This is a genomic window from Photobacterium chitinilyticum (assembly GCF_004104355.1).
In the GTDB taxonomy this organism is placed as follows: domain Bacteria; phylum Pseudomonadota; class Gammaproteobacteria; order Enterobacterales; family Vibrionaceae; genus Photobacterium; species Photobacterium chitinilyticum.
This window is the reverse complement of sequence record NZ_RJLM01000005.1, coordinates 1-57,671: the sequence shown is the minus strand read 5'-3', so window position 1 is coordinate 57,671 and position 57,671 is coordinate 1. Positions and strand designations below refer to the sequence as shown.

Annotated in this window: 56 protein-coding genes, 1 pseudogene and 1 riboswitch (1 of these 58 running past the window's edge); of the genes and pseudogenes, 30 read left to right on the top strand and 27 right to left on the bottom strand. The window is 43.6% G+C overall.

The window, feature by feature from the left end; all coding sequences use genetic code 11:
• The 4 genes from EDI28_RS13400 to EDI28_RS13385 form a co-directional block, all read left to right on the top strand.
• Nucleotides 1-688 carry the 3' portion of a nitroreductase family protein gene (locus tag EDI28_RS13400; RefSeq protein WP_128784393.1) on the top strand. The gene continues 41 nt to the left of window position 1, outside the view, so 688 of the gene's 729 nt are visible here — the last part of the coding sequence; its start codon lies beyond the left edge, outside the window; the stop codon is at nt 686-688.
• Nucleotides 689-770: 82 nt separating this feature from the next.
• Nucleotides 771-1,289, top strand: coding sequence for a hypothetical protein (locus tag EDI28_RS13395; RefSeq protein WP_128784392.1), 519 nt, complete (start codon nt 771-773; stop codon nt 1,287-1,289).
• Nucleotides 1,290-1,468: 179 nt separating this feature from the next.
• A complete protein-coding gene (locus EDI28_RS13390) occupies nt 1,469-2,008 on the top strand; it encodes a heme NO-binding domain-containing protein (RefSeq protein ID WP_128784391.1) in 540 nt (179 codons plus the stop codon).
• A 2-nt stretch (nt 2,009-2,010) separates the two neighbouring features.
• Nucleotides 2,011-3,732 carry an ATP-binding protein gene (locus EDI28_RS13385; protein WP_128784390.1) on the top strand — a complete coding sequence of 574 codons (1,722 nt, stop codon included), beginning with the start codon at nt 2,011-2,013 and terminating at the stop codon, nt 3,730-3,732.
• A 30-nt stretch (nt 3,733-3,762) separates the two neighbouring features.
• On the opposite strand, the gene EDI28_RS13380 is transcribed toward EDI28_RS13385, so the two are convergent.
• The gene (locus tag EDI28_RS13380; RefSeq protein ID WP_128784389.1) at nt 3,763-4,944 is read right to left on the bottom strand and encodes an amino acid aminotransferase; all 1,182 of its coding nucleotides are present in this window, start codon (nt 4,942-4,944) and stop codon (nt 3,763-3,765) included.
• A 245-nt stretch (nt 4,945-5,189) separates the two neighbouring features.
• Between EDI28_RS13380 and EDI28_RS13375 the strand changes: the two genes are divergently transcribed.
• Both EDI28_RS13375 and EDI28_RS26970 read left to right on the top strand, forming a co-directional pair.
• The gene (locus tag EDI28_RS13375; RefSeq protein WP_128784388.1) at nt 5,190-5,501 is read left to right on the top strand and encodes a DUF3081 family protein; all 312 of its coding nucleotides are present in this window, start codon (nt 5,190-5,192) and stop codon (nt 5,499-5,501) included.
• 302 nt (nt 5,502-5,803) lie between these two features.
• A complete protein-coding gene (locus EDI28_RS26970) occupies nt 5,804-5,971 on the top strand; it encodes a hypothetical protein (RefSeq protein WP_164918551.1) in 168 nt (55 codons plus the stop codon).
• Between the two features lie 66 nt (nt 5,972-6,037).
• Here the strand turns inward: EDI28_RS26970 and EDI28_RS13370 are convergent, their stop codons facing one another.
• On the bottom strand, nt 6,038-6,436 hold the full coding sequence (locus EDI28_RS13370; RefSeq protein WP_128784387.1) for a VOC family protein: 399 nt from the start codon (nt 6,434-6,436) through the stop codon (nt 6,038-6,040).
• A gap of 439 nt (nt 6,437-6,875) precedes the next feature.
• On the opposite strand from EDI28_RS13370, the gene EDI28_RS13365 reads away from it, so the two are divergent.
• The 6 genes from EDI28_RS13365 (at nt 6,876) to EDI28_RS13340 (ending at nt 11,562) form a co-directional block, all read left to right on the top strand.
• Nucleotides 6,876-7,556 carry a response regulator transcription factor gene (locus EDI28_RS13365; protein WP_128784386.1) on the top strand — a complete coding sequence of 227 codons (681 nt, stop codon included), beginning with the start codon at nt 6,876-6,878 and terminating at the stop codon, nt 7,554-7,556.
• Nucleotides 7,553-8,848, top strand: coding sequence for a sensor histidine kinase (locus EDI28_RS13360; RefSeq protein ID WP_233353370.1), 1,296 nt, complete (start codon nt 7,553-7,555; stop codon nt 8,846-8,848). The genes EDI28_RS13365 and EDI28_RS13360 overlap by 4 nt, the downstream gene beginning before the upstream one ends.
• Nucleotides 8,849-8,997: 149 nt before the next feature.
• Nucleotides 8,998-9,909 carry a polyprenyl-phosphate transporter gene (locus EDI28_RS13355; protein WP_128784385.1) on the top strand — a complete coding sequence of 304 codons (912 nt, stop codon included), beginning with the start codon at nt 8,998-9,000 and terminating at the stop codon, nt 9,907-9,909.
• A gap of 165 nt (nt 9,910-10,074) precedes the next feature.
• Nucleotides 10,075-10,536, top strand: a complete 462-nt coding sequence (locus EDI28_RS13350) for a hypothetical protein (protein ID WP_128784384.1) — start codon at nt 10,075-10,077, stop codon at nt 10,534-10,536.
• Nucleotides 10,533-11,120 carry an SCO family protein gene (locus EDI28_RS13345; protein ID WP_128784383.1) on the top strand — a complete coding sequence of 196 codons (588 nt, stop codon included), beginning with the start codon at nt 10,533-10,535 and terminating at the stop codon, nt 11,118-11,120. Before EDI28_RS13350 ends, EDI28_RS13345 begins: the two co-directional genes overlap by 4 nt.
• Before the next feature lie 178 nt (nt 11,121-11,298).
• The gene (locus EDI28_RS13340; protein ID WP_036821101.1) at nt 11,299-11,562 is read left to right on the top strand and encodes an Lpp/OprI family alanine-zipper lipoprotein; all 264 of its coding nucleotides are present in this window, start codon (nt 11,299-11,301) and stop codon (nt 11,560-11,562) included.
• A gap of 56 nt (nt 11,563-11,618) precedes the next feature.
• On the opposite strand, the gene EDI28_RS13335 is transcribed toward EDI28_RS13340, so the two are convergent.
• Nucleotides 11,619-12,287, bottom strand: a complete 669-nt coding sequence (locus tag EDI28_RS13335; protein ID WP_128784382.1) for a response regulator transcription factor — start codon at nt 12,285-12,287, stop codon at nt 11,619-11,621.
• A gap of 685 nt (nt 12,288-12,972) precedes the next feature.
• On the opposite strand from EDI28_RS13335, the gene EDI28_RS13330 reads away from it, so the two are divergent.
• Complete coding sequence (locus EDI28_RS13330) at nt 12,973-14,262, top strand: cytosine deaminase (protein WP_128784381.1); 1,290 nt, start codon at nt 12,973-12,975, stop codon at nt 14,260-14,262.
• 75 nt (nt 14,263-14,337) lie between these two features.
• Here the strand turns inward: EDI28_RS13330 and EDI28_RS13325 are convergent, their stop codons facing one another.
• Both EDI28_RS13325 and EDI28_RS13320 read right to left on the bottom strand, forming a co-directional pair.
• Nucleotides 14,338-15,519 (bottom strand): trypsin-like serine protease, encoded by a 1,182-nt coding sequence (locus EDI28_RS13325; RefSeq protein ID WP_128784380.1) that lies wholly within the window; start codon nt 15,517-15,519, stop codon nt 14,338-14,340.
• Nucleotides 15,520-15,771: 252 nt separating this feature from the next.
• Nucleotides 15,772-16,266, bottom strand: a complete 495-nt coding sequence (locus EDI28_RS13320; RefSeq protein ID WP_128784379.1) for a hypothetical protein — start codon at nt 16,264-16,266, stop codon at nt 15,772-15,774.
• A 292-nt stretch (nt 16,267-16,558) separates the two neighbouring features.
• Between EDI28_RS13320 and EDI28_RS13315 the strand changes: the two genes are divergently transcribed.
• Complete coding sequence (locus EDI28_RS13315; protein WP_128784378.1) at nt 16,559-17,131, top strand: PhnA domain-containing protein; 573 nt, start codon at nt 16,559-16,561, stop codon at nt 17,129-17,131.
• A 99-nt stretch (nt 17,132-17,230) separates the two neighbouring features.
• Here EDI28_RS13315 and EDI28_RS13310 read toward each other — a convergent pair whose 3' ends face one another.
• Entirely contained in the window at nt 17,231-17,599 is a 369-nt protein-coding gene (locus tag EDI28_RS13310) for a VOC family protein (RefSeq protein ID WP_128784377.1), read from the bottom strand.
• Nucleotides 17,600-17,811: 212 nt separating this feature from the next.
• A riboswitch (TPP riboswitch) is annotated at nt 17,812-17,909 on the top strand.
• Between the two features lie 66 nt (nt 17,910-17,975).
• On the opposite strand from EDI28_RS13310, the gene thiD reads away from it, so the two are divergent.
• From thiD to tenA, 5 genes are read left to right on the top strand one after another with little or no spacing between them, the layout of a single operon-like run.
• Nucleotides 17,976-18,803, top strand: a complete 828-nt coding sequence (gene thiD, locus EDI28_RS13305; protein ID WP_128784376.1) for a bifunctional hydroxymethylpyrimidine kinase/phosphomethylpyrimidine kinase — start codon at nt 17,976-17,978, stop codon at nt 18,801-18,803.
• Between the two features lie 11 nt (nt 18,804-18,814).
• Complete coding sequence (locus EDI28_RS13300) at nt 18,815-19,588, top strand: ABC transporter ATP-binding protein (RefSeq protein WP_128784375.1); 774 nt, start codon at nt 18,815-18,817, stop codon at nt 19,586-19,588.
• A 19-nt stretch (nt 19,589-19,607) separates the two neighbouring features.
• Nucleotides 19,608-20,402, top strand: coding sequence for an ABC transporter permease (locus tag EDI28_RS13295; RefSeq protein WP_128784723.1), 795 nt, complete (start codon nt 19,608-19,610; stop codon nt 20,400-20,402).
• Nucleotides 20,403-20,455: 53 nt separating this feature from the next.
• Complete coding sequence (locus EDI28_RS13290; RefSeq protein ID WP_128784374.1) at nt 20,456-21,397, top strand: ABC transporter substrate-binding protein; 942 nt, start codon at nt 20,456-20,458, stop codon at nt 21,395-21,397.
• A 34-nt stretch (nt 21,398-21,431) separates the two neighbouring features.
• Nucleotides 21,432-22,100 carry a thiaminase II gene (tenA, locus tag EDI28_RS13285; protein ID WP_128784373.1) on the top strand — a complete coding sequence of 223 codons (669 nt, stop codon included), beginning with the start codon at nt 21,432-21,434 and terminating at the stop codon, nt 22,098-22,100.
• Nucleotides 22,101-22,105: 5 nt separating this feature from the next.
• Here tenA and EDI28_RS13280 read toward each other — a convergent pair whose 3' ends face one another.
• Nucleotides 22,106-22,720 (bottom strand): TetR/AcrR family transcriptional regulator, encoded by a 615-nt coding sequence (locus tag EDI28_RS13280; protein ID WP_128784372.1) that lies wholly within the window; start codon nt 22,718-22,720, stop codon nt 22,106-22,108.
• Between the two features lie 99 nt (nt 22,721-22,819).
• Between EDI28_RS13280 and EDI28_RS13275 the strand changes: the two genes are divergently transcribed.
• Together EDI28_RS13275 and EDI28_RS13270 are read left to right on the top strand one after the other, a co-directional pair.
• The gene (locus EDI28_RS13275) at nt 22,820-23,431 is read left to right on the top strand and encodes a glutathione S-transferase (RefSeq protein WP_128784371.1); all 612 of its coding nucleotides are present in this window, start codon (nt 22,820-22,822) and stop codon (nt 23,429-23,431) included.
• A gap of 11 nt (nt 23,432-23,442) precedes the next feature.
• Nucleotides 23,443-24,111: a glutathione binding-like protein gene (locus tag EDI28_RS13270; protein ID WP_128784370.1), complete on the top strand. Its 669-nt coding sequence runs from the start codon at nt 23,443-23,445 to the stop codon at nt 24,109-24,111.
• A gap of 32 nt (nt 24,112-24,143) precedes the next feature.
• On the opposite strand, the gene EDI28_RS13265 is transcribed toward EDI28_RS13270, so the two are convergent.
• The 6 genes from EDI28_RS13265 to EDI28_RS13240 all read right to left on the bottom strand — a co-directional run bounded on the left by EDI28_RS13265 (nt 24,144) and on the right by EDI28_RS13240 (nt 28,469).
• Nucleotides 24,144-24,806, bottom strand: a complete 663-nt coding sequence (locus tag EDI28_RS13265; RefSeq protein ID WP_128784369.1) for a YdcF family protein — start codon at nt 24,804-24,806, stop codon at nt 24,144-24,146.
• A 184-nt stretch (nt 24,807-24,990) separates the two neighbouring features.
• Entirely contained in the window at nt 24,991-25,533 is a 543-nt protein-coding gene (locus EDI28_RS13260) for a YaeQ family protein (protein WP_128784368.1), read from the bottom strand.
• Between the two features lie 61 nt (nt 25,534-25,594).
• The gene (locus tag EDI28_RS13255) at nt 25,595-25,939 is read right to left on the bottom strand and encodes a hypothetical protein (RefSeq protein WP_128784367.1); all 345 of its coding nucleotides are present in this window, start codon (nt 25,937-25,939) and stop codon (nt 25,595-25,597) included.
• Nucleotides 25,940-26,150: 211 nt separating this feature from the next.
• Nucleotides 26,151-26,495, bottom strand: a complete 345-nt coding sequence (locus EDI28_RS13250; RefSeq protein WP_128784722.1) for a GIY-YIG nuclease family protein — start codon at nt 26,493-26,495, stop codon at nt 26,151-26,153.
• A 62-nt stretch (nt 26,496-26,557) separates the two neighbouring features.
• Nucleotides 26,558-27,226, bottom strand: coding sequence for a YceH family protein (locus EDI28_RS13245; RefSeq protein WP_128784366.1), 669 nt, complete (start codon nt 27,224-27,226; stop codon nt 26,558-26,560).
• Between the two features lie 304 nt (nt 27,227-27,530).
• Nucleotides 27,531-28,469: a GGDEF domain-containing response regulator gene (locus tag EDI28_RS13240; RefSeq protein ID WP_199287436.1), complete on the bottom strand. Its 939-nt coding sequence runs from the start codon at nt 28,467-28,469 to the stop codon at nt 27,531-27,533.
• 282 nt (nt 28,470-28,751) lie between these two features.
• Between EDI28_RS13240 and EDI28_RS13235 the strand changes: the two genes are divergently transcribed.
• From EDI28_RS13235 to EDI28_RS13225, 3 genes are all read left to right on the top strand, one after another.
• Nucleotides 28,752-29,204 (top strand): DUF3069 domain-containing protein, encoded by a 453-nt coding sequence (locus tag EDI28_RS13235; RefSeq protein WP_128784364.1) that lies wholly within the window; start codon nt 28,752-28,754, stop codon nt 29,202-29,204.
• Nucleotides 29,205-29,409: 205 nt separating this feature from the next.
• On the top strand, nt 29,410-30,711 hold the full coding sequence (locus tag EDI28_RS13230) for a winged helix-turn-helix domain-containing protein (protein ID WP_128784363.1): 1,302 nt from the start codon (nt 29,410-29,412) through the stop codon (nt 30,709-30,711).
• Between the two features lie 99 nt (nt 30,712-30,810).
• On the top strand, nt 30,811-33,192 hold the full coding sequence (locus tag EDI28_RS13225) for a fatty acid cis/trans isomerase (protein ID WP_128784362.1): 2,382 nt from the start codon (nt 30,811-30,813) through the stop codon (nt 33,190-33,192).
• A gap of 80 nt (nt 33,193-33,272) precedes the next feature.
• On the opposite strand, the gene EDI28_RS13220 is transcribed toward EDI28_RS13225, so the two are convergent.
• Genes EDI28_RS13220 through bcsQ form a run of 5 tightly spaced genes read right to left on the bottom strand, consistent with a single transcriptional unit; the run spans nt 33,273 to nt 43,768 of the window.
• Nucleotides 33,273-36,992, bottom strand: a complete 3,720-nt coding sequence (locus tag EDI28_RS13220) for a cellulose synthase subunit BcsC-related outer membrane protein (RefSeq protein WP_128784361.1) — start codon at nt 36,990-36,992, stop codon at nt 33,273-33,275.
• Nucleotides 36,983-38,098 (bottom strand): cellulose synthase complex periplasmic endoglucanase BcsZ, encoded by a 1,116-nt coding sequence (bcsZ, locus tag EDI28_RS13215; protein WP_128784360.1) that lies wholly within the window; start codon nt 38,096-38,098, stop codon nt 36,983-36,985. Before bcsZ ends, EDI28_RS13220 begins: the two co-directional genes overlap by 10 nt.
• A complete protein-coding gene (gene bcsB, locus EDI28_RS13210; RefSeq protein WP_128784359.1) occupies nt 38,095-40,341 on the bottom strand; it encodes a cellulose biosynthesis cyclic di-GMP-binding regulatory protein BcsB in 2,247 nt (748 codons plus the stop codon). The genes bcsZ and bcsB overlap by 4 nt, the downstream gene beginning before the upstream one ends.
• Entirely contained in the window at nt 40,342-42,969 is a 2,628-nt protein-coding gene (gene bcsA, locus EDI28_RS13205) for a UDP-forming cellulose synthase catalytic subunit (RefSeq protein ID WP_128784358.1), read from the bottom strand.
• Entirely contained in the window at nt 42,962-43,768 is an 807-nt protein-coding gene (gene bcsQ / locus EDI28_RS13200; RefSeq protein ID WP_128784357.1) for a cellulose biosynthesis protein BcsQ, read from the bottom strand. The genes bcsA and bcsQ overlap by 8 nt, the downstream gene beginning before the upstream one ends.
• Before the next feature lie 793 nt (nt 43,769-44,561).
• Here bcsQ and EDI28_RS13195 point away from each other — a divergent pair.
• The 4 genes from EDI28_RS13195 to EDI28_RS13185 all read left to right on the top strand — a co-directional run bounded on the left by EDI28_RS13195 (nt 44,562) and on the right by EDI28_RS13185 (nt 48,944).
• Nucleotides 44,562-46,025, top strand: a complete 1,464-nt coding sequence (locus tag EDI28_RS13195; protein WP_164918550.1) for a BcsE family c-di-GMP-binding protein — start codon at nt 44,562-44,564, stop codon at nt 46,023-46,025.
• Nucleotides 46,022-46,183 (top strand): hypothetical protein, encoded by a 162-nt coding sequence (locus tag EDI28_RS26965; protein ID WP_164918549.1) that lies wholly within the window; start codon nt 46,022-46,024, stop codon nt 46,181-46,183. Before EDI28_RS13195 ends, EDI28_RS26965 begins: the two co-directional genes overlap by 4 nt.
• 24 nt (nt 46,184-46,207) lie before the next feature.
• Nucleotides 46,208-47,839, top strand: coding sequence for a cellulose biosynthesis protein BcsG (gene bcsG / locus EDI28_RS13190; RefSeq protein ID WP_128784355.1), 1,632 nt, complete (start codon nt 46,208-46,210; stop codon nt 47,837-47,839).
• Between the two features lie 277 nt (nt 47,840-48,116).
• Entirely contained in the window at nt 48,117-48,944 is an 828-nt protein-coding gene (locus EDI28_RS13185) for a DUF2797 domain-containing protein (RefSeq protein ID WP_128784354.1), read from the top strand.
• 48 nt (nt 48,945-48,992) lie between these two features.
• Here EDI28_RS13185 and EDI28_RS13180 read toward each other — a convergent pair whose 3' ends face one another.
• The 4 genes from EDI28_RS13180 to EDI28_RS13165 all read right to left on the bottom strand — a co-directional run bounded on the left by EDI28_RS13180 (nt 48,993) and on the right by EDI28_RS13165 (nt 51,657).
• Nucleotides 48,993-49,616, bottom strand: coding sequence for a putative ATP-dependent zinc protease (locus EDI28_RS13180; RefSeq protein ID WP_128784353.1), 624 nt, complete (start codon nt 49,614-49,616; stop codon nt 48,993-48,995).
• Nucleotides 49,617-49,680: 64 nt separating this feature from the next.
• Nucleotides 49,681-50,574 (bottom strand): phosphotransferase, encoded by an 894-nt coding sequence (locus EDI28_RS13175; RefSeq protein ID WP_128784352.1) that lies wholly within the window; start codon nt 50,572-50,574, stop codon nt 49,681-49,683.
• 413 nt (nt 50,575-50,987) lie between these two features.
• Entirely contained in the window at nt 50,988-51,218 is a 231-nt protein-coding gene (locus tag EDI28_RS13170; RefSeq protein ID WP_128784351.1) for a DUF3389 domain-containing protein, read from the bottom strand.
• A gap of 4 nt (nt 51,219-51,222) precedes the next feature.
• A complete protein-coding gene (locus EDI28_RS13165; RefSeq protein ID WP_128784350.1) occupies nt 51,223-51,657 on the bottom strand; it encodes a hotdog fold thioesterase in 435 nt (144 codons plus the stop codon).
• A 137-nt stretch (nt 51,658-51,794) separates the two neighbouring features.
• Between EDI28_RS13165 and EDI28_RS13160 the strand changes: the two genes are divergently transcribed.
• The gene (locus EDI28_RS13160; protein ID WP_128784349.1) at nt 51,795-52,604 is read left to right on the top strand and encodes a M48 family metallopeptidase; all 810 of its coding nucleotides are present in this window, start codon (nt 51,795-51,797) and stop codon (nt 52,602-52,604) included.
• Between the two features lie 56 nt (nt 52,605-52,660).
• Here the strand turns inward: EDI28_RS13160 and EDI28_RS13155 are convergent, their stop codons facing one another.
• The 3 genes from EDI28_RS13155 to EDI28_RS13145 all read right to left on the bottom strand — a co-directional run bounded on the left by EDI28_RS13155 (nt 52,661) and on the right by EDI28_RS13145 (nt 55,276).
• On the bottom strand, nt 52,661-53,653 hold the full coding sequence (locus EDI28_RS13155; RefSeq protein WP_128784348.1) for an OmpA family protein: 993 nt from the start codon (nt 53,651-53,653) through the stop codon (nt 52,661-52,663).
• A 168-nt stretch (nt 53,654-53,821) separates the two neighbouring features.
• A complete protein-coding gene (locus EDI28_RS13150) occupies nt 53,822-54,268 on the bottom strand; it encodes a PAS domain-containing protein (RefSeq protein ID WP_128784347.1) in 447 nt (148 codons plus the stop codon).
• A gap of 3 nt (nt 54,269-54,271) precedes the next feature.
• A complete protein-coding gene (locus EDI28_RS13145; RefSeq protein ID WP_128784346.1) occupies nt 54,272-55,276 on the bottom strand; it encodes a response regulator in 1,005 nt (334 codons plus the stop codon).
• A 377-nt stretch (nt 55,277-55,653) separates the two neighbouring features.
• Between EDI28_RS13145 and EDI28_RS13140 the strand changes: the two genes are divergently transcribed.
• On the top strand, nt 55,654-57,150 hold the full coding sequence (locus EDI28_RS13140; RefSeq protein WP_128784345.1) for an NAD(P)-binding protein: 1,497 nt from the start codon (nt 55,654-55,656) through the stop codon (nt 57,148-57,150).
• Between the two features lie 40 nt (nt 57,151-57,190).
• Here EDI28_RS13140 and EDI28_RS13135 read toward each other — a convergent pair whose 3' ends face one another.
• The gene (locus EDI28_RS13135) at nt 57,191-57,505 is read right to left on the bottom strand and encodes a cupin domain-containing protein (RefSeq protein ID WP_128784344.1); all 315 of its coding nucleotides are present in this window, start codon (nt 57,503-57,505) and stop codon (nt 57,191-57,193) included.
• Between the two features lie 85 nt (nt 57,506-57,590).
• Nucleotides 57,591-57,671, bottom strand: a pseudogene (locus tag EDI28_RS13130) (IS200/IS605 family transposase); the annotation flags it as partial.

Sequence of the window (57,671 nt, the reverse complement as noted above, 5' to 3'; positions counted from 1 at the left end):
TCGCCGCTCGGTCAGAAAATATGATCAGGCCTCTGAGTTTGACCATGCTGCGGTAGCTCGCTCACTCGAATTGGCGATACTGTCGCCAAACAGTTCTAATATGCAATTATGGGAGTTTCATCGGGTCATCAGCAGTGAACAACGCAACAAGCTTGCCGATATCTGTATGGGACAAAACGCGGCCAAAACAGCCAATGAACTTATCGCTTTTGTAGTCACACCCTATAAATGGAAGCCTCGTGCTCAAATGAATGCGACACAAATCCGCCAAGCATTTAATGGCCGTGAAGATGCCACTGCAAAACGGGCTTTAAAATATTATGAGAAGCTCATACCCTTTGTTTATAACAACGATCGGTTTGGCCTTTTCGGCCTCGGACGCAAAATTATTAGTCACTGCATAGGCTTTAGGAAACCAATGGTACGGGAAGTCAGCAAAAATGATTTAAGAGTATGCCTTCACAAAAGCAGCTCACTTGCTGCAATGACTTTCATGATGGGAATGCGTGCTGAAGGGTATGATACCTGCCCAATGGAAGGCTTTGATTCAAAACGGGCAAAGAAACTACTTGGCTTACCTAAAAAGGCTGAAATCACTATGATCGTCAGTTGTGGTAAACGCATTGAAGAGGGAATTTATAGCGATAGACATCGTGTTGATAGTCAAGATGTCATAATAAGTCACTAATTAACCATTTAGCTAGCTTCACCATACCTTATCAAATAAAATTACGGTAAGGTGTGGGGACCACAAATCAAGAACAGATGATATGCAGTCACAGATTGAAAAACACCTCAATTTAAAAAATGTCTGGATGGCCACTCACGTAACCGAGGCCGAATTCCCAACGCCGCTAAGTAAAAGAGGCCTCGAGCTCTATCAAGCTCAACAGCTCCAGCAGTCTAGTCAGACAATATCATCTATTCCAACCCCATCTACACACGCTCTTACAATCTACCCAGTTGACTGTCACCCATTGACGATTCGATACTCATTAGTATTCGCCAGCAAGTGGCAAGACGGGCCGGAAAAAGAAGCGGTTATTGAATTTCTAACCCAAATAATGCTTGATGATGATTCTCCAGCACAGTTATTCGTTGGCTTTCTAAATGGGAAACCTGCAGCCTGCGGTATTATTTTTCAGTCAGAAAACAATATTGCACTTGTGTCAGATGTACACGCTCTACCATTTGCCAACCAGCAGGCTTTGATCGAAGAGATGGAAAACACCCTACTCTCAAAAGTGCTCTCCGAGAAAAACGAACTCGCTATCATCAGCCGTTGCTAGTCTAATTATTTGTCCTAGGAACAACCAGAAAGGTACATTATCTTTCTGGTATTGCCCAACATAACTCATTTTTTAATTGGAACATCTAGCCAACAACGATTCAATTTCCTTCAACTAGCTTTGACGCACCATACTTCACTTACCATAATGGTTTAGAGGTATAGCAAAAGGGTAAGGATATGAAAGGAATCATTTTTACTGAGTTTTTAGACATTATCGAAGATGCTTTTGGCCTTGAAGTCTGCCAAAAAATGCTTGATCAAGCCTCTGATATAGGGGTCTATACAGCTGTCGGTAGCTATGATCACCGAGCACTAGTTACTCTTATTGTTACATTAAGTAAAATCACAGGTGTTTCAGCAGAAGACCTTCAGGAGGTTTATGGTGAAGCGGTTTTCACTCGCCTGCTGCAAACGTTGCCTGCAATGACAGGTATTCAGCAAGATACGTTCAATTTCATAAAAAAAGTCGAAGATCATATCCATACTGAAGTTAAAAAACTCTACCCTGACGCAACCCCCCCACAATTTGATTTCATCTCAGAAACAAAAACACACATGGTAATGGACTACAAATCTGCACGATGTATGTCGCACGTGTGTCTTGGCCTTATCAAAGGCTGTGCCAAGCATTTTGGGCAAACAGTCCACGTTACCATGGCTCCACTGAACAAGAGCAAAAGCCACGTACGATTTAATCTCGATTTAATTGTGGAATAAGTATGGATCAAAATCAGCATATTGCTTTACTGCATAAGAAACTTCAGCGCGAAAAGCTCGCTCGTAAAGAAGCCGAAAAACTACTAGAGATAAAAAGCCATGAGCTTTATTCGGCCAAAAAACTTATTGAGCAATCGGTTGAAAAGCTAAAGGCACAGGCTGAGGTTGACTCAGAACTTCTTGCATACCAAGCAAAAATGGAAAACATGCTGTCAGAATATGGCCGCCTATTCCTCATCCACCCTCCGTCAGAAAAAATCATCCAGCAGCTAACAGAAAGCTTGATCGATAGCCTTTCCGTGACAGCCTGCCGTATTGAAATCAGCACTCTACCGGATATTGGAATTAGCACTTGTTTTTCCTCAGGAAGACGACAGGAATGGTTTCCGCCATCATCATTAGGTGATACTGGAATATACTGGGATAGTTTAGAAGGTATTCTCTGGATATCACTTAGTACCCTTCCTGCTATCAGCGGCTTTTTTGCCATCCGTATTAGAGCGACAGGCACATGGCTGCTAACCATTAAGAAGCACATGGCGCTATTTAGTGAAATGCTCCGCTCATCAATCGGACGTCAGCTAAGCTTCGAAGAAGCCATCGCAGCCAGGAAGCAAGCTGAAGCCTCAGAGCAAACAACTCGGGACTTTTTGGCCATGATTAACCATGAGCTAAGAACACCGCTAAATGGTGTATTGGGTTCGGCTGAACTACTAGAAGATACCCAGCTTACACAGCACCAACATAAACTTCTCAATACACTAAACCATTCAGGAGAATTATTAAGGGCAATTATCAATGATCTTCTAGATTACAGTAAAATCAATGCAGGTATGCTTGAACTCTCCGAAAAGCCGTTTGATTGCTACAGCATGGCAAAAAAAATCGACGATATTTTCCAGCATCGTGCACTAGAAAAACGGCTAAAACTATCAGTTTGCTGCAGCAACTCCGTTCCAAAATTGCTTATTGGCGATGAGGATAGGATCAAGCAGATATATGTCAATCTCATTGGAAACGCAATTAAGTTCACATCTATGGGTCATGTTAATGTGTCTATTGACTGGCAAGATAGCAAGTTGATATTTACGGTGGCTGACTCCGGTTGCGGAATTTCACCCGAGCAACAACATAAGTTATTTAAACCCTTCAGCCAGGTTGATATTTCCAGCAAACGAGTTCATGAAGGGACAGGGCTAGGCCTTGCTATCTGCAAAAAACTGGCGAATCAAATGCAAGGAGAGATAAACGTTGACAGCAAAGCTGGAAGTGGAGCAACCTTCACAATATCCCTCCCATTAACCATCCATGAATTAACTGTAAGCGAAGACAGTCCTCACCACGATGAACACCGATACATCGATGAACTTAAGGTATTGGTCGTTGAAGATCTGAAAACCAATCAGATGATAATCAAGTTAATGTTGAACAAAATGGGATTGAATCCAACTATTGTTGATAATGGCCAGCAAGCTCTTGATATATTGAACAAGCACTCATTTGATGTGATTTTGATGGACTGTAGAATGCCTGTTATGGACGGGTACTGCGCAACCAAAAAACTAAGAGAACATGGCTACCAGAAACCGATATTAGCGCTAACTGCAGGGACTACAACAGCAGAGCGCCTGGAATGTATTGATGCAGGTATGGATGACATTCTCTGCAAACCGTACCAATCGAGGGAATTAAAAGAAATGCTGAAAAAGTGGGGAGCTCACTAGCTCCCCATAGAAAACTTATCTCTGCTTAGATTAGCGCGATACCGTTACGAGGGCATTAGCCAGATAATCCAGCTGCTGTTCTTGCAGACCTGCAATATTAATTCGGCCATCGGCTACAGCATAAATAGCAAACTCATCACGTAACCGGCCGATCTGAGCAGGAGTCAAACCTGTAACCGAAAACATCCCTTTGTGCTGCTCGATAAAATCAAAATCATTTGAGCCCTGTGCTCGAACCGCCTTCGTTAGTCCCGCCCTCAAGCTCAATAAACGTCCCAGCATTTCATCCAGTTCTTGCTTCCAAATTTGAGTAAGAGACGGGTCGCTCAGAATTGTCGCCACTAAGGCAGCCCCATGATCGGGCGGCATGGTATAAGTTGAGCGAGCGAGGTTCAGAATACGTCCTTTTGCCTTCTGAGCTTCCTTCAGGCTGTCACTGATCACAATCGCAGCTCCGGTACGCTCTCGGTATAAACCAAAATTCTTAGAACAGGATGTCGCGATGATCATTTCTTCAGTATTATCAGCCATATGCTTCAAGCCCGCTGCATCTTGTTCCAGACCATCGCCAAATCCCTGATAGGCAATATCAACAAAAGGCATAAAGCCATTCTTATTTGCCAAGGCTGTAATAGCCTTCCAATCCGAAAATGTAATGTCGGCTCCCGTCGGGTTATGACAACAGCCATGAAGCAGCACAACATCTTTCGGACCCGCTTTTGCTAATTCACTTAACATAGCATGGCTGTCAACCTGTTTCGTTACCGCATCAAAGTATGGGTAATACCTCACCTTCAGCCCAGCAGCTTCCATAATGGGCTTATGGTTAACGTAACTGGGGTTTGATATCCACACGGTAGTTTCAGGTTGAGCGATGCACATTAAATCAGCCAGCATTCTCAGCGCTCCGCTGGCACCTGGAGTCTGGACTGCAGCTGCACGAGAATATGCCGAGGTATCGGTCAACAGCAGATCCATCATTGACTGATTGAATACTTCACTCCCCGCCAGTCCAACATAAGCCTTGGTTGTTTGTGTCGCCAACACCTGCTGCTGAGCCTGCTGGACTGCCCTCATGATTGGCGTTTCACCTTGACTGTTCCGGTACACCCCAATACCTAAATCCATCTTATCTGTACGATCATCTTCCCGATAGGCAATTGAAAGTGACAAAATAGGGTCAAGTTGCGCTTCGGTAAGCTGCTTAAACATCGGATTAATTCCATTTAGTGACTGTTTATAGTTTCAAATTATCACTTACCTCACGAAAGGTCACTATGAAATCATTAAAAATATCAATGTTGTTTCTACCAAAAATGTGAGCCATATCAGGCGCAATTGTTGATCTTAAATAACATTCAACCAACTTAACTTGCAGTCACCTGAGCAAGGCCTAAATTTATAAGTATATCTTTCGTTTTTACCTAACGAGCAACAGAAAACGGGTGGAGGTAGCAATGAAAAACAGTGTTGACGTACGTACCTTGCTTAGCGTGTACGAAAAGATCAAGACTCAGGGAACAGCAACAGATACTGGCATTAAGCTAGAGGATGTAACTTGTACAGAGCATCAAGATGGATACTATGTCAATCTATCAGATAATAATGTCAGTCTTGATATTAACTTCCACAACACCTATCACTTTCATACCGCAAATGAAGATCCTGACACTGTCATTAATCAGACAACAACTGAGTTTCATAATAATAACGAAGTACAAATTCAAGAGTTCATTCACAAGCTAATGGAGTTAGATAAGAAATATTAATATTCTAATATGCCACCCAATAATATACCGCAGGCATGATTATGAGCACATTTATAAGTAGTTCTCAGCATCTGCCTGCTCAACATATTGAACTGATACACTTTTTTTCCTGATTTTACACTCCTCTGACAAAATCATCTTTTAAAATCAATAATCTGGAAGTGTTCTTACAACAACAAAAACAATTACACGTCGTTCAGTTTACATTCATAAGGGCTGAGATAAGGTCGTGATATAAAATTGCGGTCCCGTTAATTCGACATATACTAATAACGTTTCTTTTTTCCAGGAAGAGAACCAAGATGCACACTCCACAACTCAGTACTAAAGAGCTTGATATTGCGATTGCAGCCTTAGGTGAATGTTATAGGCGTCTCAACGCAGCCGAGATGACAGCCAAGGAACTATCTCAGGATGGCTTTGCTCTCATGTTTAAGTCAGCTTACGAAAACCTAGCCAAGCAGCACTAAGGCTAGCAGATAAAGAACATAAAAAAGCTCAGACCTAGCCTGAGCTTTTTAGTTTTCGAATATAAGTTAGCAGTCCCAATCGCGGTTCTGAAGCACGACTCGATAACCGTCAACGTCTTCAAATGTTTTACCCACATTTTCCCAGTATGGGTTGTTCGACTCAACCACACTGAATCCAGCATCAATCATATTACGGCAAGCTCGTTCCCATACTCTGCTACAGTCAATATAAAACACCAACGAGTTATCTTGAGACGGAGCCTTTCCAACAGTGACTCCCTGTTGATGAATAAACTCTAAGTGATATGCGTGTTTGGGATGACCTAACACCACACCATCAAAGCCCTCGTGGTCTTTAAATTGCTTAAGCACCTCAAAGCCAAGGGCTTTGCTGTACATCACAGTAACTTGCTCTAGATTATCGGTAGGTCTGACAACACGGAGTGTCGCATCTCTAGGTATCATGGCCGTATCATCCTTTGATTATATTTACTTCTATTGTCACGAGATCAGTATTATTTTTTCTATACAGAAACAACGTCCAAGCCTGTGACAATGTCGTTATCGTTCACCCTGAATACTCACAAGGTTGAATATACCCCATACTTTCACAGCAATTTCCCATACCGTCAAGCCATTAGATATATTAATCAAAGTTGATAATTCAGCTTTGCTGAGCACTGCACATTTTCGGCAGTGATCACATTAGGGGAGAAACAAAAAAAAAGTGGCATAAGCCACTTTTCAGACAAAATTGACTTCAATGGTTGAGCTCTCCAGCAGAGAATAACGTAGCTAGTCCATGATGAACTAAATGGACAACTATGTTACAAAGGTCATCGACGTTTTTTTCACATTGATTTGTCCATCATAGGGACGCAGTTTATTTCAAGCGGAAACCTTCATGAAATTACTATTAGTTGAAGACCATCAAGATATTGCTGGGATAATTTTTGACTTTTTTGAAATCAAAGGATACACACTGGACTACGCCAATAATGGTCAACAAGGCTATAATCTGGGCTGTGAAAACTACTACGACCTGATTATTCTTGATGTCATGCTTCCTCGTATGGATGGTTACACAGTTTGTCAAAAACTGAGAGAGCAAGGAATCGATACGCCAATCCTGATGCTAACAGCACGAGATACACGAGAAGACACGCTGGAAGGGTTTTCTCAAGGTGCTGATGACTATTTGGTCAAACCTTTTGATCTTGAGATCCTTGAAGCTCGTATTAAAGCACTGACTCGCCGCCGCACAGGAGAAACAGCAGCCAATACCCTAAACTTCAGTCAATTAGAATTAGACCTTGGCAACCATACTGTTCACCGTAGCAGCTACAGTTTTTCTTTAAACCCGACTTTATTCACCATTCTTAAGCTACTTATGGTACGTGCTCCTAAATTGGTAACTAAGGAAGAAATTATCTCAACTTTATGGGGAGATGATGAGCCCGAAGGAAATGTACTGAGGAGCCATATCTATCAACTCAGGAACCAAATAGACAAACCTTTCAAGCATAGCTATATCAAAACAGTACCTAAAGTCGGTTATCAATTAATCCCAGAGGAAAGCAAGTGATTGCAGATAGAAATGTTAAAAGTGCAAAACAACTTACTTTCACCTACTTTTCCATCGTTGCTTTTGCGATCATCAGCATACACTTCGCACTACTCGAAACAACACTCGAAGACTTCGAACAATTAAATGCCAATAATCGACTTCTGCATGCAAAAGAAATTGCCAAAGAAGTTCTCAACGAAAATAGCATCCAGAGCATCGCAATCCCTCCTTTTACCCATGCTTATATAGGGAGGGAGCAACTACCTGCACACCTTATCATCCCAGACAGTCTACCTGCCGACACAGCCGTCGAATTGAAAAGAAATAGCTCCGACGATACCGAGTTCTTTATCATGCGAAGTGAATTGAAAATCCGAGACAAACTAAAGACAGTGTATTTCCTGTACTTCGATGACATCTATGAGTTAAGCGAGAATCAAATTTTCTGGAACCAGGCGAAGCAACTATTCATCACTTTTTCCTTAATTTTAATCAGCCTGCTCGTTATTTTGCGTATATCAAAAAGACTTACAGCCCCCTTAACGCAGCTTACCAACGAGTTAGAAAGTCGCTCGCCAAATGACCTATCTCCGATCCAGCCTCCACAGGGTGTTGTTTCAAAAGAATTATTACAGCTTGTCACTAGCTTCAATCTCTATTCAGAACGGATTCATCAACTACTTGAACGAGAGCGATCATTTAACCGCTATGCAAGCCATGAGCTACGTACTCCATTAATGGTAATGAAAGGGGCTATCTCGTTACTCGGACAATCAACTAGCCCAGCCTTTATCGAGAAGCAGCGAATACGTTTGCTACACGCCAGTAATGAAATGAACGATTTCGTGACAACATTGCTTTCCCTGACTCGAGAAGAAAATCTTAACAACCTCAGTCCAAGAGTGCTAACAAGAGACGAAATGCACAATATCCTTGTAGAGCATGAGCACCTATTAACAGATAAGCCTGTCAGTTGGAGTGTGGATATGAGAGGCAGCACGGTCGTCAAAGCGCCCGAAACCACAATAAAAATCCTGATCGGTAATCTAATCAAAAATGCGTTTGCCTGTACAGAAGCAGGAACTGTTGCGCTTAAAATCACCCCTGATGTAATTCAAGTCGTTGATAGCGGAATCGGACTCGGAAGTACCCCCCGAGGAGACGAAGGATTTGGCCTAGGTTTACTCATTGCCAATGACATTTGCCGAAAATATGGTTGGCGACTCAATCACTACAATAACGATATCGAGGGCTGCACCGCTGAAATCATTCTAAAAACGTACGATACACCCAACGAGTCACAAGAATAAAATTGCCGATGATACCCAGCCGAATGCCAGGTATCATCGCAAGCGACAACATCATGGCTATGTGAACAATAAAAAATCACTTCTTTTTCACATCGACAGGTTATAATGGCTGAAAATTCTGCTACTCATTTTTAAGATTACGGAAAACCATGAACAAAGTTTTAACCTTTTTAAAAGGCATGGCGATGGGCGCTGCTGACGTGGTGCCTGGCGTTTCAGGTGGTACAATCGCTTTTATTACCGGCATCTATGACACTTTATTAGAAAGTATTCGACGTGTTAATCCAAGCCTTATCGGAATTTGGCGAAAGAATGGCTTCAAGGCAGCTTTCGAACATATCAACGGTACATTTCTGATCTTGTTGCTATCAGGCATTCTGACCAGCATTTTTACTCTGGCTCGATTTATTACCTGGATGCTCCATACCCACCCGATCCCGCTCTGGTCCTTTTTCTTTGGACTCATTATTGTATCGGTGAACCATATGTTCAAGCAGATTGAACAATGGAAGGCTAACCGTTTTCTTTCCGTCGTGATAGGTGCCTTTTTTGCCTACGGTATTACGGTTTTGCACCCGCTCAGCCTAGAACCGACATCACTGAATATCTTTATTGCCGGCTCCATTGCAATTTGTGCCATGATCCTACCAGGCATTTCGGGAAGCTTTATCCTCTTGCTACTGGGGATGTATGCCCCTATCCTCGCTGCTGCTAAGTCAATGGATATCATTACCCTTGCCACCTTTGCATTAGGTGGCATTATTGGTCTACTGAGTTTCTCTCACGTATTATCATGGGTACTGCGCCATCACAGAGATATCGCCCTGACTTTCTTAACAGGGCTTATGATCGGTACTTTAAGTAAAATCTGGCCTTGGAAAGAGACTCTAACCTGGCGCACTAACTCAAGCGGCCAACAGGTTCCTCTGCTAGAGCAGAACTTGTCCCCTCTGAATTTTGAACAAGTAACGGGGCAACCAGCTCTGTTAGCTTATGCTATTACCGCAATGTTAGTGGGTATTGGTATTGTCTGGGGATTAGAAAAAATCGCTGAAAAATAGTAGCTTACTTCAACCAGCCCCGTTTACTCGGGGCAAGGTTAGCACAAATCTGCCTCACCGACCGTTTATCTCCAACTCCCTTCACAAAATCTCTCTGTACCTGATTGAATACTCGATATTAATGATATTATTTACAAACTCATTACAAGTACGGGTCTACGGTGAATGTTGAAAAAAAAAACATGGCAACCAATCGCTAATCTTTTGCTCATTATTGCCGTTGGCTGGGGTGGTTTTCAAGTATTAGAAATCGGAAAAAATAAGAGTGATAAACGGCAATTGCTTACCGACTACTGCCAGCTTAGCACTCAGGCATGCGAACAAAATAACGTATCTGTAACCCTCAGTACTGATGTTATTCATCCTATGAAAGCCACTCAAGTCAACGTTTCATGGCCCGAGTTACCTGAAAAGACTAATAGCTTGATGCTCACTCTTGAAGGCCATGAAATGATGATGGGAATCTATCAGCTAAAATTATCTCGAGCCTCTAATGGACAGTTCTCCGGTGATCTATTACTTCCGTTTTGCACATCAAACGAAATGACTTGGCTAGGAGATATCAAGCCACTGTCTGAACCTGAACAAATTACACCTATTAGCATTTCATTAAGGATGACAAAATGAAATTTCAATGGATAATACTTGCTCTCGCTCTTTCAGCTGGCTTACTAACTCGTTATGTCATCGATTCTAAAAATCCGGCATTAACTGAAACCAGCCACCCTCTGAATATTCTAGAGAGCGGACAACAAGCTATAGACCTATATGACGAGGAAGATCCCCGCCTTCGAGTTATTTATTTTGGCTATACACATTGCCCAGACGTATGCCCGACATCACTTGCCGTACTTTCCGCAGCGTTGCAGGAGTTAGATAATAAACGACTAGACAATATCTGGCCCATTTTCATCACTTTAGACCCACAACGTGATACACCAGAGAAAAGTGCTGAGTACGCACAATATTTCCACAAAAATATTATTGGAATGACAGGAACAGAGCAGCAAACAAAAGCACTTGCTGAAAAATATGGTGTTCTTTATATGCGAACAGAGTTAAAAGACTCTGCTCTTGAGTATGCGGTAGACCACAGCTCATATTTTTATTTCCTCCAACCAGACGGTACGCTGGTTGATAAAGTTCAGCATACGTTGAATCCAAAAATTATCGTCGAGACTATTGATCGACTATTACCCAAGTCTTCGTAAAATTTGAAAGCTAGGCTTTTATACCCGCTCCGGCGGGTTTTCTCGATAATGAGAGACCTTTTTTAGCGATAAATAGGTGAAGAAGAAGAAATTTGAGCTGCATATGCCATACTAATTCTGCCGACTGGTAACATTTAACATTCGGTCTGTAGTGGCAAACAAAGGAGAAGAAAGAAAAATGAACCGTTCATTATCTATCCTTACCGGTATAATTCTGAGTGCAACACTAATTGGCTGTTCAAGCTCAGATGAAGTTGATCAAATGCAGCAGCTTACTAATAAAGTAGATATGCTCTCTGATCAGGTAGGTGCTCTGCAAAGTCAGCAAGACCAAATGGCAGGTGCAGTTAACGATGCACGTGCAGCTTCTGATGCAGCGTATCAAGAAGCAATGCGTGCGAACCAGCGAATCGACAATATCGCTAGTTCATACAGCAAATAGCTCAAAGAGTGGCGCTTTTATTTAGCGCCACTTCTTTTTAGCTGTGAGTTATACTTTCAAACTACTCCCACTGATTCGAGAAAGCTATACCCTCTTCCACGGACCGTTTTAATATGTTGCTTTGATAACCCAGATTGAACCATCTTACGACGTATATTACTAATGTGCATGTCTAGGTTACGGTCAAACGGGCTTAGTTCTTTTTTAAGCACTTCTCTTTGAAGCTCAGCTTTGGCTACCACAACACCATGGTGCTTAACTAAATACTCAAGCAGCTCAGACTCTGTTCCAGTTAAGGGTAACCGGGAAATTTGGTGAGTAAGATCCGTTTGGCAATAATTAATACTCTGCCTCTGACGCTCAAGACCTACGCGTCTTAATATTACGGTAATTCGAGCTAATAACTCAGGAACCCTGAATGGTTTGGATAAATACTGATCAGCACCTGCCTGTAGACCTTCCAACATAGATGGTTCATCACCTAACGCCGTCAACATCATTATGGGCGTTGCAAAACGCTGGCATACACGACGCGCAACCTGCACCCCATCAATATTGGGTAACATCACATCGAGCAAGACAAGATCGACGGCATTATTTTGCATGTACGTGAGAGCACTTTCACCACAATGCTCACTATGCACATCGTAACCTTCTTCAGTCAGCACTTCTTCCAGCAATTCGCACAGCTGAACATCATCATCAACAACAAGGATCTGGGACACAAATAAACACCAAAATAAAAACCATTCGCATTATCATCAATAATAGTATTGAGTTCAATAACGGAAATCAAAATACTCAACTCAGATATCCAAATGACTAAAAAAGACACATATAAACTTCTCTAGGGATTAATAACGCCACATACATCTACAGGCGTGAGTTATTGTGAAATATCTACTTTCAACATCTTCGAGTTATCATATTCCGTCTTACATCCGACAAACGAACAAGAAGCTCTTTCTTTAACAATATGAACCGCACAACTTACGAAACCAGCACGCCCAGAAGGCACTTTATCTCGAACAATTATTGACATTTTTTGATATTGAACTAAATCAATCTATCTGAGATTACATGACTTTTTCATACAGCTCAGTATTGACTTTGGCGAAGTCAGCATGGTTATTAGGCTTGCAGCATTTCCCACAGAGTTATTCACAGCTTCTGTGGATAAACAATTTATCCCCAGGCCAATTGATGAGAATTCGCAATCCAAAACCGTCCTTAAAACACCGACTTTTAGCCACTTTATAACCTGTACACGATTTAACCATCAAAAATAGATATCAATCCAGTTAATGGTTCCAGCTATTGATTTAGGTGTACAATAAACAACCAAAACCAACCTACAGTACTCAATCGCGCTACTGCTCATTCGACAGCCAAAGTATAAGGATTAATTAGATGCAAACCTCAGATATGCTCATTCAAAATATTACTCTTCAAGGCAAGGAAGGCCTGCATCAAATCCTAATCGAAAATGGTCAGTTCAAAATAATCACTCTAATGGATGATGAATTAAACTATACCGGCAATAATCTACTCGACGGTGAAGGCGGTATGGCTATCGCTCCATTTTGTGAACCGCATGTTCACCTAGATACAACACAAACAGCTGGTGAGCCAAGTTGGAATATATCAGGAACCTTATTTGAAGGCATTGAGCGCTGGGCCGAACGAAAATCCATACTGTCCATTGGGGATGTAAAAAGCCGCGCGAAACAAACGCTAAAATGGCAAATTGCAAATGGTGTTCAGCATGTGCGCACACATGTCGATGTATCAGACCCTACACTCATTGCCCTAAAAGCAATGCTGGAAGTAAAAGAAGAAATGAAGCAATGGATCGATATCCAAATTGTTGCCTTCCCACAAGAGGGAATTCTTTCCTACCCAAACGGCAAAGAACTACTCGAAGAAGCTGTAAAGCTTGGAGCCGATGTAATTGGTGCTATACCCCACTTCGAATTTACTCGTGAATACGGTATCGATTCTTTACATTATGTATTTGATCTCGCTCGTAAATACAACCGACTCATTGATGTTCATTGTTATGAGATCGATGACGAACAATCTCGCTTTGTCGAAACACTAGCCGCTTTAGCCCATAAATTCAAAATGGGGGATAAGGTAACTGCAAGTCATACCACTGCCATGCATTCCTACAACGGAGCCTATGCATCACGTTTATTTCGCTTGCTGAAAATGTCTGGTATCAATTTTGTTGCCAACCCTTTAGTCAATATTCATCTGCAAGGCCGATTCGATGACTATCCAAAGCGTCGTGGGATTACCCGCGTGAAAGAGATGTTGGCAACAAATATCAATGTCTGCTTCGGTCACGATGATGTCTTCGACCCCTGGTACCCACTAGGGACTGCGAACATGATGCAAGTACTCCATATGGGTTTGCATGTATGCCAAGTTATGGGCTACGAGCAAATAAATAACTCGTTAGACTTAATCAGCACCAATTCAGCTCGTACGCTAAATATTCAAAACAATTACGGCCTTGAGGAAGGCAAGCCAGGAAGCCTACTAATCATGCTTGCAGATAATGGGTTTGACGCCGTTCGACGTCAGGTTCCGGTTCGTTATTCTGTTCGCCATGGCCATATTATTGCGCAGACACAACCGACAACAACACAGATTTACATAGGTGAAGGCAAGGAAGAAATCAATTTCCGTCGCTAAACATATCAGCAACTGCCAGCCAAGAAACAAAGCCACTCTGTTCTGACAAGGTGGCTTTGCTACATAACTGGACGCTTATTTAATCATGCTACGACGTAACCAACCAATGAAAAATACCAACAACATGCCAAACCAAGAGATTGCTCCGCCACTAGCCGACTTCATATTACAGTTATTTTGGGAAATCCCGGTAGAACCAGCAATACAGTCATTCTTAGCCTCTTCTTCTCTAATAATATTGGGGCCAGTGATCGGTTTCTCCGGTACCTTCGCGACATTGGAGAGTATCCAAGAGTAATATGTACCAATACGAGTATAAAAACTCGGTCGTACTAGCGAGCCACACACAAGCTTGCCAACCGGACCACCACTCACAATACCGAACTGAATCCAATCACCCAGAGCATTTTTTACCCTCAGCGGCCCACCACTATCCCCTTTACACGAGTCGGGGCCATACTCCTTCGATGTTCCATCGCTATCAAAAATTACGGCAGGTGGCAATGCACAGACCTTTGTGCGGTTCCTGGGACTATCAATGATATAGTACGCTTCATTTCCAAGCTCAAGGCGATTAAAACATTCGGGCATCGGCAAGAAAGATAACTCGGCTTCCATCAACTTTTCAGATGTCCCCGTACCACTTGTTTGCGTCGAACCCCAGCCTGTCACTTTAGTGTTTTTGGGACGATTAGTATCAGACCACTGCGAACCAAGACTAAGATCGATTTCATCTGCATCCTTATCTGTTGCCAATAATATTGGTGTAATTTGGGCAGAAAAAGGACGATCAACCCGTAATAATGCAATATCGTTATCCAAAGCCGGGCGAAGTACCTCGGTAATAACCGAGCCATCTGGCTGTGGCGTTACTTGAACATTAGCTTGAGGAGAATAATCTGGGTGAACCACTACATGAGATACCGCATAAAGTGTTGCCACATCTTCTACAGTACCGCTTGTAGTACCAACCATAACGTTCAGCTTGCTTGGAGGTATTACCTGGTATTGCTCCGCGCTCGCCTGTTGAACAACACAATGAGCAGCGGTAAGTACCCAGCGCTCATTGACTACTGTTCCACCACAATTATGACTCAACTGCTTTGAGGTTAAACGAATAGAGGCCATCCAACTATGATCATCACTCGGCTTTACTGGTGTCCCGCCAACAACATATCCCGAAACCTCATTGGCCATAATCGGAACTGAAAATATCAGACACAAGCCTACCGCAGCAAATAGATGCCTCACTCTCATTAGGTATAATCCTTAGCAAAAGAAAAATAGCAATCTACCAATGGATGTTAGAATGAAACATTAAGGAAAGAGTGTTATGCGAGTGTATTCTGGTTAATTTATTAAGAAAAGTGAACAGACATCATATATCAGTTAAATAGATCCAAGTTTAATCATTTTTTACAAGGCCCAAGAAAAGGAAGGGCCTGTATAACAAGCCCTGCGAGCAATCATTATTTAGCGCTGGTAGGCGAAAGTAAAATCTAATAATGATTACAACGCCTGTAATGAAGAACAACTTACGTCGTTATAAGCGATATCAACATACAATCCACCAACTTCAGCAGCCAATTTCGGATAAAAACCGTTTGCCGAAGCTGTCTTAACCTTATCTAGGTCAATGGTATAAACTGCTAGACCAAGCATATTAATTTCGCTAGGAATACAACTGTTTGCATTACCGCTTTCAAAACAGATCTGATTAGTAATATCGATCCTGCCGCAAGTTTCACCCTCTACTTTGATCCCTAGGTTTTCAAGCGTGGACTTCGTTGCAACCGGTAATCCATCAGGTGAAGTATTACCCTGGCTTGCGCTAGTGATAACAGCGATATCATAGTAACCAGGATCCAATGTACCAAGCTTACTGGCAACTTGTGCCCCGGTCACTGTAAAAACTTTAGTATTTCCCTGCGCAAGATCTTTAACGTCATCTTCATCACAGCCAGCTAACGCAAGTATTGATAGCAAATAAACGACCTTTTTCATTATTTGTCCTTGATATAGATTTATAATATTAATTAAGACAGTTATGATTTTATCTTTTTCCTTACAACAGTACAGCTTTTGAGCAACATAGTATATCCATCACGAGATTATATCCCACTCAACCAACTATCAGACACTCAACAGAATTTCAGCCATAAACGTCCATAATGTTCAATTACTATACTTTTTACCGGCTGATAATCGTGATTCCGTGTGATCTAAAGCAGGATTTCTTCCCTTATTGCGAAATGCTGGCATAATATTGCCACAACAAATCTACGGACAAATCCCTATGACTATTGAAAATATCGTTAAGCAGCGCGCTGACGCAAAATGTGAACTTTGCTCATCTGAAGATAACCTGAGCGTGTATGAAGTACCTGCTTCTCCGGACACAACTGCTGCCAGCTGTGTAATGGTCTGTGGTACGTGCCGAGATCAAATTGAAGATGCCGATACAATGGAGCAGAATCACTGGCGCTGCCTGAACGATAGTATGTGGAGTCAGGTTCCAGCTGTTCAAGTGATGGCTTACCGTATGCTGAAACGCCTTTCTGCTGAAACTTGGGCACAAGATCTGCTAGACATGCTTTACCTAGAAGAAGACATGATTGAATGGGCTGAAAAAGGCATCGCGTTAGAGGCACTTGACTCTATTCAGACACTGGATGTAAACGGTACTGCGCTACAAGCTGGTGACAACGTCACTATTGTCAAAGATCTTCCAGTAAAAGGTTCTAGCCTAGTTGTTAAACAAGGTACAGCTGTTCGCGGTATTCGTCTAACGGACAACCCCCTGCATATTACCGGCAAAGCAGCTGGCACAAACATGGTAATCATTGCGGCTTACTGCAAAAAGATGTGATTTCTTTTTCAGTCATAATGATCTAACAAAGGCGCTTAATAGCGCCTTTGTTCAATTTAAATAATTGTCCTCAACACCTAAAGCTCAACCTGCCTTTAGTTAATTATCCGACCATATAGCCAATTCATTACCACTCGGCTCTGTAAAGTGAAAACGTCTCCCTCCAGGGAAAGAAAAAATCGGTCGAACAATAATCCCCCCAGCTTTCTCTACATTGAGTAGCGATAATTCAAGATCCTGACTGTAAAGCACAACCAACGCACTACCGTTGGCTGTCGTTGAGCTTAACGTTGACTGAAAAAAGCCACCATCTAATCCTTGATTGGAGAACGCCGAATAGCCATCCCCGTAGTCTACAAAATCCCAGCCAAAAGCCTGTATAAAAAATGCTTTTGTTGCAGCAAGATTGATAGCAGGGAACTCGACGTAATTAATTTTCTCATGTTTTTCTTTCTGTGAATTGTCCATATTTCACCTCATGACGTTCAATAATTCGACTTAAATACACTCATATATATTCCTTATTGGTGATTATACAGCCTCTTCATTGTTAATAAGAAACTACCAACACCCAAATTTTCACATTCCTATTTGCCCTACAGTAAAAAACATGGTTAGAATAGCGGGATAATTGATAGCAGCATCAACGGCTGTTTAATCAAGCAAATATACAATATTTTGTGAGTTAGTCGGGGAGCCTTTGGCTGAGACCACTTCGGTGGGACCCGTTGAACCTGATCCATTTAGTAATGGCGTAGGGAACTAGCAAACGTGTCTTCATGTGGCCTTTCCCAAGCGCCCTTTCTCAGACACCTGCTACCCTGCGCGTAATTTAGGGGTAGTTATGGCCGTACCATCAAAAACACCAATCACACTAACAATTGCTGGCTCAGACAGTGGCGGCGGAGCCGGTATTCAGGCCGATATTAAAGCTATTTCTGCAACAGGCAGTTATGGCTGTTCCGTGATCACTGCCTTGACCGCGCAAAATACGCAAGGCGTCTCAGGAATTCTTGCTGTCGATCCGGAGTTTGTGGAAAAACAGCTAGATGCCGTTTTCACCGATCTTGATATCAAGGCGGTAAAAGTTGGTATGTTGAGCGATACCAATATAATCAAGGTTGTTGCAGCCAAGCTACGTCAATATAAACCCAAATATCTCGTTGTTGATCCAGTCATGGTCGCAACCAGCGGTGATCTCCTGTTACAGCAGGATGCTATATCGTGCCTAAAAACGGAACTGCTACCCTTAGCAGACGTTATCACCCCTAACCTACCGGAAGCTGCCGCTTTACTTGATGTCGCCATTCCTCAAAGTGAGAAAGAAATGGCTAACATGATTGAAGCACTGCGCCAGATAGGAGCGAAATCCGTACTACTTAAAGGTGGTCACCTCGAGCAGGATACCAACAGTACTGATCTGCTTATAATGAACAACGAAGTGATCCGCATGAGCACAGCTCGAATCTCAACTCGTAACACCCATGGAACCGGTTGTACCCTTTCTTCAGCCACTGCCTCATTTCTTGCACAGGGGATTGAATTGAGAGCAGCAGTCCAAAACGCAAAAGCTTACATCACTATGGCAATCAGTCATGCAGACAAGCTTGAGATTGGATCAGGACATGGGCCTGTTCATCATTTCTTTGCCGGTCACTACCAACCAGAATAAGAGAAATGGCTATGCTAGCATCCGCTAAAACCAATCCTTCTTCTGCTGTTGAAGTGCAGTTGCAACACGCCTCGCTGACTTATAAAGATGCCAGCGATGCTTTGTTTGTTGATCTAAATCTTACCCTTCCTGCCGGGAAGTGGACTTGTTTACTCGGAAAAAGTGGCTGTGGGAAAACAACATTATTGCGCCAACTTGCTGAGTTAAATGAGGATAGTGTTGACTGGCACGGGAAGCTTGTCACTTCTGATAATAAGCCTCTAACTGAACGTATCGCCTATATGGCACAGCAAGATCTGCTGCTGCCATGGTTATCAGTCATGGACAATGTCTGCCTTAGCCATCATTTCGGATCGCCCCCCAGCCCACTTGACAATAATAAGGCCATTAAACTTCTGCAAGCCGTTGGACTCAAAGAGTACACGTCTGCAATGCCTGATCAGCTCTCTGGTGGAATGCGCCAACGTGTTGCGCTTGCCAGGACACTGATGCAGGACAAGCCGTTGGTACTAATGGATGAACCATTCTCAGCGCTGGATGCAGTAACACGCCATAAATTGCAAACCCTGTCAGCAGAATTACTCAAAAATCGTACCGTTTTGCTGATCACCCATGATCCACAAGAGGCACTACGCCTGGGGCACAATATCTACATCATGTCCGGCAGGCCTGCCAGTCTCATTGAACTAGGCGTACCTGGAACAGTACCACCAAGGCAGTTTGATGCCCAAATGGCAGTTCACCAGCAATCTATTCTCGAGCAACTGGAGCAGGACTATGGCTGATCTACAATCATCCAGCAATATGAAGACATCGCTTCAGATCCAGCAACTAATCCCGCAACAACACCGAGAGTTATCAAAGAATACATTACGCATTCTAATAAGTTTTGGCGGGATGATTGGGATATGGCAAGCCGCTGTAGTGATATTTAAAATGCCAGCATTCATTCTGCCCGGACCAGCTGCAGTATTTAGCAAACTCATCGAACGTTACGATGTTCTATGGCACCACACAATTGTCACAAGCACCGAAGTTGTGCTCGGGCTATTGCTTGGTTTGATGATGGGATTATTTTTCGCATTGCAAATGTTGCTGTTCGCCCCGTTACGTCGCTGGCTTTTACCCATTCTCATCACCAGCCAGGCAATACCAGTGTTCGCGATAGCACCAATTTTGATGCTATGGCTTGGCTATGGAATCGCCTCGAAAATTGTGATGGCCGCTTTGATCATCTTCTTCCCTGTAACAACGTGTTGTTATGACGGTCTTCGCGATACACCGACAGGATTCCTTGATCTCACCAAAACCATGGGAGCAACGCGCTGGCAACTCTTATGGAAAATTCGGTTACCTGCCGCCCTACCGGCTTTAGCCTCCGGCATAAGAATTGCCGTTGTAGTTGCTCCTATCGGTGCCGTGATTGGCGAATGGGTCGGTTCCAGCGAAGGACTAGGCTACTTGATGCTACAGGCTAACGCACGCATGTTTGTTGACGAAATGTTCGCCGCCCTTTTCATTCTGGCATTCTTTTCAGTCAGCCTCTATTTCACTGCCGATGTGTTGTTAAAGAAAGCAATTCCATGGCAGAGCAACTAAAACACAACCACCTTAATATCAGGCTCAATAAACAATAACGACAGGAATTATTAATGAAAAAGTATTTACTGCATGGCTTAGCGGTACTTTCACTTTCTATGGCTTCATTTGGTGCAGCAGCAGAGAAAATAACCCTAATGCTGGACTGGTTCGTAAACCCAAACCATGGCCCTATCATTTTAGCTCAGGAAAAAGGGTGGTTTGCCGAGCAAGGACTTGAGGTCGAAATCCAAGAACCAGCCGATCCTAGTATTCCGGATAAGCTGGTCGCCGCAGGCAAAATTGATATGGCTGTATCGTATCAAAGTACCCTAATCTCAAGTACCGCTGCCGGCCTACCGGTAGTACGATCCGCCACCCTAATTTCTGGCCCGCTCAACTCTCTAATTGTATTAGATAAGTCCGGAATTAAAACTCTGGCAGATCTAAAAGACAAGCAAATTGGTGTTGCAATTGGCGGCAGCGAAGACGCGACCATAGGTACAATGCTTAACTCCGCCAATGTCAGTATGGATAGCGTGAAAATCATCAACGTTGGTTGGGCACTTTCGTCATCACTTGCCTCAGGGAAGGTGGATGCAATCTGGGGAGGTTTAAGAAACTTTGAACTAAACCAGCTTGAACTCGAAGGCTACAAAGCAACGGCATTCTATCCTGAAGAGCATGGTGTTCCCCCCTACGATGAGCTGATCGTTGTTGCCAATAAACACAAATTCAACCCGAAAACTATTAATAAATTCAACAGCGCTGTCGAGAAGGCAACTGTCTATCTGATTAACCACCCTGAGAAAGCGTGGCAGGAATTCGTATCTTATTCACCCGACACACTGAATAACGATCTTAACCGTAGAGCCTGGGAAGACACTCTTACCCGTTTCGCGTTACGTCCGGGCGCAGTTGAACTGAAGCGTTACAACGAATATGCAGAATTCATGAAGCAGCACAACATCATCAATACACTACCTCAGGCTAAAGATTACGTACTGACATACTGATCACTACCTTTACTATATTTATCAAGGATCTCCTGTGAACCATAAAGACTTAATCAAAGCCTGCCAGCAAGACTGGCATGACTACACAGAACACAGTTTTGTTACTCAGCTGGCCAAAGGCGAGCTGAACAAAAGTGCCTATTTACACTACCTTAAGCAAGACTTCCTGTTCCTGAAGCACTATGCCCGCGCCTACGCACTGGCAATCTTCAAATCTCGTACCCTTGCCGAAATGCGTGAGCCACTGCCAAGCCTGACAGCACTGCTCGATACCGAGATGTCCCATCACGTCGAATACTGCGCCAAATGGGGATTAACCGAATCCGATATGGAAGGCGAGCCTGAAGATTTTGGCACGGTAAGTTACACACGTTATGTACTCGATACTGGTATGGCAGGAGATCGTATTGATCTTTTTGCAGCGCTTGCACCATGTGCAATTGGCTATGCCATGATCGGAACTCAGCTTATAAACTGGACAGAGACACAACTGGACAACAACCCATATCGAAGCTGGATCGAACTATATAGCGGAGAAGAGTTCCAGTCTGGTGCCCGGGATACCATTGAACGCCTTGATGAAATGTTGGACGAGATACCGTTAAACAGCCAGCGAGGCCAAAGGCTATGCGAGATTTTCAAAACGGCCACGCGTATGGAAGTAGCATTTTGGCAACAGGGGCTCAACGCTTCGATTAGCTAACAGAATCAAATGTCAGGTGTCTGTTCGTTGGCACCTGACACTTTTTGCCCCTCTAGCATCATTAGTAACACCGACATGGCATCATCCATCATTTCATACTGACGTGCCTTACCCAACACTCTGATACCCTGCATCTGCATTACCAAAAAATGGCTAAGTTTTGCTGGCTCAATAATCATCCTGAGCTCACCTTGCCGCTGAGCATTTTCGATCGCGTTTGTAAAACTACCTGATAGCGCCTGATAGAGCTGGCTACCAGCGTCAAGCACTTCATCATCGTTATATGCCCGTTCCAAAATAGCATTTTGCATAAAACAGCCACACTTCTGCTCACGTTGCAGTGCTGCGAAACATTTCAGATACGCAACAATATCTGGGTAACAAGCCGATTCGTGAAGGCTCTCAGACAGCATCGGAAACGATATTTTCTTAAGGTAATAATCTAGCGCCTCACGATACAGCGACTCCTTATCAACATAAGTGTTGTACAGGCTAAACCTGTTAATACCAAGATGGTTCACCAAATCAGAGACAGACGTATCTGCGTAGCCTTGTTGCCAGAAAAGCTCCATCGCAAGCAACAGCTTTTCTTCACGGTCAAAATTCTTTGTTCTTGCCATCTCGACTCCTTACGAGAAAAAGATCAAATCATTCTTGACTGATCGTTCTGTTATTGATTACAGTTTAAACTAAACGATCGTTCTGATAAAGGGAATACAATGAAAATCTATGAACTGGGTCCTGCACCAAGTGCCCGCCGAGTCAGTATCTTCTTGGCAGAAAAAGGAATTGAGGTCGAGCGCCAACATATTGATATCCGCGGAGGCGAAAACCTCAGCGAAGACTTTAAAGCAAAAAGCCTTAACGGGCAGATCCCGGTGCTCGAACTGGATGATGGTACTACCATCTGTGAATCGGTCGCAATTTGCCGCTATTTCGATGAAGCATACCCGACAGAGTATTCTCTGTTTGGTAACAATGCTCTCGAAAAAGCCCAGGTTGAAATGTGGCAACGTCTAGTCGAACTACGCGGACTGCTGGTTGCAATGCAGGCATTCCGTAATATCAGCGGAATTTATCAGGATCGGGAGAACTGCATTGCTGAGTGGGGAGAGGAATCACGACAGCGTTTAATCGAATTTATTCCAACCCTCGATAAACAACTTGCTGTAACACCCTATATAGCTGGTAATAATTTCAGTATCGCTGATATTACAACGGTTATTTTGTGTGACTTCATACAAAACCTCGAAATTCAAATCGATGACAGCTTGCCGAACTTACAACGGTGGTATCAACACGTTAGCGAGCGTCCCTCAATAAAAGCTTAAAAGGAATTAACATGATAGATCTATACACTGCAGCCACGCCCAATGGCCATAAGATATCCATCGCACTGGAAGAAATGGAACTTGAATACCGCGTGCATGCACTGGACTTAATGGCCGCAGAGCAAAAACAACCAGAATTCACCGCTGTTAACCCAAACGGACGAATTCCTGCAATTATTGACACAGACAATGACAATTTTTCCGTTTTTGAATCCGGTGCAATACTATTATATCTAGCTGAAAAAACAGGAAAGTTTTTGCCACAGGATCCAAAGAAACGCTCACAGGTCATCCAGTGGCTGATGTTTCAAATGGGTGGAGTTGGGCCAATGATGGGCCAGGCTAATGTGTTTTATCGCTATTTCCCAGAAACTATTCCATCAGCCATAGAGCGCTATCAACATGAGGGCCGACGTCTGTTTGAAGTTATGGACAACCAGTTAGCCAAGCATGCCTATCTTGCCGGCGAAGAATACACCATAGCAGATATGGCAACTTGGCCATGGGTCCGTATCTATGAATGGAGTGGTATTGATATCGAGGGACTTTCGCACTTACAGCGTTGGCTAGATGAGCTGGCCAAGCGACCAGCTTGTCAAAAAGGTGTCCTTGTCCCTCTGCCATCTGACTTAACTGACGAAGAACGAGCAGTTGAGATTAGAAAGATGGTGACTCGTTAACAGGTAGGTAGAAAAAACAAACCAGCGACGGACTAGCTCCCCGCTGGTTTTGTCTTGATAAGGTGCTCGTTAAATCCCAGTTCAACCAAGAACTCAAATGCCTGCCAAACATCAATAGGGATATCCTGTGATATTGAGTACCCTTGAGCAGGGTAATCCCTTATACGCTGTAGATCACCCACCATCACATTAATAACATCAGAGTATGTAAGCTGTTCATTCGGGTATTCGTCAAAGCTTATCGGTGGTGATGAAACAGTTATCTGTTTACCAGGCCATTGCTGCATAAACGTTGCATAGGTTCTTCTTTCCATAAAAGGCTTCTGAACCAAAATGAACTGCTGTGGGTCAAGGCCTTTCTCTTCCAGTAACGCTCGAGTAAAAAGCACATTTTCACCAGTATTGGTCGACTGAGGTTCAATAAGAATGCAGTCATCCGGCACCCCCATGTCCACCGCAACGAGCGCAAATGACTCGGCTTCAGAACGGCTAAACATCCCGTTAGTTAACTCGCCTACTCCACCAGAGAAAATGATATAAGGTGCATAACCATCTAAAAACAATCTTGCCGCATGCTCAGCAACACGCACATCATTACTGCATAGCACAAAAATACAGTCACTTTTCTCTAGCGAGTCATTGAGCAAATGGTAATTCCATACCTTTTGAGCAAGTGAATGAACCTGTGACGCCATATATCCATCCTCATCGATAACCATTGATATTCATTGTTCAGATGTCCATGGTTAACATTGCACAACAACAATGAAGCTAGCATGACAATTGTTAGTGAATAACTTAGGAGACTAGCTATGGGGGAATCAACACGTCCCCCCATAATAAAACACAGTGGCTAGGTGTGTTTGTTCGGTCTGTTAATTAGGTTCGGTGCCACCAGTCTGGAACAATATGACAACTACCTGAGTCTGAGCTCAGCCAGCCTTGTTCGCCCTCGATAGTAAGCTGAAGCTGCATAGTACGCTCGATCATTCCTTCAAGCTCAGCGAGCGTCGCATCGTTGATATACACGACCGAAACATTCTCATACTGAGTGATCTTGCTCTTGCTCTGTTGCCACCAAACAGGAGCTGCATTGTCGCCGTATGCAAAAATAATCACCTGCTGAGAGCGGTGGGAAGCTTTACGAATTCGCTTCTCTTCAGGTAAGCCTAGCTCGATCCATAGCTCAATTTCATCGCTGAGGCTTTTAGTCCATAGATCAGGTTCATCGGTATCTGATAGCCCTTTGGTAAATTGCAGCTCTTCATCTGCATTTAGTCCCCAGGCTACAAGACGAAGCATTAACCGCTGGATTGTCTCTGAGGGGTGACATGCTAATGTGTGAGATTTATCAATATAAACGTGTCGGTCCAGATCAGCTACATTGAACTGGGCCTTATAAATGGTGGCTTTCTGTGCCATAACAAAATACCTGGGTTTAAGATGCGTGAAGTGTAGTAAGAATAAGACAAGAGTTCAATTTCTATTGACTTTTCAAAGCAATAACTTGCTGGTTAATCGTGGCCATTTCTCTTGCCAGTTGCTGACATTCTTGCTTCAGCTCAGCCTGGGGCAGCTGGTTAAATTTTTGTTGATAATACTTCCCGGCATTGGCCAGCGACGTTTTCCATTCGATCACTTCAACTGCTGATAGTTCTTCGTTTAACAGCCTCTTCCCTTCCAAGATATAATCTTGTGCAACCGTAGCATAATCATCAAAGGCAACTTTAACATCCGTACTGATACGATCATCAAGCCGGTTGCACCCCTGAATCACGACACCTCGAAGTCGGTATGTTGTATAAATACCCACCAACTTATCTTTCATTACATCTATTTGGCCCCTAGAGCTAGGAGTATTCGTCACCTCAGATGCTTCAGTGGTAACTGAAGTAAATATCAACGAAAAACCAAGACACCAAGCTCTAATGAACACAGTCAATTAACCTATCAAACACATAACTGATCCAATAATACGTGATTATCGGTATTGTGCTCATCGATTTTCGTGATCCAACGCTCAGCTTCAAAACGATGTTTTATTCCAATAATGAATCCAGATCCAGTGTCTGGTTAACAATTGACTCTTTCTTGGCTTTTGACAGCTTTTTGATCCTATATTCCAACTGCATTGCCTTTCTTTTATCACCGACTTGTGCTGTCCACGCCAATACCAATGGCCCCTTCCCTTTTAAGTATTTAGCCCCTTTCTTACTGCCGCTATGCTCATTCAAACGGCGTCCGACATCTGTCGTAACACCACAATAAAGATGGTTCGATGCTGTTCTAATCAAGTAGACCGACCATTGCACGGTTTTATTACCCACAGTATCAGCACTATCGGTGGCTTTAACCGCCAGGGGACATGTATCTGTTTGCTTCATCATATAAAAAGGCTCAGCCAATGCTGAGCCGTATTCTGGTTAACCACTCTGCTGGGTAACACTTAAGACGTCAAAGACTCAAGAAGATCTTTCAGTTCAGCTATCTCTAGTTTCATAGCTTCAACCTCTTCTTCAAGTTTGGCTACCCGCTGTGAGGTTGGTGACGAACCACCAGCAACAGGGGCAGCGGCTTGCTCTGCTAGTGCTTCTAGATCTATCTCACCGCTGAACAGATGCATATAACGAAAATCACGCTTACCTGTCTCTTTTGGCAATTTCACCACATACGGACCTTTTGCATGCTCAGCCAACCCGTCTAATACTGCTTCGGCTTCTTTCACATCAGCAAAGTCACAAAGACGATTAGTACGTGTACGTATTTCACCCGGTGTTTGCGGACCACGGAGCAACATCACGCATAGTGCAGCCTTCTCCTGCTTGGTAAACTGAAAAGTACTGAATTCAGTATTACAGAACCGATGCTGATACTTTGCTACTCGGCTACCCTGCCCTGCTGTCACTTCTTGAATGAAGCGTTTTGATTTCAACTCTTCAACGGTATCGAGTACCGTTGCCTCATCCAGCGATAATACCGGCTCGCGATTACTTTTCTGGTTGCATGCAGTCGTTAATGCATTCAATGTCAATGGGTATTGATCCGGGGTAGTGACTTCTTTTTCTAGTAAACAACCCACCACTCGCGCTTCATTCTGTGAAAAGCAAATATCCATGATCTTCCCTCACCCTTCTTACTTGTTCTGATACCAATACTGATTCCACTCTCCGAAAGCAGCCCACTGCAAAGACTGGAATCAGCAATGACCTGTAGGCAGATTAGCATGCCCAGCCTGAACAACAAGCGTTAGTCGAACCGAGTGTATGAAAATCAATCAATTAGCTAGCTAATATTACGAGGTTACAACGTGTAAGCATGGGTGGGTAAGTAAGAAGAGCAAGCCCGACCACCTTTCAGCACTAAAAAGCATAAAAGTACAGCCAAGCACATGATATTTTATAATGTGTATTTGTATTTAATCAGGTAAATTCTGCAACGACAAAACGGTTTCGTCCTTGTTCTTTGGCTTTATATAACACCTTATCGACGATTTCATACATATTTTCAGCCGTTTCAAGGCCGGTAGGAATCCAAGACACCATACCTTGGCTCACAGTCACTACACTCGATGTCGTGGATTTTAAGTGCGGAATTTCTAGCTTCTGAATACAATTTTTCAGCCTTTCACATTCTTTAACAGCCTTTGTTTTATCACAGTGACTGAGCAATATGACAAACTCTTCCCCGCCATAGCGTGCTGCTAACTCACCAGCCCGACTGAATGTCTGCTTAAGTTCACTGGCAACCGCTTGCAAACAACGATCACCTTCAAGGTGGCCATAATAATCATTGAATGGTTTGAAATGATCTACATCCGCCATGATAATCGTTAGCGAGAAATTATTTCGTCCATGCCATGAAATAAACTCGGTCAGCTTTTGGTCAAGATATCGACGGTTGGCCAGCTTGGTTAAACCATCTTCATTCACCTGTTGCGACAGACGTTCATTCGCCAGTTCAAGTTGCTCCGATGCTTCCTTCAGTTTATGTCGCATATGCGCTATACGCTGCATAGCTTTCAACTTAGACACCAAAACCATCTTATTGACAGGTTTAACCAAGTAATCATCCCCTCCCATATCTATTGCTTTTGCAATCATTTCAGGTTCATCATGACCACTCAAAAAGATAATTGGAACCCAATCAGGATGTGTGATTCGAATCTGTTCCGCCACTTCAGTACCACTCATATCCGGCATGCTGATATCAAGTAGCACCAGATCTGGGTCAAATAACGGGTATTTTTCAATTGCTTCATGCCCTGAACCAACCGCCTCTACAATATGACCTAAGCGCTGCAGTCGCATTGCGAGCTGCATTCGTTCTAGGTGAACATCGTCGACTAGTAAGATACGCATTGCTTCCATGAAAGCATCCTGTTGATATTGAAACATTTGTACTGTCTTAAGTTATAGCACAGCTGAGAAATTTACCTAACGTTAATATGAGCATAATTTCATCACAAATGATCGAACGTGACTTAGTTAGCAAGTTTTAAAACCCAATTGGCAATCTGTTACCGATAAGTAGATATATTATTCAAGCTGACCAAAAAAGATGGTCAAGCGGAGAAAAGTTGACATTTATACGTAGGGATATAGGATTCCCCTCCTTAACTATTCATGCTGTAGGAATTAGCTATGTCTGAGATTGAAAATAAAGAAGAACAAATCGTTGAAGAAGTGACATTTACTCTAGACGACTGTTCACCGGAACTTCGCCAGGTTATCGAGTTTGAAGAAGTGCCAGAAGAGCTATTGGGCATGCTAATCAACGTTTATAAAGCATCTGAGCCAACGTCTCATGAAGCATGGAATCAACTACCGGCAAGTGCCCAGAATGTACTGGATAACTTCGAGCAGTTTCACGCTCTAATCGCACTTAGCCAAAGCTATTCAGGCGTAGATTTCCTGGGTGAAATGCAGGAATCGAAAAAACCTGACGATATGTCTGAAGAAGAGTACACCGAGTATAAAGCTGTAATGCTGGACAAAGTTCTTCACAACTGTGTGAAGGATATGTGCAAGCAACTTAAGAAAGCACGCCGCAACCCACCAATGAAGCGTGAGTTTCTGGAAATCTTCAAGAAATAGTCTTGCAGATCCCTAAGGGAGGTTTCTACCTCCCTTTACCTCTGCCAGTCGAATTACCTTGTTAGCCTCCTCTTTATCATTTTTCATGGTAAACTTACTTTTCGTAGTAAATTTATATGTAACATCATAAATCCCCTTCATATTTATCAATTAAATCTAAGTTAAAGGGAAGAGTTACGCTTTGTTTCAGTAATCAGAGGTATTAATGTCAAGCCATGAGCAGATTAAATTTCGAACTGAAGTTTACTTCATTCCAAGCCAAGGCATAATCAAATCTCCCGATTCAATACAAAAGCTTAACCTTTCAGAACAAAAGATCCTGACTTTTCTAATTACTAATTATCAGCGCCCGGTTACAAAAAGTGAACTACTGCAGGCAGGTTGGCCGGATCGTATTGTTACAGAGGCCTCACTGTTTCAGGTAATACGAGCTCTTCGGGTAAAGCTTCAAGAGAGACGCAAAGGTGAAGTGATTGAAACCCTGCCTCGCGTTGGTTATCAAATCACCCAATTTGAGCAACAACAAACTTCCTTCGGCGCTGACTCGCCAGGGAAATACAAACGACTAGTTAGCCGGTCCCTTATACTCTTTTCCTTTTTGTGTTTCCTTTTTGCGGCCAGTATTGGCGGCTATTTATGGCTGAGCCGCTACAAACACCAGGAGCAGGCGGTCTATCAGACTAAAACTGAAACATGGGGAAATAACAAACTCACTTTCATCGCCACTAGCCAACAAGACTTGAATGATCTAGCCCAGAAGCTTGATCATACCTACCAACAGTACCTCAACCAAACAAGTCCATCTAAAATCCAAAATGTGAGAGCTTTTGCTGTTAAAGGTAACGGGCTCTACTCCATAGCCTGGTGTCGTGTTGACGAAAAAGAAGCCTGCCTACCAAAGACTGATTTTTCTTATACTCTTGAGTATCACGATTGGGAAAAATTCTCGGACTTTCTTATCTTTGAAGCCAAATCATATCGAAACGACCCGATAATCCAGACAGAGTTAGCACGAGAGCCGACCGCTCAAGTATTCATGAATTATGTCGATGATTCAGGCATTCAGTCAAAAGTCATTCATCGCTACATCTCCAAGGGTGAACATGACAGCTTAAACTACTCTTACATGTCGTTCATTACAGAGAAAGATACAGACTTCCATCATGCCCTGTCAGTACGTGCTGCTGCCTTATCGATTGTAGAAAATCACTCGCCCTTTCTTGCTACAGCTCAATTAAAGCCTGATATGTTTCACTGGGCTTATCAGCCAAATGATTATTGTATCGAGGATAAGTCAACCGCATTAATGACTGAGGCAAGAATGAGGGATGATTTTAAAGCTAAACGTATCGTTTACAGCTACCTTTTATTCCAGCAACCATATCTAGACTTGGTCTTCTACCCTAATGTGGGTATCTATTGGATCCATAACAGTGTCAAAAATACCGAGCTGTTTAATGTCAAACAGTATGTGCAGACAACTAAACAGCCAAGTAATTTTCGCTAAAACGAGCGTCTTGAAGTAGTTTGGCGATAAATAAAATCTTGGTATACCGAGTCGGCAGCTTATACAATATCGCAATGTCAACTTGTTATTATATCATCCATGAGCTTACTTTTTTTAAAGCACAGCAATCGAGTAGCAGCTGTATTAGCTACTCTGTTTTTTTCGGGCTGCGCTGTCTATGCCGGATACAACTATGATCAAATCTACGGCATGCCCCAGCCCCAAGAGCGTATGCTACCGGCATCGACTCCTATTGCTCAGCGCTACTTGACCGACGTTAAGCCGCTAATCGAAAACCGCTGTGTTGTTTGCCATGCATGTTACGATGCTCCATGCCAGCTAAAGTTATCCTCTTCGGAAGGTATCGACCGTGGTGCGAACAAAGACAAAGTCTATCAAGGCACACGTCTACTGGCAGCGAACACAACCCGAATGTTTATTGATGCTCAGAGCACAGCCGAGTGGCGCGAGAAAGGATTTTCCCCTGTACTCAATGAACGGGAGCAGTCACCAGAAGCTAATACTCAAGCTGGCGTAATGGCCAGAATGCTTCAGTTGAAGCAAGCTCACCCTTTGCCATCGGAAACTGTGCTTGAGCCCGACAACTGGGACTTTTCACTGGATCGAGATCAACAATGCCCGACGATTGAGGAAATGGATCAATACGAGCAAGAATACCCGAAATGGGGAATGCCCTACGGATTACCCCAAATCGCGGACCATGAAAATGACACACTAATAGAATGGTTAGCCGCTGGAGCACCGATGACCGGTGTAGCCCCCCCCTCTAAAGCCATTCAGGCAAAAGTTCGTGAGTGGGAAACTTTTTTAAACGGTGATTCGTTGAAAGAGCAGCTTGTCAGCCGCTATCTATATGAACATTTGTTTGTTTCAAACCTGTATTTTACGAGCGATAAACGCCCAGTTTTCTTTAAGCTTGTACGTTCAAGAACAGCACCTGATAGCCCGGTAGATATGATTGCGACTCGTCGCCCATTTGACGATCCCGAAGTTGATCGCGTCTATTATCGATTTATTCAGGTTCGAGAAACAATCGTTGATAAAACCCACATGCCTTATGCCCTTAGCAAGGAAAAAATGGCAAGGTTTAACGAGCTGTTTTTTGAACCCTACTATACTGTCTCTACACTGCCGGGCTATGAACCAGATATTGCCGCTAACCCTCTGATGTCATTCAGCCAGCTACCCGTGAATGCCCGTTATCGTTTTATGATTGATAATGCGCAAAACACTATCATGGGCTTCATCAAAGGGCCGGTATGCCGAGGCCAGTTGGCATTGAATGTCATCAACGACAGATTCTGGGTCTTCTTTGTTGATCCCGAGATGGCAGATATCCCAAGTGTCAACAGCTTCTATAATGCACAAGCACACAACCTCCGGTTACCCGCTGAAAACGAGAGCAACACCCTACCGCTAACAAAATGGATTTCCTATTCCAAACAGCAAGGACGATTTTTGCGGGCCAAAAATACCCTAATGAACCAAACGTTTGAAAATGGCGAGCATTTAACGACAGATTTGATTTGGAATGGTAACGGTAGCAATGATAACGCGACCTTAACCATCTTTCGCCATTTCGACAGCGCAACAGTTGCAAAGGGGCTTATTGGTGATCATCCGAAAACAGCCTGGGTTCTTGATTATTCTTTAATTGAGCGTATTCACTATTTGCTGGTCGCCGGCTTTGATGTTTATGGCAATTTTGGGCACCAGCTCGTGACACGGATGTATATGGACTTCCTACGTATGGAGGGGGAATCTAACTTCTTGTCTCTATTACCAGCCCAAACCAGACGCCAGGAATTGGCTCGTTGGTATCAGGGCGCAGATCAGCACTTAAGTTTGTTTTTGCAGGGTGATATCAATGAATTTAACCAACCGACGGGCATTCAGTATAAGACAGATAATCCCAAGAAAGAGCTGCTGAACCTATTGCAGACTCGCTTAGGTAAAGTAAGTTCTAACCGCTTTGCGCTGTCCAACACCCAGCTGGCGTCTGAAAGTATGGCTGCACTAAGTGCAATTGAGCAGCATAAAGGTAAGCAGGCGACTCTGTTCCCTGAACTGACATTTATTGTCATCGAACCAAGTGAACGCAATGTAGATCCGCAACTGTTCACTCTTGTTCGAAACAGCGCCCACAAGAACGTTTCAAGCCTGTTTGACGAGGCGTCGAATCGTCAGTTTGAAGGCGATGACTTGACACTTGTATCAGGTTTGCTCGGTAGTTATCCGGGAGCCTTTTGGCACCTACAAGAATCGCAGCTACCTAAGCTCGCGGCTCAATTAAAAGCAGTTAACACTGAACAAGACTACCGCAAGCTACTCGATGAGTACGCAGTTCGCAGGACAAGCCCAGACTTCTGGTCTTTTAGTGACAAGCTGAACCAGCTCTATCAACAAAATTACCCGATTGAGGCCGGATTGCTGGACTATAATCGCTTGGAAAATAGATAACGAAACTGCGTCTTCCTACCAAAAGCCTGCTTCGCGCAGGCTTTTTATCCCTCTCGCGACGAAATAGTTCACACGGCTAATCAGTAGTAATCGGCATATAACGTTACGGGATCAGGTGGAGTCTCTATCGGCTGCCAGCCTTCGTTAAAGGTATATTTCACATACACCTGAAAATGGTTCGGCTCATAAGATTCCGAACGCTCCACATCCACCAGCGCCCCTATATACCACTTCGAACTTACCCTCTTTTCCGTTGCCAATCGAAGTGAATAACCAAAATCACTACCGCTATCTTCACTACCATTCAACCCGTACGGAACATCAAGTTCACTCCAGGAATGTGACACTGATGCATAGGCAGAATAGGCCCAGGTGTTTTGATATCGGCCGTAATAACTTACAGGTAGCGAGAGCGAGAAATAAGACTGAGGACTGTAGTAACCACCGTGTCCCACGGCATATTCACCGAGGTTCTTGTCGTAGCTCATATAAAAAGCACTCACTCCGGCACTCAAGCGCTTGTCTTCCTCGGCAACAAACTTCCAGTAGCCGCCTCCCATCAATGCAAATCGCGTATTATCAACGGTGTTTTTACCATCGAAAAAATGGAATTGCGCACTCGACCAAGCACCATATGGCCCCCCGTCATCCCACGACAGCCCTAGATTGATTCCCGTTTTTAGCACTCCTCCCCACTCTTGCTCGCTAGGCACCGTCGAAGGCACTACAGCTTTAATTCCAGAGTAAGACAGTGTCGTACTGGTTTCAGGGCGACGAGATAAAACAGCCCTAAAGGTATACTTATCGATATCAAACACCTTCTCGATCCCACCGACAATACCCGTATTCAAAAAGTTTAGGGGCGTTGTGCCGATATCTGCCCGCCAATCCTTGGCCTCCCAACCAACACCAATTGCAGCTCCGGTATGCCTGTCATCAAAGCTGACATTGCTGTCATAAAAATTCTGGTCGCCAGAATCCACCTGTACATAATCCAGTTTAAAGAGCAAATGGCCGTCATACTCCGAGAGCGGTATCCGAGCCTCCAGAGGTACATTTAGCTCATGGTTTTCACCTTCTCGAAATCCATAATCGAGTCCGATCTTAATGTGACCATCTTCTCTCGCCCGCAACGTATCGATATCTGCTTTTACATTTCGAGTCAGCCAGTAATCATCGGCTTCAAGGTACATTGTTTCCAACGTTAAGTTCTGCTCTTCTTTTTTGGCCGGGTGTTTTGCCTGCCTATCAGCCAACAAAGTTTGGTAAGCCAACTTCTCTGCCGTATCCCATTGCTGCTTGTCCATTGCAATATTCAATGATTCCCACTTATCAATGGCAGTACCGTCACTCCGCTCGCCAAGCTTCGCCAGCATCAGGGTTGCATCTTGGCTGTTGTCGGTTTTGTACAGCACCTCTGCCAGCTTTAGCTGCTGTGAATAAGTAAGTTGAGGTTGACGCTGAATCAAACGCTGGGTCACGTAGGTAAAGGTTTTCTGATCTTCTAGCTGATGGCTGGTTTGGACGAGGCGAATTGCAATTTCGTCTTGACTGGGGACGTCAGAATTGAGTAAAAACTGAAACGTTTTGTGTGCTTTTGTTATATTTCCGACAGCATAGTCAGCATTCACGCCATATAACTCGTAATCGGCAATCACTTGATAATACTGAACCTGCAACACATCATTAAATGTGCGTGGCTGTGCGGCTGCCCGCCACCTATCGAACAAAAATTTATCATCAAGGACGGCAACGGCCTCCCCATACTTGATAAACAGAGTATCACTCAGTGCGGAAAGGTTAGGTGAACCTATAATCAAACGCGCCTTTCCGAGATCCCCCATTCGCATCCAGGCAAAAGCCAGGCTTAATCGATTTTCAACCGTTTTTGGGCGCGGATAACTCTGTAACATACGGACCGCCTTCTCAGGATCCTTCTCATACAAGGCCACAGCTTGTTCTATTGCCAGCTTGAGTTTCAACCGCTCAAGGCTGATTTCCATACTGACTGTACGTTTACCTTTCGGTATCGACGCTATCGCGACGATAGCTTCACGTGAATAGTCCTGCTGAGATAAAAACAATCCATATGCATAGGCCATCTCCGGCTCCTGCGTTCCAGCGGCCCAGTCCGCCATCAATCGCTCAGCTAGCCCTTGCCGTTCATGGCTTATCAACAAATCAGCAATCTCCTTCCTCAACCAAGGATCGCTAGGATTGATTTGCACCAGTTGATCTATCACTTGTTGTGTAGAACGCTGATTGTTCTGAGAGTTAGAATATGTATCAAGCCGCCGAGCCAGTTGCTCAATTTTTAGCGTATCGATTTCCTTCCGTACCAGCTGTTGCTGCGCAGGCGTAAATGTACCCGCCTGTTGTAAGGCTATCTGCGGTTGCCGCTGCATAACATAGGTATTCAATATCCCTCTGAGTGCAGCCGCATTTAATGGATCCTTTTGCTTCCCCTTGCGATACCTAGCGCTGGCCAGTAAATAGTCGTTCTCCAAAAGCGCGAGACTAGCCTGCCGGATATAACTTTGGGGGTTATCAGGTAGTAGTCCCTGTGCTTTATTGTAATATTCCTTGGCTTCCTGACCACTCCCCTCGACGACTAGCTGATCACCACGATCAAGATAGGTCCAATATTGGGCCGTTCTAACAAGAGATTGGTATTTCGTCGTATTATCAGGGTCTTCATCAAAATACGCGGCTCGCTTGAAATAGAGTAATGCCTGCTCTGACTGCCCTTGGCGTAAATAATACTTTCCCATTGCTTCAAGCAATTGCGGATCATTAGGCCGAGTCGTCATTGCATAGCTAAGCTGCTCATAGGCATAGGAAAGTTTTTCGGGGTCATCGCTTTTCACCAATGCAATACCCTTCAGCTTGGCACGGTATGTCGGATCTCTCAGCCATTCTTGCTCTTGCTTCCAACGAGACTGAGCGGCAAGATTTGCCTGCTGAATAGCAAAGTCGTATGGAAAGTAGCTGGCAAGGATAACATGTTGTTTCGCCCATTCTGCGTCAACCGGCAGATCAGAGAGAGCTTTTAACCAAGTTTTAGCAGCCCGCTCACCGACCTGCGGGTTTGCCGCCAATCTCTGCAAGGTTTCGAGCATCCAGGGATTATCGGGTTCCCGCGTTCTTAAGTGGCTAGCAAGCCGGAGCTGTAAGATTGGCACATTCGGGTAATGGTAATTCATCTGCTCCAGTTTATCTTTCACCAAAGCCCAGTTGCTATCGTCTTCACCCAGCAAGGAAAGGTAGGCTAACCATAGTTGATGCGTCGGCATACCATAGGGAAATAAAGCATCATAGCTGGCAATTGCTTCCTCTGTACGACCTAATTTTTCCAGCAACTGAAGCCGTTTATAGTCGCTACGCTTATTGGTGTAAATTGATAAATATGACTCTAATAACAACACGGTGTTCTTCGCTGAATGTTGCACGCGAAGCAGGTTTAGTCTTAGCTTGGCCTGCCTAAGCTGATTCTTTCGCGCACTAAGACGCACCAGTGCTATCTGTCCATTGAGGTCATTTGGTGACACGGCCAATAACCTATCAAGGGCACTCTCGACAATATCATCACGATTCATCAGTTCTGCGGTAACAATCTGTGAATGAAGCCAGTCAACAGTATCTATTGTTTGTGAAGGGGAGACTGGATGCATTAAAGGCGGTGACAAACTATAGACTTGTTCACGCTGTTTAGATGTCAGAGCGCAAGCCGAGTAGGCTTGTATCAGGAAAAATAAAAGTAAGCCCACCTTTGCTACAGTGCGTCCCGAAATCACTGACATAGCGTATCCCAATATGTAACTAAGCTACCATCACGTTCAAACCGGTATTTGTTCTCAAACCATCCCCCGCCAAATAGCGCCAAAACATTATCGTAGTAATAGTTATCCGGCTCGCTCAGTAACGAGTCTTTCACGGCTTGATACTGTTCTTTAGCTAATTCGCCTTCACCCGATGCGACCAACAGCGGCAACATAGAAGCCGAAAAGCCCGCAGAGCCCTTCCCTCGATAGGAACCGTTACGGGTGTTCACCGTTCGTGGCGGTAACCCTTTGCGTGTATTGGCCGTAACCATCGGCTGCATGGCTTCTATAACCCGAGGCTTGAACGGATCATCATCGGCCAGCATCCCCGCCCACAGATAAGTACGAATAGCGTTATAGCTACCCTCCCCTTTGGTTTTCTTATCCCTCGTATAGCCTTCTTCTGAATATATAACCCAATCAGGACTAAATCCCTTTGGCATAGATTCAACAATAAGGTGCTCACTACCTTTTCTGAGCGAAGCCCAGTCTTGATGGGGAAATGATGTTGCCATTTTTTCTATCAGCTGAATGGGAACATAGCTGGGGTTTAGACGATAGGTTCGATCATCTAGGACAAACCCTGTTGGTGCCGGCAGTAATAGCCGCTTTCCTTTTTCCAGTTCAACAGTTTCTTCCCGCAAGATCCGACTGGCCAACAAGTAACCGATGCTTTGGTAGTAGTAGTTATTCCATAACCTGCCAGCTTCATACAAAGTGAAGGCTATCCACAGATCAGAGTCAGAAGCCGAATTAGCATCAAGTACGGTAAATTGGCCTTGGGAATTTTCTCCCCACAACCAGGCAGGAAGCCGCGCGGTAAGATCCCCCTTGGCAAGGTTCGTTTGAGTCCAATTGAAAAGCAATTTAAACGTATCGGGATCATTGGCAATTAACGAAAAAAACAACGCATATGATTGCCCTTCAGATGTCGTGATCTGCCGCGGATCAGATCCATCAAGCACACGACCATCATCAAGAATGTATGTGTCCTTGAATTCCTCCCATGTAGACCAGCTGCATTGCTCTCCCCAAGCCTGAGTACTAAGCATTCCGCAGATTATCAATGCAACTAACTGTTTCATTCTTTATCTCCTGCAGCTAACCTCTCTGTCGCAACCCGGCGTAATGTACGCCAGATGATTATCGTGAGAGTCACAATTAAAAATACAACGCATAAAGCTATCAACACAGGATGGGAAGAAAAGTGGTACCAAACCAGTTCTATGACAGGTAAATGCCCCAAGTAAAACGTTTTCCCTACATCGAAACTAGCTACCTGCCCTCGCTGTATCGTCACCACCGAACCGAACATATGTTCTAATTTACCGCTGTCATTTAAGGCATCACCGATTAAGCCGAAATCATCGACTGTCGATGCGACCAACGAGATCAAACTCCGGTTTTTGGTGATCGGTGACTCCATAGCGACCATACTGGCAAAGTCACCGGAAACACTCACATCGACGGTTCCCGTCACATCCGTATCTTCAGGCAAACTCTTAAACCAACTCGCCCATCCCAGCTTATTATTGATAACCGGTAACGCTAATTGGCGGGTCAATTCCCCCAGAATCAAATGTGCTCCCTCATGAGAAACAACATTCTCTGCTTGCGTCGATGTTGTTCCTATCGTCAGAATATCCTTATCAATCAATTGATCAGGCTCCCAACGATCTATCATCGTCACCTTTATTGCCGGATAGCCCGTTTTTGTTCCTATCGCCCCCATCGTATCGAGCATCAGTGCCACTTCGGGTTCCACTGGGTTTTGTTTCATCACCACGACGGTTTCTGATAAATCAGCCATCTTAGAAAATGGAAAACCAGACTTAGCAAATGCTCGCAAGTTTGGCATTTTTATATAATGAGGAAATCCAGAAAAATCCAGAGTCGAATCTGAGTCCATTACGGCATAATTGCGACTGGACTGCCCAGGCTGACAAGCATCCCCCCCAGAGCCTGATAGAAAGTTAAATTCAAACTGCATCGTATTACTGCTATCTATACGAAATGCCGGAATACGAGACGACGAACTGGTACTAACCAACGTATCGTCAATTAGCGGGATCCGTAGGGGACTAGCGTCAGCATTTTTTCCTGTTTCTGAAAGATTAAATGCCTCAACAAACTGCCCATTAACAGAGAAATTCATCCGCGACTCCGAGCTCCCTGTCGGAGGAGAATAACGGTAGGCCAAATCAAGTGGTATTCCCCGAGACTGCCAAGCAAAAAGATCCGGCGGTAAGTTAAATGCCACATTAATAGGAGACGATGTTCGCCCTTCAACCTGCAACTGATAGGGACCATCAACAAGCTCGGCAAAGCTAACCGGCCTATCCGTTCTTACCCAATTAGGTGCATCATAGGGCTGGCGAGGTTTTAATTCGGTGACATTGTTAACCCGCGCAATTGGGCCGGTTAGCAGGCTATTGCCAAGTACCAGCCCCCGTACCGCGGTATTCAGATCATTGCTATCACGACCAAGAACAAGCAGCAATTTTCGGTACTCATTCATTGGGTGGGCGATCAGTTGGAGTGTAGGCCCCGTGACATCAGGAAGATCTTTGATAAATGATGGCCGGTGTTGGTTCGTCGCAAATACAATTGCATTCTGCTGTTGTGGTAACTCATCAAAATAAACAGGAAAGTTCACACCTCGCCAGCTGGCCTGTGCCCCAAAGTAAGAAGCCATAATTCCTGCAGCAGTTAACCCGCCAATATCACGCTGAGCAGGGAAAACAAACGGTAATGTTAGATGTGAGAAATCTCTTTCATCAAAAAATGGAGCCGGCAACAAAGCTAAATCTGTCGCCAAAACAGCTTGCTGAACTTGAAGGTGAATACTGCCAGCCTTGCTAATTTCTGCCCAAACACTCGGATCATTCGGGTTACGGCAGGTGCTGTTGATAGAACCTATGAGTTCAAACCTAAGCTGATTAAAATTACTTATAAATCTTGGGTCCAGAGGCATTGACGCTGAAACTCTCTGTCCTTGATCGCCGTCGTTAATTGCAATCACTCCCATAAGCTCTTCATTCAAAAAAACTTTAAGATGAGAAACGGAAGACAACAACGCTGGCGAAGGAACAAAACTGAACTGTAGCGAAGCCTTCGAGACAATTTCGTCCAACCGTGAACCAAAACTAAGATAAGCCGTACTTTCACTCCCCGACATGGTAATTGAGCCATTAACCCCCAGCTGAGAAAATGAAATTTCTTTATTCTCGACTTCCGATACTGGCTCCGTTGACGGCATTGATGCTGCAATACAAGGGATCAGCAAGCCAAATATGAGCGTTGTTATTTTGATGATTAATCGCTTCATTTAATAATCCTTCAACTGCACAAATCTTGGTCTAAATGACGACACATACCCAAAGAGAACACTGATAAATGTCCTTATAGCGTGGTAGACCTTGTTGACGGCCCTTGGACTATTCTCCAGTAACCTTTCGTACCCTTTAATACCAACGAGAAGGACACTCTTAAAACTATTCATTGGCTGATCGACTTCATATTGCTGCTTCCATATCAACCAATTATCCGCCCTGGCAAATGTACACTGGACATAATCAATTTCTTGCTTTGTTGTCATAGCATTAAGCTGGAGACCAACACTACTCTCCTCTCGATACATTACACGGCACTTAAACGTAATATCCTCCGACGAACGCCGCAGTGTCACTTCAACCTCTGACTGCCCGTCAAAAATACTATTATCTGCCGCTTTAACTCGTAGCCCCCCCAGCGAAAAATCAACCATGGTTATTGGATACAGGTGCCCTGTATGCATCCGAACCACAGCAGGTATATCAACTTCAATACGGTGATTCCTACGAACTTGCTTCGCTTCTGCTGCAACGGCAATTGCCCCCCCAAGAATAAACAAGTTATAAAACGTCCATAACAGATTAAGTGCTGTAGTTGCCATTTCGTCGGCAGGGCCCCAACTAAGTCGATATACCCCAAAGCTGACACCAATAACGTTCATGCCGATTAGCACAAGATATGGCTTGGATATGTTCCAATCAAAATGTGCCTGTTCAATTAGCCCCCCTTTTTCAGTGACATTGAACTTGCCTTTTTCTGGTGCAAACAGTGCAACTGTAGTCGGCCGAGCGATATACCATGCCAGTACCGTTTCATAAACTTCACCCCAGAAAGAATGACGATACTTACCTTGAATTCTTGAATTAGTGAGGCTCGCATGCACCATATGAGGAAAAACGTACAATACGATAACTAAAGCTGGGGCATAAATAATGTGAGACTGAAATACCAAAAATGCCAGCGGTGCAACAAGGAAGATTATTCGGGGAATTCCCGATAAAAAATGCAGCATTGCATTGAGATAGCAGAGTCTTTGCGGCCACTTCAACCCTTTCCCCATTAGTGGGTTATCCAATCTGAAAATCTGGGCCATCCCCCTCGCCCAGCGAATCCTCTGACCAACATGGGCCGATAACGATTCGGTCGCTAAGCCCGCTGATACTGGCTGCCTTAAGTATGCAGAACGATAACCAAGGCGGTGTAACTTCAAAAATGTGTGGGCATCCTCAGTCACCGTTTCGACTGCAACTCCCCCAATCTCTTCGAGTGCAGAACGACGCAATACCGCACAGGATCCGCAGAAAAAGGTCGCATCCCACATGTCATTTCCATCCTGTACCAAACCATAAAATAGGTTTCCTTCACTCGGTACATCTCGAAAATTTGCCAAGTTTCTTTCAAACGGGTCCGGAGAGAAAAAGTGATGCGGCGTCTGTACCAACGCTAACTTATCATCTTTCAGAAAGCCCCCCATTGTGATCTGGAAGAAAGCCCTTGTCGGGACATGATCGCAATCAAAAATCGCAATGTACTCACCCTGAGAGTGTTTCAAGGCATAGTTAAGATTACCTGCTTTCGCATATTCATTAGTTGGGCGACGAATATAATGAACCCCCACTTCTTTCGCGTAAGCCTTGAATTCATCTCGTTTTCCGTCATCCAATATATAAATGTTGAGTTTATGCTTTGGCCAATCCACACCTAATGCAGCCAGAACCGTTGTCTTAATAACATCCAAATTTTCATTATAAGTCGGAATCATTAAATCAATCGTTGGCCATTGAGACACATCCTTCGGCAACGGTATCGGTTTACGCTTCAATGGCCAGACATTCTGAAAATAACCCAATATCAATACAAGCCAAGAATAACTTTCCGCCATCAGCAGTATGATCCCTAGCGACAGGTCAACAGAATCATCCCAATTTAGTGTTGAGGTATAACGCCACCAGATATATCGACACGAAACAGTAACAGAAAGAATAATCAATAATAAATTGGGTACACGCCCCGGCAGGCGACGTATCAACATTGCCATTGACCACAACAGCAGCACAAAGATAACTTGCGCCTGCCACCCAAAAGGGACAGAAAGGCACAGCAACGAAAGCAAACCAATCAGAACAGTCAGTAATATCTTTGACATGTCCAGCCTTGCAGACTTGCAATTAGAACTTGTTTTTTCAGTCTTTTTTTCAGCGAGTCTTTCAATCCAGTCAATAGCCGAATGCACCGAGGACATTGGTAGCCCTAACAATCGTCGAAACCCTATCCAAACGAAATTGCGGATCGTGCCCTGCCGACTCCCATTTTGTACGCTGTCTCGATTTGGCCGACGCTGTTTTATTGATAACAGCCATAGCGCCTGGATCAGACATCGTAAAGAATCCAATAACTTGGGCCTTAAGAAGTTTACATGTGGAAAAAGGGAAAGTGGCAGCGTCCAGGTCTGAATCCCGAAAATTGTTGGCCTTAAAACAAAAGAACACAGGCAAAACCAGATAAACAGTACAAGCTTACCCAAAACCGAAGGCGACTCACTCCCCGTATACAATGAAAGGTGGCGGTAGAAGTCTTCAATAACCAAGGGATTAAATAATTTCCCTGTAATAAAGCTAAACATAGTCACCTTCATTACGAGTAAGGGTCGCAATAGTCCATAGTGCTAGCGTTTTAAATTCTGCTGCAGCCAAACTAGCTGGCGAATAACAACCGACGGTCTGCAGACTTGCGGTAGCTTCTGCAAGGGCTTCATCAAAATGTATCGGATTTGAAACTAGTAATTCACCCCATACTTTTTTCATATAAAAAGAAAAATCACTGCTCACTTCGCTATTCGAAAAATATTTGTTCGAGAGAAGTTTCAGTTTTGGAAACTGACTAACTTTTTCTCCCTGTGTATTGAGAATTGAATAACAAGCCGTATCAGGGTTAATAACAACCAAATGCAGATCGATAACTGCATGCAAAGACTGAAGCAACTTCATGTGATCAGAAGAAAAAGTAACAACAGGCAGATGAAGAATAACGTAGTCAAATTGACTGGCAAGAGACGCCAGCATCTCAGAGAAAAAGTTATCCGACAGCTTATAAACTGATGATGTATCAGAAAAGCTGCCGATATACCTGTTACTTCCTTCCCGACCAGGAGCAAACTGGCCACGTTCACCAAATGGAAGGAAATAAACCCCTGCCGGGCTTTGGTAAAAAGCAAGTGCCCAATCATCACCTTGATTTACTCGGACAGCCCAACCATCCTCTTCCGTCATTATCATTGAGAAATAAACACGAATAAAGTTACGCAAATCCAAATCAACAATAGCTACTTTTCTATCAAGTTGGTTAAACCCACAAGTAAGATTAGCTGCAACAGAGGATGCACCAACCCCTCCTTTTAACCCAGAGACAGCAATTAATTTCATCTATAGAGACCTTTCGAAGACTAAATTATGGCTTTTTAGTTTCTATTGTTTCATTCCCTAACCTAGGATGGAATTTTTTCTCTTCGCCAAAAACCCCCCAACGAGCGTTAATAGTGCACACCCTCTCGTTATCGGCGAACTCCTCATACTCGAACCCATCCAGATGGTATGATGATGCTATATAAAAAAGATCTGATTCAATATCCATAACACTTTATAGTTAAAATGAACTTTAAAAAGAAAACAAGAATAGACATTATCTGAAATCATCATTAAATAGTTAATTGTCTATATCAACATTTTATAATCATATTTATCAACATAATAAGAATAGCAGAAGTTAATAAAACAGCCACAATCAAAGATTTTTATTGCATTTTTTTATTACGCAAAGTAAAAATACCGTTGTCATTCAAGGCACCTTCCTTGTTTCCTTCACATGTTCAGTCAAGAACTGAGACTATGTGTTTCACCTCTGATACACGAAACACCATTCTAGGCCTTATCATCTCCATCTTAAGTTTATCTTGCTGAATATTGACCAACTTGCGATCCAAGTACTAGGATTATTGACAATAATTTGCTTTCACAATTTGGTTATAAATGGTCACGCTTCGGCCCTCACTTGAGAATTTCATGACCAACCTTGTTATGAAATAGCCTAAGTAAGGCTTGTCACAGAACAGTGAATGAGTATAAAGCCATATAAATTATGATAAATTTTATTATTTCAGAAAATCATGATGTGATTAATATGCTACTAGCAAGCCCTTGTCATCTAAAAGGGCCAAGCATGGCTAATCCTGATAGTAATATTTTACTAGTTAACATAGCTCGCGATTACTACAAAAGTCTATTTCCTGTAGAGAACGACGAGAAATTATTCGATTTTTATAATGATACTTTTTTTTTGAAAAGCACAAAACATGGCCTTAAGAATATCGATAAATTACTCGATGACATAGAGCGAATCCCACTTATTTCAAATGCTGACTTATATGTGCTATCTGAGGAATATTTATTCTTACCTGATAATAAAGAGCATCTATTCCAAGTTTTTTCACGCTTAAATGGTTGGTTAAGTCAATCTAACATAACTATATATTTTTGCATCTATGATACTCATAAAAATAGCCAGCTCTTTTCTATACTGAATACCCATAGCAACCAAATAGGAAGTGTGTCAGTCATCAACGGCTCGTTAGACTCACATTACCTTTATACTATTCTATACTCCCATACTGTTAACGGTATCGTTACCAATACCAGTTATCATTTTGATCCGGAAGTCGCGACATACACCCTTATAGACAACAAAGAGCATCCTCTCACTCAAAACGACACCATCCTTACTGGTGACAGCAGTGAAGTATTAACGCTTACAACGCTATTAAAAGATAACGAAACAGCACCTGAGCGATTTAACGTCTACGATTCGCTCGAACAACTATTGCAAGTAGCCTCAACAAAAAAACACGCGACCATTGTTCTACCATGCCTCACCGATGACGATATTGAGATAATCTCTCGCCAGGCTTATCAGCTTCGCATACATCGCGGCAATGAATTAAAGCTTGTCGTGAGAGAAATCGTTCAGTGTATCTGCTATAGCGATGAACGATTTCTCTTAGACTCAGGGATCAACCTCATTGTTCCTGTGGAACTTTCTTTCTCACATTTCCTAAGCCAAATAGCTGCAATACAAAACCAAGTTTATATACATCAGCTACCTGCGCGGTACGAAGAGCTTCTCTGTTTACGCCCAAGTTACGACTTTTCTGGTTTAACCGGAATAGAACAATTCACTCACCATGTAAAGTCTCTTGTTTCCCGACACATAAACCTATCGATGGACTTTGCCCTCATACGGTTAGACTTATTGCCAACAATTAGTGCTAGAGATTGTATTTCATTGTGCAACCTTCGCCGTGATGGCGATCTTCTCACACCTTGTGAAGATGCAATTTATATCTTCCTGAGTGCTGTTCGAGCCAATGATGTTGACATCGCACTAAATAATATATTCAACATAAACATTAATGAATTGTTTGCAAGTCATACGGTTTATGTCAAGCCTATTGATATTCATGAGGTACTTGACCGTGCCCAGACAACTGCAATTCCATTTACTAAAGAACTAAGATCAATCACTAAACAAATTTCCTCCACCAATGAACCGCCAACGAAGAAAAGCCAAACTCGTGCCTATGCGCGATGCGTTCCTTTAGAGCGTTCCTCTCAAAAGGTATTGCCATGAACTTAGTCGACTTTATCCTGACAGTCTCAATCACAGCTGCATTAGGGTTTGTTCTGGGATTTTTCACCAAAGCACTGATAACTAAAATACGTCAGAAATGGTTAAGCAGGCAGCTTAGCTACTTTGAAAAATACAAACACAAAGATGATGCATTGTAACCAAAGCATGGATGTGGACATATCATGACAACTAAACAACTTAGCGAGAAAGCGGTTTGGTCTCTGGGCTGGTGGAATATCTACTTTCTGATCAAGTTCGCCCTCAAATTCAAAGGCATAATCGGCTTTTCTGTTCTCTACAATTTTGCATTTTTCTCTTTTCTACTGATCCCTGTATCACACAGAGGGCTGAGAATCGCCAGAAACTGCATTGGTATAGTTATCGGCCTGTGGCTTTTCTACTTTGATTCTTTTTTGCCCCCGTTAAACCGGCTTACAGAACAACTGTCCCAATTGCTTCAGTTTGACACTCTCTATTTACTCGAGCTGGCTTCTCGGTTTATATCTCTAGATATTATGATTTTATCTGGCCTGATCATTATCGGCTATTACTTTGCCAATCAAATATTTCGAGTAACCACTCTAGTCATGGTCACTATGCTGTTTTTTAGTTTCAACCATACAGAACAGCCTCTTTCTGTACATGCAAAAGTTCCTCAAGTTAAGATTGAGAAAATCACAACACTTGAACAAGAGTTATCAAACCTAACACTACCTGATGTTATTGATGACATTGCTTTGAACCAGTACCGTAAAGCCTTTTTCGATAACGAAGCACAAAAAATATCAACATTACATAGTGGACTTAACCTCGAGCATAATTTCGATATCCTTCTGTTGAACATCTGCTCAGTTGCCTGGGATGATCTGGATCTGACAGGACAGATCGCTCACCCTCTATTACAAGAGTTTGATATCCTGTTTGAAAATTTCAACTCTGCCACCGCTTACAGCGGCCCCGCTGTCATCCGTCTTCTGAGAGCCAGCTGTGGTCAACAAGAACATACGACTCTATTTGACACCTCAAGCAACAAACAATGCTTATTATTTGATAACCTGGCTCAACTGGGCTTCGAAAATGAATTGCTCCTCAATCATAACGGCCAGTTCGGTAACTTCATGACCCACATCAATAACAATCTAGGGATTATCTCTCCTGCTGTTGACCTTGAAAATCTATCGCCTTATCAGAAAAGTTTCGATGGTTCGAGTATTTACCGCGATGCTTCTGTATTAAACCAGTGGCTCTCCCAGGGCAGTCAAAACGATTCACGTCCCACCGTCACTTTATATAATTCAATTTCGGCCCATGATGGCAATCGTATTATCCGTGGCAATACTGGCAGCAGTTTGATTAGCTACAAGCAGCAGCAAAAAAATGTACTTGATGACCTCTATGACTTTGTAAACAATCTTAAAAAATCGAACCGTAATCTGGTTGTTATCTTCGTCCCTGAACATGGTGCGGCCATGCGCGGTGACAAAATGCAAATTCAGGGCATGAGAGAAGTCCCTACGACTGCAATTACACGAGTTCCGGTTGGTATCAAACTCTTTGGACCAAACCTGAACATACAAGGAGACAAGGTGAAAATTAGCCAGCCAAATAGCTACCTAGCCATCTCCGATTTATTAGGGAACATTATCGCAAGCGATATTTTTTCAGGACGAGCCTTCCAACTGAATGACCTTGTTCGCAATCTCGATGAAGTCGGCATCGTTTCGCAGAATCAAGGCACAACAATGATGGAGGTGAGGGAAGCATCTTTCTTAACATTAGATGACGAGAGCTGGATCCAATACAAGGCTAACTAGTGCCTATTGATTTTAACTGTAAATGTTTGAAAAGATGACTTCATCAGCATGGTATAACACTGTTAACTCTGTAAAAATGATCACAGTTGATTAACAATTACAGGATGTAAGCAATGAATACACCGACTCCAATCTGGGACGGGTTTGTAAGAGGTTACCACTGGTTATAAGCCTGCTCAGTGGCAGGCTTATGGTATACAGATACGGAAGGTCTAATGGATCTATTCAGATATTCCTTATAGTAGTGATAAAATTATTCCTACTACATAAATACAATATGAGCAAAGTCATGCTAGGTACACTACAAAAAATGAAATCGTCGTTAGGTGACGTGGTTGAATACCAACTGCCTGTCGGTGAGAATTTTCTACCGCTAAACCCTTTGATTGGTAAAACACTGAAACTGACCCACACCGGTAATATCTTCTGTGATGCCTGTGGCAAGAAAACAAAGAAAAGCTACTCCCAAGGGCACTGTTTTCCCTGTATGAAAAAACTGGCCCGCTGTGACATGTGCATCATGAAACCGGAAACCTGCCATTATGCGAAAGGGACTTGTCGAGAACCAGAATGGGGCGATACCCACTGTATGGTTTCTCATTATGTCTACCTTTCTAATACATCTGGTCTAAAAGTAGGGATCACCCGCCATACTCAGCTACCGACCCGCTGGATTGATCAGGGGGCAACACAAGCACTAGCTATACTGAAAGTTAAGACGCGTCAGATATCAGGGTTAGTAGAAATCGCCCTTGCCGAAATGGTGGCAGATAAAACAAACTGGCGTGCCATGCTCAAAGGCGACAATGAAAACATTGATCTGAAAACGGAAGCTGCTCGACTGCTCCCGATTATCGAATCGCGGCTCAATGAACTCTTGGCCTTATACGGCGAGGATGCCGTCGAACAACTCGATGAAAAGTTGGTTACTATCCAATACCCGGTCACCCAGTATCCAACCAAAATCAGCTCTCATAATTTTGATAAAACACCGATCGTTGAAGGGACGTTGTTAGGTATAAAAGGGCAATATCTGATCTTCGATACCGGGGTGATTAACATTCGAAAATTCACCAGTTACGAAGTAACCGTTGAAACACTATAACTATAGCGAAAAGGCGGTATTACCGCCTTTCTGCACTATTATTCTTGTCTATTTCTTCGTCTTCGGCTGAACATACTTTCTAGAGCCGTCAACAATGGCTACATCTCGGATAAAGTTAATCCCAAGTACAATGCCTTTGCCTGCGGTTAGGGCAAACTCGGTAAGCTCATTGAGTTCACCTAGCTTAGCGCGTAGCTTTACTACAGCTTGGCGATTTTTACTGCCATTTTTGTTCTTCAACCAACGCTCAACTGGCAACTCAACAGATTGTCCACTGGTCTTAAACTTGATCCAATCATTTCCGTCTCGTTCAAATTCCTGGATATCTGAAACACCAATTGTCGAAAGCTTTACATCAGAATCCACTTTAACTCTTACATGCTGCTTGGCTGAATCTAACCAAACCCATTCCTCTGCACCCAAAATTAACTTTCCATACTGCGTCTTCGTCACAACTGGTGTTGGCTTAGGCTTGGGTTCCGGTTTGACTGCCGGCTTCAACTCTGGCTTGGGCTGCGGTACAGGAGCAACCTCAGGACCGGTAACAATAGGTTCTGTGGGTTTCACTTCACCACTAATTTCAGGCTCAGGTGTAGGCTCCGGCCCACGAGTAACTTTCTGTGCGCAACCAGCGAGTAATACCGCCGCAATACAGGCTGCAATTATTCTCATTCTAATAACCTTAAATCTTTCCCATACCACAATAATATGCTGAGAAATCATTCGCTCGCAAGTTCTACCTTTGGGCATAGGTCTCGTTAAATTGATTTACTTTAGCTAATAGCCACGGCTCATCATACCATCCCATATTCCGGCTATGCTTAGCATCATCCCACAAACTGAGAAACCAACGTCTCAATTCAAACCCCTCAGCAAGCGGTACTTTTTCTTGGTAACGCTCAACCAACTTCAGATCAGGCCGCACATCATAAAGATGGAAAATATCAAATTCTCGATGCTTATAACCAGCATCACATGGATCAAGAATAGCTGCGACCTTAAACGTCCTGGGGTTAAAGAGCACGTTCCCGACATGGCAGTCGTCATGAACAAGCGAAGAACGCGTATTTATAGGTGAGAGAATTTCTTCTTTGTTCTCCCACATAGAAATATAGGCATCTTTTAATCTTGGAGAAAAAGGCGAACAACTACTTTGTACATAACGCAATACCGGTGCCATCCAGCTCTCAAATGCTTTAACCAAGCTCGGATCGTACTGCTCTTCAGCAAGTTCAAAACCTTGCTGCGATTGATTTTCATGAAGGGCTAATAGCAAGTCTGTATAACTTTCGCGAAACTGTTCGAGCGCAATTGGATTACTGGGTAATTCATGGGCAGATAAACCATCAAGCCATTCCATCATTAAGTAGTCATAGCCCTCTTCCCGGCCGAAAAATAAAATCTCAGGAACAGAGCAATCCAGGCATTTTGAAAGGCGGTGTAACCCTGTAATTTCTTTTGCCAACCGCCCTATCTCTCTAGAGAACTTTACAACAACCTTCCCTTTTGGCGATGCTGCAAATACAACCCAGCCGTAGAATGATTCCTGAATATTACACAGTTCAGGCCGCTGACCATACATTGTCTGATAAGCAGTTTCAGCAATTTGCTTAAGCTGATGCCGAATCATTAACACTTCCTTTTACTTGAACAACTGAACGCATTCAGTCATATATTCCCTACACAAATACATAGTCAAAAATATAAAAATTTTAGTCTTATCTATCACAACCAGAGTGCAACAAATGACACTTTGTCGCTAGAGTTTTGGGTCAAAATAGTAATTTATGAGTGCGTGCTCTCATAAAATTGCATTTAAGGAGGTTAATAAACGTAGAAAACCCATGCATTATATCGTCACGAGCGTTAATTAAGATCAGTTCTTAAAAAACAGACAGTTGCCAATAATACCCGCACCTTTCGCTAGAGACATTTTATATGTGCGAGACCAATAAACGCAGGCATTGTTCGTTGAGATAATTGTTAATAGCAAGTAAATGTAAGTAGAGAAGCAGATGCTGCGAATATCACAGCATCTATTACTTATTGGATCGCAATACCAATTGCGTTCGCAAGATTATTCAATTGCTCTTCATTATCAAGCCTAACTGACCAGTTAACGCCACTTCCTGTCGCTGTAACCACGTTCGCTCCACCAATTAACGTTACGTCATCCACCCGTGCTTGCAGAGATACACGAGATACCCCATCGAGACGAACAACAAGCTCATGCTGGTTGGCAATAACACGGCCTTCAGAAAAAGATAAATTCATTTGATTAGGCTTCTTTCTTCTTATGTTTCATGACTGCCATCGTCAAACGGCTTGTACATACCAAACGGCCTCGTTCTTCCGTGATCTCTATCTGCCAAACCTGCGTAGTCGTCCCGAGGTGAACCGGTGTTGCTGTTCCCCTTACTATTCCACTGCGAACAGCACGAACATGATTGGCATTAATATCAAGCCCTACACAATACTTTGTCTCATCAACGCACATATTGGCAGCTAATGAGCCAAGCGTTTCTGCCAACACCACTGATGCTCCGCCATGTAGCATGCCTAATGGTTGATGTGTGCGCGCATCAACCGGCATTACGGCACTCAGGCTGTTATCATCAAAGTCGCAGTATTCTATACCGAGGTGCTCGACAAGCGTATTCACCGAACTCAGGTTCAGACTATCTAGGGTAAATTTTTTCTTCCAAATACTCATGAAGTTACCTATAGGTCATAATATACAAAGAATACCACTCTCCATTCATACCGACTACTAACTATACTCGGCGACCTCTGCCGTAGTATGATCCAATCATTAGTTTTTCCTATAATTGAATGAAAGGAGTCATTCAAATGCATTACTTTCGATCTTTATTTAACTTTCGCCCCTTACTTAACACTGCTCTTATCGCCACGGCTGTCTCATTAACAGCCTGTTCAAGTTCACCGACAGGTCGACAGCAAGTATTGCTTTTTTCGAGTCAAGATATGTCACAGCTAGGGGCACAATCATTTGAACAGCTTAAAGAGCACGAAACCATCAATCACGATCAAAAGACCAACCAGTACGTTCAGTGTGTAACCAAGGCGTTAACATCTAAGCTGAACCCAAGCAGCGGATTCAGTCAATGGGAAGTAGTGGTATTCGACAGTAAGCAAGTCAATGCCTTTGCGCTACCTGGTGGAAAAATTGGTGTATACACCGGATTGCTTGAAGTCGCAACTAACCAAGATCAGCTTGCAACCGTCATCGGCCATGAAATTAGCCACGTATTAGCTCAACACAGCAATGAACGTCTGTCACGTAGCCAGTTAGCCAATGTTGGGCTGCAACTCTCGAGCATGGCGATAAGCGGCACAGATTACCATGATGTGACCATGGCTGGACTAGGACTTGGGATGCAATATGGTGTGCTGATGCCCTATGGCCGGGCCCAGGAATCCGAATCAGACATCGTTGGATTGCGCTTGATGGCAGAAGCGGGATTTAACCCAAATGAAAGCGTTAGTCTGTGGCAAAATATGGCTAAGGCTGCCGGTGGTAGCCAGCCCCCAGAACTTCTTTCCACCCACCCTTCTCACTCGACACGTATTGATGATCTCAGAGCAGAAATAGGACGATTACCGAGCAATAATGCAATTCGTCCTCAATGCCTACTCTAATCGTGTTCGGAAATATAAAAAGCGCCCTTAGGCGCTTTTTTCATTCACAGAGCAATTTACTTCGTGATCTCAAAGCCCGGCGTATACACTTCTACGCGACGATTCTTTGCACGACCAGCATCAGTATCGTTTGGTGCCAAGGGCTCTGCCTCACCTTTACCCTGAGCAACTATACGATTCTTATTAATCCCAAAGTGTGCTCCTAAGTAGCCAGCAACGACAGCAGCACGCTCTTCCGAAAGCTTCTGATTATAATCTTCGGCTCCTCGGCTATCTGTGTGACCGACGACATACAGTTTAGTTTCAGGATACTCCACCAACCGTTGTGCAATTGGCTGTATCAAATCGATATCTGATTGCGCTAGCGCATTACTGTCAAAAGCAAACGGTAGATTAACGCTCAATGCTTTCACTTTCATCATTTCAGGTTCGACGAGTACTGGCGCAGGCTCTGGTACCGGTTCAGGCTCAATAATCGCTACCGGGGTGGGTGCTCCCCAGTAATACACCAGGCTTAAACCATAGAAATGAATATCACTTTCACCCGGGCTACTGCCACCCACCTGGTTATAATACTGGTACTCTACACGAGCAGATAAATCATCATTAAAGAAAAACTCCGCACCAACTCCCGCCGTCGGAGCGATACCGTTATCATCTTGATTGTTTACACTATTATCGACATCAAATACGTAACCACCCAGCTTACCAAACAAATCAATTGATGGTGTCGCCGACCATGTAAACTTACCGACCAAATCTAACCCGTGTACTTCAAATCCGCCACTGCCATTATTAAAATCAGCCTGACCCAGATAGGTGTATCCACCCTCAACACCAAACCAAGAGTTATAGGTGTAACCAATAAAGGCACCGCCTCCCCAGTCGTCACGCTCAAAGCTGTTCTCGGCACCATCTAAAGCCCCATCAAAACTATCGAAGTTTGTACCGCCGATACGCGCGCCGGCATACCATGGGTTATCTGTTGCGGCATGAACAACTCCCGAGAGTAATAACGCCAATGGGAGAATTTTGTAAAATTTTGTCATATCTAGATATCCCTATTATTCATTCTTTTTTACCACTACCACTGTAGTGTTTAGAACTGAATTTGATTTTTTACAAGGGAAATACAAATAAATAATGAGGAAAATCTTCCAGATATCAACAATAACAGAATATAAAAAAGCTCATTAACATGAGCTTTTTTGTGGTACTTATTTGTCTTGTATCCGCCCTTCAGCTAACGCTTCAGCCGTTGCATCTTCTACTGCCATAAAGAGGTAATCTATGTCCCCTTTTGGCGATGTCATCGGGTTAAGGGTGATATTCTGATACATGAATGGCGCTTGTTGGGTTATAGGCCTGACATTACGACACTTAAACAGATAAGGACGCTGACGCCAAATCAAAAAGCTCCGGCACCCTAATTCAAAAACAGGCTTCGATTTCGCGGTAAACCACTCCGCTGGGATCTCGGGAAAAATATCAAATATTTTTTTCCCTATCGCCTCATGCGCCTGTTTACCACTGTGATGGATCATAAATCCATTCCACACGTGAATGGTATAATCTTTATCAAGAACGACAAGGCCAACATCAACGTGCTGCACCATGTCGACCATCCAATGAAACTGTTCAAACTCAGCAGGTAAAGCAAACATGGCCTAGTCCTCGTCCATCAAGTAAGACAGCTTGTTATCGAGCAAAGGTAGTGATTCATCAACAAACATCAGTAATAAATCACATTTGATATCAGTACCTTCAATACCGTAACTCACTTCAAATGTCATTGTTCTACGCCAATTTCCTTCGGTCTGCTCAATCATACTTTCTATCGATAAATGTTGTCCGAGCAACACTGGGTGACTTTGGAAAAACTTCACTTCAGCCTGTTGCCCTAAGCCCTTAAGGAAAGAACCAACAAGAATATTGCTGACATCCATCAATAACTCCAACTCTGAATCACACCCCGACTCTACTGGGTACTTCATCATAGTCATGAGATCTTTTACGCTGGAATCACTTAACAGCACCAATGCTTCACCGGCGATCCCTTCACCACTGAAACCCTGACAGACGCCGGACATCGCACTATTGCTGGCAAGATGGCGCATTGTCATATGAAGTTCACTCACTTCAAAGACATTCACGTTAGGCAAGGGTAAGTTAACAAACACGTCAAAATGGCGGGCAAGCGAATCCGCCGCTCGACCAATAGCCACATTGGCAACTTCAAGATAAACATCGCGACGTCGAAGTGCTGGGGTGGAGATTCGGTGTATCACCTCATCAAATGCAACAGGCTCGGAAGGTATCAGCTCTTTGAGCAGCGTTTTCAATAACGCTTTATCAACCGGTTTTTTTAAAAACTCAACCGCTCCAAGGGCTTTAACTCGTGCCTGTGCTTGTGGCTGAATATCACCCGACACCACAATTACTTTAATATCAATATCTTGTTGGCGGATCGCCTCCAATGTCTCGTATCCGTCCATCTCTGGCATTGTCAGATCCAAGAACATCAGGTCAAACTTGTCTTTTTGAAGGTGCTGCAAGGCCTCTAAACCATTAACAGCAAAAGTAACTTCGGCTTGCAAGGAGGCTGGTAGCGCCCTTGCCATTTGCTTTCGTGCTAATGCTGAGTCATCACAAATCAAAATTGAGGTAGCCATGCGTGCTCCTTGGCGCTTCTTATTTATTGGAGCGCTGCTATTATTCTTTTTAATAAAACTTCCACCTAGATAATAACAGTAGAAGTGCTACTGGTCTGCTGAAATATACCGCTAGCACCTATTTACAGCCTTCATTTGACTACATTAATAATTGTGACAACGTCACACCAATGAATTGTATGTCTTTACTACACCTTAAGTAGTATGCACAGCATCATTGTTATGCCTTAAATGGCCATTCTATTTACATTGTAAATATTGGCTTGAACGAGGTGATTTTCCTTTTCCACACTGAGTAAGTGTTTTAAACGCGATGAAGGCAACGTAGAATGCTAACTATTATCACTATATGACTTAAAGCGACTTATCAGCAAATTATGAATGTTCATGGCTCCCACCACACCGATTGTCAACATCCTATAAAAATAGGGATCATCGGTGGAGGTATCGCTGGATCAACGATAGCGCTCCGCTTAGCTGAGCTTGGTATCCAAGTAGAGCTATTCGAAGAAGGCAAGAGCCTAGTCAACGGCCCGCCAATCTGCCATTTACACGCTGGTGGAAACCTATATAGAGAGATCTCAGATCAGCAATGTCTGACGCTGCTACAAGAATCGATAGATACGCTTCGAATATTCCCCCATACCGCGAATATCAGACCCACCGTGATTGCCGTTCCAGCGCGAGATCTTGGTGATCCTGAAGCTCTGCTTCCACGGTTGGCATTGCTGCAAGACGCTTACCGTCAATCCGTCGAAACCGATAGTCAGAATCAGGTACTAGGGAACCCGGATAACTATTACAAACTCTACTATCGATGTGAATTGGAACAGCTAGCCAATTTATCAACGCCTTTAGAACCAACTTCAATTGATGACTGGATGATCCCTGTCGCCAAGAATTTAGATTTAGATAAATTTAAATTCCCACTGATCCTTGTTCAGGAATATGGGTTAAGCGTATTTCGCCTGGCAGCAACTGCCAATATAGCCCTTGAACAGTTACCTTCGTGCAAGCTAAATACACAATCGACCGTTATCGATATCCAACAACACGAATACGACAACTCTTGGTCAATCAACTACCAACAATTCGACGAAGCACTTGATGATCATATTACACACTCTGTTAACGTTGATTATTTGGTCAATGCATGCGGTTACCGTACTGGCACACTCGACAACTGGGCAAATTTACCCCGTAACAGAATGGTAGAGTTCAAAGCAGCCTACGTTACCCACTGGGCAGAGTGTGAAGGGATCTGGCCAGAAATTATTTTCCACGGTGAACGTGGTACACCCAATGGAATGGCTCAGCTTACACCCTACCCGAACGGTTTTTTTCAGCTTCATGGCATGACAGAAGACATAACGCTGTTTAGACAAGGACTGGCCAGCAGTACAACAAAAAGTGCCCAACCCGAACTAGATAAATCATTCATTCAAAAACTCAAGTACGGCTGGACAAACTCGGACATTGATACTCGAACCGATAGAGCCATCAAGCACATGACACAGTTTGTACCGGCATACCACACTGCAACCATCGGAGGAAAACCATTATTCGGTGCTCAGCAGATCCCGGGGGATGACCCTTCACTTAGGGCCGCTGATATCTCTTTTGCAGGCCAACGCTATGCGCGAACTGAAATAGTCAAAGCATCTTCTGCACTTTCTGCTGCTGACGGTGTTATCCAACAATTACGGTTGGAAGGCCTCCTACCTAATATCAATGAGGCAAAACAACCTCTTGAGCACCAGTTTCCGTTCACCTCAAGCTTAAGTCAGGTCAAAGTGATCACCAAGGCCGAGACATTAGCAACAGAACGGGGTTACCCACCCGCCTTGGCACACTTAGTTCGATTCGATACTTAGGACTAAGAACTAATAGCGGCTCAATGTAATGAGTCGCTTACTAGCGATAGAACACCGCAAGCCAGATTGTCTCTTGATCGGGAATGGTCCATGACACTTGGTGACGCTGGTGGGCAAGAATATTAAGGTGGTCGCCTTGCTTTAAATGCAGCTCTCGGTCGTTATCATCAAACCGTATCCGGGCTTCCCCCTTCAGCACGACCACCCATTCATGTTCATCTTGATCGTACCACTCATCGGTCGGTGTCGTATGGCCTTTGGAGATAATACGCTCTATACGGATCGTTGAAGTGTTGACGATATCTTCAAATATTTCCCCGGGCAGTTCAGCAGGTATATTCTCAAAAACATTCATTATGATCCCATCCCTAAAAAGTAAAAATCCGCCTTCTAAGAAGGCGGCTTTACATTCACCCCCTAGAAGGGGGCATTCCACGCTATCAGTTTTTCAACAACTCAAGCTGATTCTCATACTCAAGCTCTTCTTTGTCCTGATGTCGTACATATCTACGAATTATTGC

Bases quoted from the DNA above. Each gene is read 5' to 3' on its own strand.
- EDI28_RS13240 (WP_199287436.1), bottom strand. From the start codon at position 28,469: ATGCGTATCTTACTAGTCGACGATGTTCACCTAGAACGAATGCAGCTC.
- EDI28_RS13170 (WP_128784351.1), bottom strand. From the start codon at position 51,218: ATGAATTTATCTTTTTCTGAAGGCCGTGTTATTGCCAACCAGCATGAG.
- EDI28_RS13155 (WP_128784348.1), bottom strand. From the start codon at position 53,653: ATGACAAAATTTTACAAAATTCTCCCATTGGCGTTATTACTCTCGGGA.
- EDI28_RS13295 (WP_128784723.1), top strand. From the start codon at position 19,608: ATGAAGACATCGCTTCAGATCCAGCAACTAATCCCGCAACAACACCGA.
- EDI28_RS13350 (WP_128784384.1), top strand. From the start codon at position 10,075: ATGTTGAAAAAAAAAACATGGCAACCAATCGCTAATCTTTTGCTCATT.
- EDI28_RS13185 (WP_128784354.1), top strand. From the start codon at position 48,117: ATGAGCAAAGTCATGCTAGGTACACTACAAAAAATGAAATCGTCGTTA.
- EDI28_RS13370 (WP_128784387.1), bottom strand. From the start codon at position 6,436: ATGATACCTAGAGATGCGACACTCCGTGTTGTCAGACCTACCGATAAT.
- EDI28_RS26965 (WP_164918549.1), top strand. From the start codon at position 46,022: ATGAACTTAGTCGACTTTATCCTGACAGTCTCAATCACAGCTGCATTA.
- EDI28_RS13300 (WP_128784375.1), top strand. From the start codon at position 18,815: ATGCTAGCATCCGCTAAAACCAATCCTTCTTCTGCTGTTGAAGTGCAG.
- bcsA (WP_128784358.1), bottom strand. From the start codon at position 42,969: ATGTTTAGCTTTATTACAGGGAAATTATTTAATCCCTTGGTTATTGAA.
- EDI28_RS13320 (WP_128784379.1), bottom strand. From the start codon at position 16,266: ATGAAAAAGGTCGTTTATTTGCTATCAATACTTGCGTTAGCTGGCTGT.
- EDI28_RS13235 (WP_128784364.1), top strand. From the start codon at position 28,752: ATGTCTGAGATTGAAAATAAAGAAGAACAAATCGTTGAAGAAGTGACA.
- EDI28_RS13255 (WP_128784367.1), bottom strand. From the start codon at position 25,939: ATGAAAGATAAGTTGGTGGGTATTTATACAACATACCGACTTCGAGGT.
- EDI28_RS13250 (WP_128784722.1), bottom strand. From the start codon at position 26,495: ATGAAGCAAACAGATACATGTCCCCTGGCGGTTAAAGCCACCGATAGT.
- EDI28_RS13315 (WP_128784378.1), top strand. From the start codon at position 16,559: ATGACTATTGAAAATATCGTTAAGCAGCGCGCTGACGCAAAATGTGAA.
- EDI28_RS13290 (WP_128784374.1), top strand. From the start codon at position 20,456: ATGAAAAAGTATTTACTGCATGGCTTAGCGGTACTTTCACTTTCTATG.
- EDI28_RS13340 (WP_036821101.1), top strand. From the start codon at position 11,299: ATGAACCGTTCATTATCTATCCTTACCGGTATAATTCTGAGTGCAACA.
- EDI28_RS13310 (WP_128784377.1), bottom strand. From the start codon at position 17,599: ATGGACAATTCACAGAAAGAAAAACATGAGAAAATTAATTACGTCGAG.
- EDI28_RS26970 (WP_164918551.1), top strand. From the start codon at position 5,804: ATGCACACTCCACAACTCAGTACTAAAGAGCTTGATATTGCGATTGCA.
- EDI28_RS13245 (WP_128784366.1), bottom strand. From the start codon at position 27,226: ATGGATATTTGCTTTTCACAGAATGAAGCGCGAGTGGTGGGTTGTTTA.
- EDI28_RS13145 (WP_128784346.1), bottom strand. From the start codon at position 55,276: ATGGCTACCTCAATTTTGATTTGTGATGACTCAGCATTAGCACGAAAG.
- EDI28_RS13195 (WP_164918550.1), top strand. From the start codon at position 44,562: ATGGCTAATCCTGATAGTAATATTTTACTAGTTAACATAGCTCGCGAT.
- EDI28_RS13395 (WP_128784392.1), top strand. From the start codon at position 771: ATGCAGTCACAGATTGAAAAACACCTCAATTTAAAAAATGTCTGGATG.
- EDI28_RS13220 (WP_128784361.1), bottom strand. From the start codon at position 36,992: ATGTCAGTGATTTCGGGACGCACTGTAGCAAAGGTGGGCTTACTTTTA.
- EDI28_RS13275 (WP_128784371.1), top strand. From the start codon at position 22,820: ATGAAAATCTATGAACTGGGTCCTGCACCAAGTGCCCGCCGAGTCAGT.
- bcsB (WP_128784359.1), bottom strand. From the start codon at position 40,341: ATGAAGCGATTAATCATCAAAATAACAACGCTCATATTTGGCTTGCTG.
- EDI28_RS13230 (WP_128784363.1), top strand. From the start codon at position 29,410: ATGTCAAGCCATGAGCAGATTAAATTTCGAACTGAAGTTTACTTCATT.
- EDI28_RS13355 (WP_128784385.1), top strand. From the start codon at position 8,998: ATGAACAAAGTTTTAACCTTTTTAAAAGGCATGGCGATGGGCGCTGCT.
- bcsQ (WP_128784357.1), bottom strand. From the start codon at position 43,768: ATGAAATTAATTGCTGTCTCTGGGTTAAAAGGAGGGGTTGGTGCATCC.
- EDI28_RS13375 (WP_128784388.1), top strand. From the start codon at position 5,190: ATGAAAAACAGTGTTGACGTACGTACCTTGCTTAGCGTGTACGAAAAG.
- thiD (WP_128784376.1), top strand. From the start codon at position 17,976: ATGGCCGTACCATCAAAAACACCAATCACACTAACAATTGCTGGCTCA.
- bcsG (WP_128784355.1), top strand. From the start codon at position 46,208: ATGACAACTAAACAACTTAGCGAGAAAGCGGTTTGGTCTCTGGGCTGG.
- EDI28_RS13390 (WP_128784391.1), top strand. From the start codon at position 1,469: ATGAAAGGAATCATTTTTACTGAGTTTTTAGACATTATCGAAGATGCT.
- EDI28_RS13225 (WP_128784362.1), top strand. From the start codon at position 30,811: ATGAGCTTACTTTTTTTAAAGCACAGCAATCGAGTAGCAGCTGTATTA.
- EDI28_RS13385 (WP_128784390.1), top strand. From the start codon at position 2,011: ATGGATCAAAATCAGCATATTGCTTTACTGCATAAGAAACTTCAGCGC.
- EDI28_RS13330 (WP_128784381.1), top strand. From the start codon at position 12,973: ATGCAAACCTCAGATATGCTCATTCAAAATATTACTCTTCAAGGCAAG.
- EDI28_RS13365 (WP_128784386.1), top strand. From the start codon at position 6,876: ATGAAATTACTATTAGTTGAAGACCATCAAGATATTGCTGGGATAATT.
- EDI28_RS13270 (WP_128784370.1), top strand. From the start codon at position 23,443: ATGATAGATCTATACACTGCAGCCACGCCCAATGGCCATAAGATATCC.
- EDI28_RS13150 (WP_128784347.1), bottom strand. From the start codon at position 54,268: ATGTTTGCTTTACCTGCTGAGTTTGAACAGTTTCATTGGATGGTCGAC.
- EDI28_RS13345 (WP_128784383.1), top strand. From the start codon at position 10,533: ATGAAATTTCAATGGATAATACTTGCTCTCGCTCTTTCAGCTGGCTTA.
- EDI28_RS13160 (WP_128784349.1), top strand. From the start codon at position 51,795: ATGCATTACTTTCGATCTTTATTTAACTTTCGCCCCTTACTTAACACT.
- EDI28_RS13325 (WP_128784380.1), bottom strand. From the start codon at position 15,519: ATGAGAGTGAGGCATCTATTTGCTGCGGTAGGCTTGTGTCTGATATTT.
- EDI28_RS13265 (WP_128784369.1), bottom strand. From the start codon at position 24,806: ATGGCGTCACAGGTTCATTCACTTGCTCAAAAGGTATGGAATTACCAT.
- EDI28_RS13380 (WP_128784389.1), bottom strand. From the start codon at position 4,944: ATGTTTAAGCAGCTTACCGAAGCGCAACTTGACCCTATTTTGTCACTT.
- EDI28_RS13135 (WP_128784344.1), bottom strand. From the start codon at position 57,505: ATGAATGTTTTTGAGAATATACCTGCTGAACTGCCCGGGGAAATATTT.
- EDI28_RS13140 (WP_128784345.1), top strand. From the start codon at position 55,654: ATGAATGTTCATGGCTCCCACCACACCGATTGTCAACATCCTATAAAA.
- EDI28_RS13165 (WP_128784350.1), bottom strand. From the start codon at position 51,657: ATGAGTATTTGGAAGAAAAAATTTACCCTAGATAGTCTGAACCTGAGT.
- EDI28_RS13280 (WP_128784372.1), bottom strand. From the start codon at position 22,720: ATGGCAAGAACAAAGAATTTTGACCGTGAAGAAAAGCTGTTGCTTGCG.
- bcsZ (WP_128784360.1), bottom strand. From the start codon at position 38,098: ATGAAACAGTTAGTTGCATTGATAATCTGCGGAATGCTTAGTACTCAG.
- EDI28_RS13260 (WP_128784368.1), bottom strand. From the start codon at position 25,533: ATGGCACAGAAAGCCACCATTTATAAGGCCCAGTTCAATGTAGCTGAT.
- EDI28_RS13180 (WP_128784353.1), bottom strand. From the start codon at position 49,616: ATGAGAATAATTGCAGCCTGTATTGCGGCGGTATTACTCGCTGGTTGC.
- EDI28_RS13175 (WP_128784352.1), bottom strand. From the start codon at position 50,574: ATGATTCGGCATCAGCTTAAGCAAATTGCTGAAACTGCTTATCAGACA.